The 57,671-nt window shown below is 42.6% G+C and carries 47 protein-coding genes and 6 tRNA genes (1 of these 53 running past the window's edge); 30 read left to right on the top strand and 23 right to left on the bottom strand.

The window, feature by feature from the left end:
* From B6K83_RS12640 to B6K83_RS12625, 4 genes are all read right to left on the bottom strand, one after another.
* On the bottom strand, window positions 1-1,217 hold the 5' portion of the coding sequence (locus B6K83_RS12640) for a di-heme oxidoredictase family protein (RefSeq protein WP_085285287.1). 421 nt of this gene lie to the left of the window's left edge; the window shows 1,217 of its 1,638 coding nt (coding positions 1-1,217); the start codon lies at window positions 1,215-1,217; its stop codon lies off the left edge, out of view.
* A 65-nt stretch (window positions 1,218-1,282) separates the two neighbouring features.
* Window positions 1,283-2,437, bottom strand: a complete 1,155-nt coding sequence (locus B6K83_RS12635) for an imelysin family protein (RefSeq protein WP_085285286.1) — start codon at window positions 2,435-2,437, stop codon at window positions 1,283-1,285.
* A gap of 57 nt (window positions 2,438-2,494) precedes the next feature.
* Window positions 2,495-3,868 carry a porin family protein gene (locus B6K83_RS12630; protein WP_085285285.1) on the bottom strand — a complete coding sequence of 458 codons (1,374 nt, stop codon included), beginning with the start codon at window positions 3,866-3,868 and terminating at the stop codon, window positions 2,495-2,497.
* Window positions 3,869-4,130: 262 nt separating this feature from the next.
* Complete coding sequence (locus B6K83_RS12625; RefSeq protein ID WP_085285284.1) at window positions 4,131-4,499, bottom strand: VOC family protein; 369 nt, start codon at window positions 4,497-4,499, stop codon at window positions 4,131-4,133.
* A 224-nt stretch (window positions 4,500-4,723) separates the two neighbouring features.
* Here B6K83_RS12625 and sbcD point away from each other — a divergent pair, with 224 nt between their 5' ends.
* Window positions 4,724-6,094, top strand: coding sequence for an exonuclease subunit SbcD (gene sbcD / locus B6K83_RS12620; protein WP_085285283.1), 1,371 nt, complete (start codon window positions 4,724-4,726; stop codon window positions 6,092-6,094).
* Window positions 6,094-10,020: an SbcC/MukB-like Walker B domain-containing protein gene (locus tag B6K83_RS12615; protein WP_085285282.1), complete on the top strand. Its 3,927-nt coding sequence runs from the start codon at window positions 6,094-6,096 to the stop codon at window positions 10,018-10,020. Before sbcD ends, B6K83_RS12615 begins: the two co-directional genes overlap by 1 nt.
* A gap of 17 nt (window positions 10,021-10,037) precedes the next feature.
* On the opposite strand, the gene B6K83_RS12610 is transcribed toward B6K83_RS12615, so the two are convergent.
* The 3 genes from B6K83_RS12610 to B6K83_RS12595 form a co-directional block, all read right to left on the bottom strand.
* On the bottom strand, window positions 10,038-10,349 hold the full coding sequence (locus tag B6K83_RS12610) for a cupin domain-containing protein (RefSeq protein ID WP_085285281.1): 312 nt from the start codon (window positions 10,347-10,349) through the stop codon (window positions 10,038-10,040).
* A gap of 630 nt (window positions 10,350-10,979) precedes the next feature.
* Window positions 10,980-11,735 carry an MBL fold metallo-hydrolase gene (locus B6K83_RS12600; RefSeq protein ID WP_085285337.1) on the bottom strand — a complete coding sequence of 252 codons (756 nt, stop codon included), beginning with the start codon at window positions 11,733-11,735 and terminating at the stop codon, window positions 10,980-10,982.
* A gap of 99 nt (window positions 11,736-11,834) precedes the next feature.
* Window positions 11,835-12,362, bottom strand: coding sequence for an SRPBCC family protein (locus B6K83_RS12595; RefSeq protein ID WP_085285279.1), 528 nt, complete (start codon window positions 12,360-12,362; stop codon window positions 11,835-11,837).
* A gap of 240 nt (window positions 12,363-12,602) precedes the next feature.
* Between B6K83_RS12595 and B6K83_RS12590 the strand changes: the two genes are divergently transcribed.
* The gene (locus B6K83_RS12590) at window positions 12,603-13,097 is read left to right on the top strand and encodes an FKBP-type peptidyl-prolyl cis-trans isomerase (RefSeq protein ID WP_085285278.1); all 495 of its coding nucleotides are present in this window, start codon (window positions 12,603-12,605) and stop codon (window positions 13,095-13,097) included.
* Window positions 13,098-13,319: 222 nt separating this feature from the next.
* A complete protein-coding gene (locus tag B6K83_RS12585) occupies window positions 13,320-14,600 on the top strand; it encodes a metal-dependent hydrolase family protein (RefSeq protein ID WP_408607220.1) in 1,281 nt (426 codons plus the stop codon).
* A gap of 30 nt (window positions 14,601-14,630) precedes the next feature.
* Here the strand turns inward: B6K83_RS12585 and B6K83_RS12580 are convergent, their stop codons facing one another.
* The 5 genes from B6K83_RS12580 to metG all read right to left on the bottom strand — a co-directional run bounded on the left by B6K83_RS12580 (window position 14,631) and on the right by metG (window position 21,202).
* Window positions 14,631-15,566, bottom strand: coding sequence for a DMT family transporter (locus B6K83_RS12580; RefSeq protein WP_233143988.1), 936 nt, complete (start codon window positions 15,564-15,566; stop codon window positions 14,631-14,633).
* Window positions 15,567-15,673: 107 nt separating this feature from the next.
* Complete coding sequence (tsaA, locus tag B6K83_RS12575; protein ID WP_085285276.1) at window positions 15,674-16,411, bottom strand: tRNA (N6-threonylcarbamoyladenosine(37)-N6)-methyltransferase TrmO; 738 nt, start codon at window positions 16,409-16,411, stop codon at window positions 15,674-15,676.
* 2 nt (window positions 16,412-16,413) lie between these two features.
* Window positions 16,414-16,836: an Rcs stress response system protein RcsF gene (gene rcsF / locus B6K83_RS12570; protein WP_085285275.1), complete on the bottom strand. Its 423-nt coding sequence runs from the start codon at window positions 16,834-16,836 to the stop codon at window positions 16,414-16,416.
* Between the two features lie 29 nt (window positions 16,837-16,865).
* The gene (locus B6K83_RS12565) at window positions 16,866-19,004 is read right to left on the bottom strand and encodes a cation:dicarboxylate symporter family transporter (RefSeq protein ID WP_085285274.1); all 2,139 of its coding nucleotides are present in this window, start codon (window positions 19,002-19,004) and stop codon (window positions 16,866-16,868) included.
* Between the two features lie 131 nt (window positions 19,005-19,135).
* A complete protein-coding gene (gene metG / locus B6K83_RS12560) occupies window positions 19,136-21,202 on the bottom strand; it encodes a methionine--tRNA ligase (protein WP_085285273.1) in 2,067 nt (688 codons plus the stop codon).
* A gap of 119 nt (window positions 21,203-21,321) precedes the next feature.
* Between metG and apbC the strand changes: the two genes are divergently transcribed.
* Window positions 21,322-22,434 (top strand): iron-sulfur cluster carrier protein ApbC, encoded by a 1,113-nt coding sequence (gene apbC / locus B6K83_RS12555; RefSeq protein ID WP_085285272.1) that lies wholly within the window; start codon window positions 21,322-21,324, stop codon window positions 22,432-22,434.
* 51 nt (window positions 22,435-22,485) lie between these two features.
* Window positions 22,486-23,079, top strand: a complete 594-nt coding sequence (dcd, locus tag B6K83_RS12550; protein ID WP_085285271.1) for a dCTP deaminase — start codon at window positions 22,486-22,488, stop codon at window positions 23,077-23,079.
* 273 nt (window positions 23,080-23,352) lie between these two features.
* Here the strand turns inward: dcd and B6K83_RS12545 are convergent, their stop codons facing one another.
* Window positions 23,353-24,279: a gluconeogenesis factor YvcK family protein gene (locus tag B6K83_RS12545; protein WP_085285270.1), complete on the bottom strand. Its 927-nt coding sequence runs from the start codon at window positions 24,277-24,279 to the stop codon at window positions 23,353-23,355.
* A gap of 381 nt (window positions 24,280-24,660) precedes the next feature.
* Between B6K83_RS12545 and B6K83_RS12540 the strand changes: the two genes are divergently transcribed.
* The 5 genes from B6K83_RS12540 (at window position 24,661) to B6K83_RS12520 (ending at window position 25,533) form a co-directional block, all read left to right on the top strand.
* Window positions 24,661-24,736, top strand: a tRNA-Ala gene (locus tag B6K83_RS12540).
* 117 nt (window positions 24,737-24,853) lie between these two features.
* A tRNA-Glu gene (locus B6K83_RS12535) sits at window positions 24,854-24,929 on the top strand.
* A gap of 144 nt (window positions 24,930-25,073) precedes the next feature.
* A tRNA-Glu gene (locus tag B6K83_RS12530) sits at window positions 25,074-25,149 on the top strand.
* A 136-nt stretch (window positions 25,150-25,285) separates the two neighbouring features.
* Window positions 25,286-25,361, top strand: a tRNA-Glu gene (locus tag B6K83_RS12525).
* A gap of 96 nt (window positions 25,362-25,457) precedes the next feature.
* Window positions 25,458-25,533: transfer RNA gene (locus B6K83_RS12520), tRNA-Glu, on the top strand.
* Window positions 25,534-25,920: 387 nt separating this feature from the next.
* Here the strand turns inward: B6K83_RS12520 and B6K83_RS12515 are convergent.
* A complete protein-coding gene (locus tag B6K83_RS12515) occupies window positions 25,921-27,501 on the bottom strand; it encodes a cation:proton antiporter family protein (RefSeq protein WP_085285269.1) in 1,581 nt (526 codons plus the stop codon).
* A gap of 6 nt (window positions 27,502-27,507) precedes the next feature.
* Complete coding sequence (locus B6K83_RS12510) at window positions 27,508-28,185, bottom strand: arylesterase (RefSeq protein ID WP_233143987.1); 678 nt, start codon at window positions 28,183-28,185, stop codon at window positions 27,508-27,510.
* Here B6K83_RS12510 and B6K83_RS12505 point away from each other — a divergent pair.
* From B6K83_RS12505 to B6K83_RS12485, 5 genes are all read left to right on the top strand, one after another.
* A complete protein-coding gene (locus B6K83_RS12505; RefSeq protein ID WP_085285268.1) occupies window positions 28,180-28,971 on the top strand; it encodes an ABC transporter ATP-binding protein in 792 nt (263 codons plus the stop codon). The genes B6K83_RS12510 and B6K83_RS12505 overlap by 6 nt on opposite strands.
* Before the next feature lie 2 nt (window positions 28,972-28,973).
* Window positions 28,974-31,538 (top strand): ABC transporter permease, encoded by a 2,565-nt coding sequence (locus B6K83_RS12500; protein WP_233143986.1) that lies wholly within the window; start codon window positions 28,974-28,976, stop codon window positions 31,536-31,538.
* Window positions 31,539-31,610: 72 nt separating this feature from the next.
* Entirely contained in the window at window positions 31,611-32,660 is a 1,050-nt protein-coding gene (locus B6K83_RS12495) for an AI-2E family transporter (protein ID WP_085285267.1), read from the top strand.
* 304 nt (window positions 32,661-32,964) lie between these two features.
* Window positions 32,965-33,738 (top strand): HalD/BesD family halogenase, encoded by a 774-nt coding sequence (locus tag B6K83_RS12490; protein WP_198951688.1) that lies wholly within the window; start codon window positions 32,965-32,967, stop codon window positions 33,736-33,738.
* A 145-nt stretch (window positions 33,739-33,883) separates the two neighbouring features.
* A complete protein-coding gene (locus tag B6K83_RS12485; RefSeq protein ID WP_085285333.1) occupies window positions 33,884-35,239 on the top strand; it encodes a Na+/H+ antiporter family protein in 1,356 nt (451 codons plus the stop codon).
* Window positions 35,240-35,295: 56 nt separating this feature from the next.
* On the opposite strand, the gene B6K83_RS12480 is transcribed toward B6K83_RS12485, so the two are convergent.
* Entirely contained in the window at window positions 35,296-35,772 is a 477-nt protein-coding gene (locus B6K83_RS12480) for a DUF2947 family protein (protein WP_085285265.1), read from the bottom strand.
* Between the two features lie 244 nt (window positions 35,773-36,016).
* On the opposite strand from B6K83_RS12480, the gene B6K83_RS12475 reads away from it, so the two are divergent.
* Window positions 36,017-36,934 (top strand): LysR substrate-binding domain-containing protein, encoded by a 918-nt coding sequence (locus tag B6K83_RS12475; protein ID WP_085285264.1) that lies wholly within the window; start codon window positions 36,017-36,019, stop codon window positions 36,932-36,934.
* 142 nt (window positions 36,935-37,076) lie between these two features.
* On the opposite strand, the gene B6K83_RS12470 is transcribed toward B6K83_RS12475, so the two are convergent.
* The 3 genes from B6K83_RS12470 to B6K83_RS12460 all read right to left on the bottom strand — a co-directional run bounded on the left by B6K83_RS12470 (window position 37,077) and on the right by B6K83_RS12460 (window position 40,458).
* Window positions 37,077-38,483, bottom strand: coding sequence for an aminotransferase (locus tag B6K83_RS12470; RefSeq protein WP_085285263.1), 1,407 nt, complete (start codon window positions 38,481-38,483; stop codon window positions 37,077-37,079).
* A gap of 400 nt (window positions 38,484-38,883) precedes the next feature.
* Window positions 38,884-38,960 (bottom strand) — tRNA-Val (locus tag B6K83_RS12465).
* A 160-nt stretch (window positions 38,961-39,120) separates the two neighbouring features.
* The gene (locus tag B6K83_RS12460) at window positions 39,121-40,458 is read right to left on the bottom strand and encodes an MATE family efflux transporter (protein WP_085285262.1); all 1,338 of its coding nucleotides are present in this window, start codon (window positions 40,456-40,458) and stop codon (window positions 39,121-39,123) included.
* 107 nt (window positions 40,459-40,565) lie between these two features.
* On the opposite strand from B6K83_RS12460, the gene B6K83_RS12455 reads away from it, so the two are divergent.
* Window positions 40,566-41,189, top strand: a complete 624-nt coding sequence (locus tag B6K83_RS12455) for a riboflavin synthase subunit alpha (RefSeq protein ID WP_085285261.1) — start codon at window positions 40,566-40,568, stop codon at window positions 41,187-41,189.
* A 34-nt stretch (window positions 41,190-41,223) separates the two neighbouring features.
* Here B6K83_RS12455 and B6K83_RS12450 read toward each other — a convergent pair whose 3' ends face one another.
* On the bottom strand, window positions 41,224-41,430 hold the full coding sequence (locus tag B6K83_RS12450; protein WP_175474834.1) for a CPXCG motif-containing cysteine-rich protein: 207 nt from the start codon (window positions 41,428-41,430) through the stop codon (window positions 41,224-41,226).
* A 533-nt stretch (window positions 41,431-41,963) separates the two neighbouring features.
* Between B6K83_RS12450 and thrS the strand changes: the two genes are divergently transcribed.
* The 5 genes from thrS (at window position 41,964) to B6K83_RS12425 (ending at window position 46,659) form a co-directional block, all read left to right on the top strand.
* Window positions 41,964-43,874 carry a threonine--tRNA ligase gene (gene thrS / locus B6K83_RS12445; RefSeq protein WP_085285260.1) on the top strand — a complete coding sequence of 637 codons (1,911 nt, stop codon included), beginning with the start codon at window positions 41,964-41,966 and terminating at the stop codon, window positions 43,872-43,874.
* A 90-nt stretch (window positions 43,875-43,964) separates the two neighbouring features.
* Window positions 43,965-44,519: a translation initiation factor IF-3 gene (infC, locus tag B6K83_RS12440; RefSeq protein WP_085285259.1), complete on the top strand. Its 555-nt coding sequence runs from the start codon at window positions 43,965-43,967 to the stop codon at window positions 44,517-44,519.
* Window positions 44,520-44,699: 180 nt separating this feature from the next.
* The gene (rpmI, locus tag B6K83_RS12435; protein ID WP_085285258.1) at window positions 44,700-44,894 is read left to right on the top strand and encodes a 50S ribosomal protein L35; all 195 of its coding nucleotides are present in this window, start codon (window positions 44,700-44,702) and stop codon (window positions 44,892-44,894) included.
* A gap of 15 nt (window positions 44,895-44,909) precedes the next feature.
* Entirely contained in the window at window positions 44,910-45,266 is a 357-nt protein-coding gene (gene rplT / locus B6K83_RS12430) for a 50S ribosomal protein L20 (protein WP_077284679.1), read from the top strand.
* A 289-nt stretch (window positions 45,267-45,555) separates the two neighbouring features.
* Window positions 45,556-46,659, top strand: coding sequence for a phosphoribosylaminoimidazolesuccinocarboxamide synthase (locus tag B6K83_RS12425; RefSeq protein WP_085285257.1), 1,104 nt, complete (start codon window positions 45,556-45,558; stop codon window positions 46,657-46,659).
* 6 nt (window positions 46,660-46,665) lie between these two features.
* On the opposite strand, the gene B6K83_RS18335 is transcribed toward B6K83_RS12425, so the two are convergent.
* Window positions 46,666-46,842, bottom strand: coding sequence for a hypothetical protein (locus B6K83_RS18335; RefSeq protein ID WP_158088353.1), 177 nt, complete (start codon window positions 46,840-46,842; stop codon window positions 46,666-46,668).
* A gap of 340 nt (window positions 46,843-47,182) precedes the next feature.
* Between B6K83_RS18335 and pheS the strand changes: the two genes are divergently transcribed.
* From pheS to B6K83_RS12410, 3 genes are read left to right on the top strand one after another with little or no spacing between them, the layout of a single operon-like run.
* Entirely contained in the window at window positions 47,183-48,163 is a 981-nt protein-coding gene (pheS, locus tag B6K83_RS12420; RefSeq protein WP_085285256.1) for a phenylalanine--tRNA ligase subunit alpha, read from the top strand.
* Between the two features lie 12 nt (window positions 48,164-48,175).
* Window positions 48,176-50,587: a phenylalanine--tRNA ligase subunit beta gene (pheT, locus tag B6K83_RS12415; protein ID WP_085285255.1), complete on the top strand. Its 2,412-nt coding sequence runs from the start codon at window positions 48,176-48,178 to the stop codon at window positions 50,585-50,587.
* Between the two features lie 3 nt (window positions 50,588-50,590).
* Window positions 50,591-50,884 carry an integration host factor subunit alpha gene (locus tag B6K83_RS12410; protein ID WP_085285254.1) on the top strand — a complete coding sequence of 98 codons (294 nt, stop codon included), beginning with the start codon at window positions 50,591-50,593 and terminating at the stop codon, window positions 50,882-50,884.
* A gap of 126 nt (window positions 50,885-51,010) precedes the next feature.
* Here the strand turns inward: B6K83_RS12410 and B6K83_RS12405 are convergent, their stop codons facing one another.
* The gene (locus tag B6K83_RS12405) at window positions 51,011-51,541 is read right to left on the bottom strand and encodes a DUF2937 family protein (RefSeq protein ID WP_085285253.1); all 531 of its coding nucleotides are present in this window, start codon (window positions 51,539-51,541) and stop codon (window positions 51,011-51,013) included.
* A gap of 267 nt (window positions 51,542-51,808) precedes the next feature.
* Between B6K83_RS12405 and B6K83_RS12400 the strand changes: the two genes are divergently transcribed.
* The 4 genes from B6K83_RS12400 to B6K83_RS12385 all read left to right on the top strand — a co-directional run bounded on the left by B6K83_RS12400 (window position 51,809) and on the right by B6K83_RS12385 (window position 56,311).
* Window positions 51,809-53,599 (top strand): ABCB family ABC transporter ATP-binding protein/permease, encoded by a 1,791-nt coding sequence (locus tag B6K83_RS12400; protein WP_085285252.1) that lies wholly within the window; start codon window positions 51,809-51,811, stop codon window positions 53,597-53,599.
* A 308-nt stretch (window positions 53,600-53,907) separates the two neighbouring features.
* Window positions 53,908-54,456, top strand: a complete 549-nt coding sequence (locus tag B6K83_RS12395; RefSeq protein WP_085285251.1) for a DUF1415 domain-containing protein — start codon at window positions 53,908-53,910, stop codon at window positions 54,454-54,456.
* A gap of 120 nt (window positions 54,457-54,576) precedes the next feature.
* Window positions 54,577-55,380 carry a hypothetical protein gene (locus tag B6K83_RS12390; RefSeq protein WP_085285250.1) on the top strand — a complete coding sequence of 268 codons (804 nt, stop codon included), beginning with the start codon at window positions 54,577-54,579 and terminating at the stop codon, window positions 55,378-55,380.
* 70 nt (window positions 55,381-55,450) lie between these two features.
* The gene (locus tag B6K83_RS12385; protein ID WP_085285249.1) at window positions 55,451-56,311 is read left to right on the top strand and encodes a glucosaminidase domain-containing protein; all 861 of its coding nucleotides are present in this window, start codon (window positions 55,451-55,453) and stop codon (window positions 56,309-56,311) included.
* A 175-nt stretch (window positions 56,312-56,486) separates the two neighbouring features.
* On the opposite strand, the gene ttcA is transcribed toward B6K83_RS12385, so the two are convergent.
* Window positions 56,487-57,419: a tRNA 2-thiocytidine(32) synthetase TtcA gene (ttcA, locus tag B6K83_RS12380; protein ID WP_085285248.1), complete on the bottom strand. Its 933-nt coding sequence runs from the start codon at window positions 57,417-57,419 to the stop codon at window positions 56,487-56,489.
* Window positions 57,420-57,671 lie beyond the last annotated feature (252 nt).

Here is a 57,671-nt window from a genome sequence, read left to right as displayed (position 1 = left end):
TCATTGTTTATATTTCGCCGTGCCGGCACCGCTAAGGTTTCGGCATAAAAAACCACATCATCGGCAAAGCTTGCTGAGGCTTCTGTTGCGCCAAACTGATCGACACCCGTATCAATAAAACCTGTGCGCGCTAGGTAGCTTTCATGCATGGCGGTATTGGCTATGCTTTCTTCGGGAAACAGAGGATTAGTAATACCCATATCGCCGCGTAAGGCGCCAAGAGACTGCACTCGCACACTTGGTGTACTGGCTTTCCAGCCAAAACGTCCTAGTGAAAGTGGCAGAATTTCTCCGGCTTGGGCTTTAACGGCGTCAAAAACCCAATTGGCACGTCCAGAGATACCGTCTTGATCTGCATCGTCTTCATCAACCAGCGCTAAAATATCGTTTTCGGCAATAAGCTCAAGCAAGCCTAAGCCAAAAATCGGCATACCATTTCTTGGACTATAACGAACATTACTGGCTAAAAGCGCGCTGTTTTGGCTGTTTTTTGTACTGACATCATAAGGGGCTTCAATACTAAACACAGGCTTTTTCAAGGTCACCGTTTCGCCATCGCGATAAGTTACACTGTGATAGTCATAGGAGAGCAATACATTGGCCTGACCAATAAAGGGCATTTCTTGCCAGTCATCACGGGCTTGTAATACGCCGCGGTGAAAAAGTTGAGTACCAAAGCCGGGAACAGGGGTGTTTTGGCAATAATTATTTTCTGCGCTTGCTTGATGGCAGTCGCCATCGTCAAGGCTGATGCGTAAAAATATCCCCGCATTTGAGCCCAGCAATAAGCGTTGTTCGCCACTAGGCACGGTTAGGGTTGCAGGGCGGCCATCACGTTGATGACAAGCATTGCAGTTTTGATTATTAAATACTGGCCCTAAGCCATCAAGTTCTGGATGCTCGTCGTTGGGGGCTGTGGTAAATGATGTTTCAAAGTGAAAGTCACCCTTAAGATGGCGGGCTAACTCATCGGCGGTTAATGTTGCAATCGGGGTTGAAAAACCATGGCCAGAATCACTGGCATTTTCTGCACTAGCGCTGCCAGCTAATAATCGAATGTGGGCATAATCAGGATAAACGATTTCAGGTGTTGTAGGTTGGCTTGGCGTTGCTTTTTCGCTGCCACAGCCACTAAGCCAGCAGACGAAAAGCAGTGTTATTGGCATTAGCACAGGCCGCGATATGAGTGTTGTGCTGCGTTGGTATATTTTTATCATGTGAGGTAACTTTTACTGAAGTGATAACTCAACGCCAGCGTCCATGCTGGCGTAATTTTTTGCTGTTAGCTGCTTTGCCACTTTGTTAATAGCGGTAGCACGTCAGCTTCAAACGAGGTTTGCACAAGTGAAAGCGCGTCAATTGCTGCTTGTATTTTTATGCGTGCATCTGCATCATTAATAGCTTGCCTAAAGGGTAAATTGTTGTCGCCGGCGATGGCGTTAATGGCTGTGATAGCGTCACTGATTTGGCTATCTATTTTACTGGCCAGTGCAGAATCAGCCGCACCAACAAAGTCGATAATGCCTTGTTTGTCCGCTGCGCCAGCAAATTCACCGCGATATACATTTTGTACCCCTTGAATGTTGTCAGAAAAATCCGCCAAAGAGTTCCAGCTATATTGCGACTCAACTAATGAGGTATCCGTGGTATTAATGTTGGTGCCAAAAGGCTCTGCAATTTTACCATTGCCGACTTCATCAATAATGCCAATCATGCCGTTGATAAGTTCTTCAATTACCCCTAGCTCAGAGGCATAAACATCATTGTTTGCTGATAACAATAACTCTTTATAGGCAGGAGAGTTACTGTCATTAGCATCATAAGCAACTGTCCAGGCGTCAGCTAGAGCTTGCGCATACTCGCTAAAAACTTCTGCACAAGCGACTAGGTATTCCCGCTCAAGCGCGGTCATTTCATCGATAGTTTTTTCATTGTCGGTTAAGCCGTCACCGAATAGCAAAAACTCCATGGTATGAAAGCCTTGTACGTCGTCATTGAACGCTTTAACCTGCTGTGCGGTAAAGCCAGATTGCGACGCCAATAAGGCTTGTAAATCGCTAGTGTTAAGCGGCCAAGTGTCTAAATGTGGGTCAATTGACAGCGCATCTACTGGACCAAAAATATGGGCTTCACCTTGCTCCCATGGGGTACGCACATCGCGCCACGCCTGTTGGCTAGCCGCTAAGTTTTCTGCGCTCGGATTATTTAACAGAGTTAAGGTGGTTAAGTGAAACGCTTGCGCTTGCGTGCTCAAAGACATGTAGCCGCTAACAATAACATCATTGGTTAAATTAGTGATCATCTCACTGGCATTAAATGAAAAACTGTTATCAACAACTGGTGTTTCTGGCTCAGACTCTGTTGAAGAGCCTCCGCCACAAGCGGATAAGATAATGGCTGACAAACTGATGGCGACAAGTGATTTTTTTAACTGCATGGTTAAGTCCCTTAATTTTTAATAAGTTAATTAGTTTAAATCGCAAATTTGCGTATTTTATATCGTGAAAAAATATCCCAGTGACAAAGCAACTGAACGGGTGTTATCAAGGTTTTCTTGGGCATAGTGTTGCTCTGCAACTTGCATTTTGAAAACCAACTCTGGAATAGGAAAGTAATTGACGCCAAACGATAATTCTTGTTTATCAAAGCGTGAAGTTGCTATGCCATCAGCCACTTTTTTAATGGGATTAGCATAATCATAGGCGGCAAAAATACGAAGCTGAGACGACAAACCGAGCAAGCCTTGCGCGTTGTAGCCTAATTCAACAAACGCAGATTCAGCTTCGCTGCCCAACTGTGAAAAGTTACCGGGTTTTAAGCCTGCGGTGGTTTTATTGGCTAAGGTGATGGCGGCACTGTCGTCTAACTGACCGTATAAATATTGGCCTCGTGCTATCCAATTGCCGATTGTCCACGCGCCATGCAGGCCTATGATTTCTATATTACCGTCGCCCGCGAGATTGTTTTGGTTATTGCGATTACCTGTGGTGTCGCTGGTGTAATAGCTAAAGCCAATGCCTTTGTCTTTTTTGATGTCGCCATAATCTAGACGAAATGTGAGCGCTAAGTCATCAGCGTTGGTTTGCTCAAAACGTTTTTGATGGCCAGTAGCGGCCCATTGGTAGGTGCGAAAATATTCTGAGTTTAAGCCTGTGGTTAACAGTATTTGGGCATTAAAATTTTGCCAATTGGCCATAATATTGAACCCAGTTTCGTTCCAAGTTTGTGGGATCATAGTCGCTTCACTCCAGTGGCGCTCAGCAGTCATATATTGTGCTGGTTTATGTAGCTCAGTTCCTATGCCTACCGGTATAAAAATACGGCCCATTTTTACCGCTAAATACGGGTTGGCTTGATAGCGAAGTTGTAATTTTTCAACCACCACTTCACCGCCGGCTTCTATTTCACTTTCAAACTCACCAAACTCTTCAAAACCATCGTACTCTAGGGTCACACCTGTGCCGCCATGCTCATACTCAAGCTCAAACTCTAATTGCCATTTAGGGGTGAAGTCGTAGGCAATCTCCAGTACCACACGTTCAAGATCGGTACTTGCGCGTCGATTTGGCTCAAGATCTTGTGTGTTCCTAAACACTTGTTCACTTTTATAGCGCGCACTGCCGTATGACTTTATTTGCCAGTTTTTTTGCCCAGCTAATAGCGGGCTTGTGGTTGTCGCTGCAGGGGCTTTTTGGCTTGTCAGCATGGCCTGAGATTGTGCTTTTAATACCTGTAATTGTCGTTCAATTTCAGCAATTTTTTGTTGTTGTGCAATGTGATCTGCCGCGGTAAGCGTGGTACTTGCTGCTTGCTCAGCAAGTACTGCGCTACTAAGCAATAACAGTGGCATTAGGACGAATTGTTTCATAAAAACCTAAATCATAATGAGAATTAATTGTATTGGCGGAAAAGTATAAAGCGATAAAAACACAGATGCAAATGATAATCTAACTCATTTGCAATATAATTTAAAAATAAAGAAAGCATCATTACTATGAAGAAAGGGAGGAGCGTGGTGGCAGTCAGTAAAACAGGGGAGCAATAGGTTTTAAATTGTCAGTGGTCAGTAAAGCAGAGTAGCTTAAAACTGCCCACTTACAGCTTTCTTCCTGCAGTGTTTAATATTAAATTTAGAGAGTATTGCTGTGCAGGGCGATGCGGTTGCCTTCTGAGTCATGAATAATGGCGCGAAAACCATGACCGCCGATTGACATTTTTTCTTCAACCAGTCGGCCACCATGCATTTCGCATTTTTTGATAGCGTCATCAAGGCGACCGTTGACATTAAAGTAAATAAGCGGCCCGGAAGTAAAAATTTGCTCTGCCGGCGATGGAACTAAACAGCCAGACACATTGGTTTGTGCGTGCGGTAAAAGGCCGATGGTAAAATGTTCAAACTCCTCTTGTTTAACTTCAGCGTTAAGTACCGCGCTATAAAATGTCATTGCCCGTGGCAAGTCAGTAACGGGAATATCAACCCATACAATTTGATTTTCCATGACAGCTCCTGTTTTTATGCAAATACAGTGCATGTTTAACGCCAATCCGCGCTATAAGTTATGCTGGCTTCATGGCTTGGCTCGTGGTATTTAGCGAGTGCGTATTAGGGCAAGTATAGTTGATGAATTTAATTCACCCTAGTTGCAGGCAATAGCTAGTCAGTCCGTACCAGAGTGGGTAGAATAATTGCTTTGCTTTTTATTAACTTGGCGTGCGAGACCCTATGCGAATTATTCACACCTCTGACTGGCACTTAGGCCAACACTTTTATGGCAAAAGTCGCGCCGACGAGCATCAAGCGTTTTTAAATTGGTTGCTTGACCAGTCACAACGTCAGCAAATAGATGCCATCATTGTTGCCGGCGATATTTTCGATACCGGCACGCCACCAAGCTATGCCCGCGAAATGTATTTTGACTTTATTGCCAAACTTCACCAAGCTCGTTGTCAGTTAGTTGTGCTGGCGGGTAACCATGACTCGGTTGCTATGCTTAGCGAGTCACAACAGTTGGTACAACAGCTGTCGACGCGGGTTATTTCAGCGGTTAGCGATAATATTGCTGAGCAGGTATTTGTGCTGAAAAGCTTAAAAACGCAGCAGCAAGCGGTAATTTGTGCCATTCCGTTTATTCGCCCGCGCGATATTGTTAAAAGCTATGCCGGCCAATCCGCACAAGAAAAACAAGGCGCACTGCAACGCTCGATTGCGCAACATTATCAAACCCTATTTACGCATGCACAGGACTTATCACAGGCTCATAAAGTTAATGGTAGCCGTTTAGCCATTATTGCCACCGGTCATTTAACTACAGTGGGTGCATCAATGAGTGAATCTGTACGCGATATTTACATCGGTACTTTAGCGGCGTTTCCAGCCAGTGAATTTCCTGCCGCTGACTATATAGCCTTAGGGCATATACATAGACCACAAAAAGTTACGAAAAGTGAACATATCCGTTATAGCGGCTCGCCGATAGCGTTAAGTTTTGATGAAGCTAATACTGAGAAAAGCCTCGTTATTGCTGAGTTTGCTCAAGGCCAGCTCAGTCAGGTTGAAACCCTAACAATTCCCCGCTTTCAAGCTTTGGCCATGGTAAAAACGCAATTAGCAAATTTAGCTGAAGATATTACCGCTATTGTTCAGACAAGATTCCCTGATACCTTAGTGAGCGCAGCACATGGTGAGGGTGGTATAAGTCAACACAAACAAAAGCCTGAAAAAATCTGGCTTGATATTGAAATTGACAGTGCAGAGTACCTGCAAGACTTAACTAGCCGCATCACGCAAATAACGGCAGAGTTGCCAGTGGAAGTGTTATTAGTTAGGCGTAGCAAAAGTTCACGCCAACAAATGCCAAGTCATGAGAAAAAAGTCACCTTGAGTGAGCTGAGTGTGCAAGAGGTATTTGACGCCAGAATGGCGCTAGAGTCGTGGCAAGGTGAAGACTTGCAAGCGCGTAAAGCGCGTTTAAATAACTTGTATCTTAGCATTGCTGAGCAAACGCAGTTGGCGAGCTCAGCAAAGCGTGCGCTGGCGCAGCAAAGTGAAGTAGAACAAAGCGAGCAGGAAAAGGCCAAGGCGGAGCAAAAGTAATGAAAATATTATCGTTACGCTTGGAAAATATTAATTCTTTAAAAGGCCACTGGAAAATAGACTTTACTCAAGCACCGTTTGATAACAGTGCCTTGTTTGCCATTATAGGACCAACAGGGGCGGGTAAAACCACGATCCTCGATGCCATGTGCTTAGCGCTGTATCACCAAACGCCGCGCTTAACGGTTTCCGATAAACAAAATCAGCTGATGACGCGCCATACTAGCAGCTGTTTAGCGGAAGTTGAATTTGAAGTAAAAGGTCAAGCCTACCGTGCGTTTTGGAGTCAACGACGAGCAAAAAATCGCATTGATGGCAAGTTACAAAAGCCGGTTGCAGAATTAGCAAAAATAGCGGCAAGTGCACAGCATTTAGTGCCAGATACCGGTCAAGCAAATCATGGCGAAGCAGATGTTATTGCCACTAAGGTGTCAGAAATTCGCAGTGAAATTGCCCGTATAACCGGCTTAGACTTTGCGCGTTTTCGTAAATCTATGATGTTATCGCAGGGAGAGTTTGCGGCATTTTTAAACGCGCCAGCCAATGTTCGCGCGGAATTACTCGAAGAGCTAACTGGTAGTGAAATTTATGGTGATATTTCCAAAGCGGTATTTGAGCAACATAGAGCCGCCAATGATGAATTAAAATTACTAACAGCAAAAAGTAATGCCATGGCGCTATTAAGCCCAGAGCAAGCGCAAGACATTAAGCAAGAGTTAGCTAAGGTAAATGCTCAGCAACCCCCTATTTCTGCGCAACTCACACATTGGCAGCAGGTGCGGCACTGGTTAATGAATTTACATAGTGTTGAACAACAAAAGCAAGCGGTAGTTGAGCAACAAGCGTCGGCGCAACAAGCCCAACTTGAACATGCAGAGCAATTACAAAGCCTAGCCCGCTCAGAGCCTGCTGAAAATTTACGCGCAGAATACCAGCAAGTGTGCAATATAAACCAACAAATTGCTGAGCTTGATCTACAAGCAACACAGTTAGTTGCAGCCTTAAGCGAAGAAACGGTTCAAGTTAACGAGGCTGAGCAAACGTTGGCTGAGCTAGACTTAGCAACAGAAAAACTGCAGGCACAGCAACAAGCAACCGAGCAATTAATTACCGAGCAAGTGTTGCCACTCGATAATAAAATTGCCCATCAATTAAGCTATAAAGAACAACAAAGTACGCGTCTTAAAAGTGTCAGCACCGAGGTGCAACAAAGCCAAGCGGCCCTCGCTAAGTTAAAGGCAAGTGAGCAACGCCAGCAAGCACAACTCAATGAAACGCAGCATTTTATTAGCCAACAAAAACACTTAGCAATTCTGCCAGAGCAATTACCTTTATGGCGAAATATTTTAGCGCAGCTAGTCAATGAACAGCAGGCAAGTTTTCAGTTACTAACAAATGAGCAAGTATTACAACAGCAGGCAGAGCAATGTCAGCTTGAATTGACTCAACAGCAGCAACAATTGACGGCACTTGAGGCCGACATTAAGCCACAACAGCTTAAGCTAACTGAACACGGGCAAGCAGTAACTGCCTTGTTGGCACAGCATGACTGTCAAAGTGAGGTAATGCTAAATCAACAACTGCATCGCATGCAGTCAATGCTTGCTGAGCAAGCGCAAGCGCAACTTAATGCCGAACGCTTTCAAAGTTTAACTCTTGAGCTGCAAGAAACTGAGCAAACACTGACGAAGGACCAACAACAATTTACTCACATTGCTGAACAACTCAGTACTTTACGCGATCAATATAAACAACAGAAGTTAGCCTTACGCGATGTACAACTGATTGTTGAACAAGAAAAAACCATCATGTCGTTGCGTGAGCATAGAGCCAACTTACAAACAGATCAGCCTTGCCCTTTATGTGGCTCAATGCAGCACCCAGCCATTGCCGATTATCAAGCATTAACCGCAAACGCGGCAGAAGAAACAGCGCATCAACGGCGATTAACGCAATTAAATACTGAGGTTGAGCAGTTAGAGCTGCAAGGTAAACGTCTATCGGCTGAGCATGAGCGGCTAACAGAGCGTTTAGCCTTGATGAAAGAAAGCCAAACAATAAAACTACAAGAGCAACAGCAATTGCAGCAACATTGGCAGGTTCAGCGCGAACGTTTAGCAATGACGGTTGATATATCGGCATTGGCGCAAATTAGCGCTGAGCTCAAAGAAAGGCAAACTAAGTTTAGCCAACTGACGCAAGCCAATTCTGAGTTACAACAATTAAAACAAGCGCAGCAACAACAAGCTGAACTACTCTCAGAGCAAGAAAAACAGCAAATTAATTTATCCAATGCAATACAAAACTTAACCGTGCAATTAAGTCAGCTACAACAACAGGTGACACAAAATAGGACACAATTTAGCGATAAACAAAGCTGGTTGAGCCACGAGTGGCAAAAGCTAAGTCAAATAATAAAAGAACATAGCTTAGATATTGATGATAGTTTTAACGTTTTTACACAGCAAGGACAAATGACACTGGCGGACCAGCCTGCGTTTACCCAGGCCATCACATGTCAACAGCAATGGTTAGAAAAGCTTGCACAGCAAAGCCAAGCCTATCAAGCGGCAATGTCGACATTAGCAGTTAATAATGAGCAGTTACAACAACTGCAGCATCAAGTCGCCATCACTGAGCAGCAACTGAGCCAGTTACTTAAATCTGAGCAAACCTTAGTATCTGAAGTGCAAAGCTTAAGCGAGCAATTGCAAGAGGCAAAAGCAGAGCGAGCCGCCTTATTTGCTGAGCAAGAAGTTCAGCAGGTGCGCGCGCAGTTTAAACAACAGTTACAGGAGCAACAACAGGCGTTACAACAAGCGCAAAAACGCCTGCAGCAGCAACAACGACAGCAGCAAAACATTCAAGGTAAGTTAGATGCCAATAAGGACGCTAAGGCCCGACTAGTGCCACAACAACAAGCGATAGCAACGCATTGGCAAGAAAAACTTGCTGCCAGTGAGTTTGCTAATGAAGCAGAGTTTAATGGGGCATTACTCAGCCCAGCGCAGCGCAAATCGCTACAAGAATTGCAAAACACTCTGTTGCAAAATATCCAAGCTGCTAACGCACAGGCTCAGCAAGTACAGCAGCAGTTAAACGTACTTGAGCAAACTAAAGCGCAATTGCACACTCAAACCCAGCAATTGTCACAAGAGTGTAAAGCCGCCGTTGCTGCAAAGGAATTGGCGGAAGATAACGTACTGTTTCAGCAAGATACTGTGCTGGATGAAGCTTTGGATATGACAGAATTTGACCATAAAGCTAGCGTTTGTGAGCAGGCTCTAAAGCAACTGCAAATTCGCCAAGGTCAGCTAAGCCAGCAGTTGGCGCAAGATCAGCAGCAGCGTGACGAGCAACAAGCATTATTAGTCGCAATTGCTAAACAACAAGCGCAATTAGATGACCTAGCACACCTGAATGGTTTAATTGGCGCCGCTGATGGTGCCAAGTTTAGACGCTTTGCCCAAGGCTTAACCTTGGCGCACTTAGTGTACTTGGCTAATCAGCAATTAGATCGCTTGCATGGTCGTTATCAATTGCAACGCCAAGCATCAGATAACTTAGCGTTAGAGGTGCTTGATACATGGCAGGGGGATAGCGTGCGTGACACCAAAACCTTATCCGGTGGCGAAAGCTTTTTAGTCAGTTTAGCGCTAGCCTTAGCCTTGTCGGATTTAGTGAGTGCTAAAACCAGTATTGACTCATTGTTTCTTGATGAGGGTTTTGGCACTTTAGATAACGATACCTTAGAAACCGCACTTTCGGCATTAGACTCACTCAATGCCAGTGGTAAAATGATCGGTGTTATCAGCCATGTTGAGGCGTTAAAAAAGCGCATCGACGTGCAAATTGAAGTGCAAAAACACAGTGGTTTAGGGGTTAGTGAATTAGCGCCGCGCTATCGTTATCAGCCAGACAACTAAGCGCGGCTTCAAGCGGCTTAGTTGCTTGTAAACCAAAACTCGATTTCATCTGTGTCGACATCAAAACGCGCACTATGCTCGACCTTTGCAGGTACATGATACCACTGACCCGTGGTAATGCGCTGGGTGTGCCCATTCATGGTTAATATTAATTCGCCGCGGGTAATAATGCCGTGATTATCAGTATCATGGCGATGACTACCAATAGATGTGCCCGCAGGGTATGAGGCAAATAACACCTCACAGTCTTTGGCACTGAGCTTATAGGCATCAAATCTGCCATCATATAACGGCAGAGATTTGAATTTATCTGGGTATTGGCCAGGCATTAGTTAGTCCCTTTCATGTTATTGCTTGATATAATATAGCGATTTATTTTATTAGAGGCCATTGTGCTTGCCTTAGCTTAACAGTGTAACTTAGCCGCAAAACCTGTTATATAAGCTGTGGTTACGCTAAGTAAAACAAATACTGTTAAAAACGTTTACATTGCGCTAGCTTTTGGCTATAGTGGCGCAGTTAAGTACTCCTATCTAGTTTATTTAACCGATTATTTTTAAATCGTGTTATGCCTTTCCCTTTCACAGTTAGTCATCACTTAATTTATTAAGCTTAAATTATTGTCTGATTTTTCGAGTAGCTTACTCGTGAGAAGTTATTATTTTTCAAATAAAAAAAGAGTCCTATAAAACAATAATATAGCTTTTGTTCATGCGTATTTTCGCACTTAAAAAAGAGTTTATTATGTCTTACACATACCAAGGTACTATCTATTCGATTGCCTCTCCGGTTCGATCCATTTCTGTTAACAAAAACAATGTAGCAATAACGGATCAAAACGGCACCAAGTTAATCAAGTTTACTAACGTAAATGAGTCAAAATCATTTCTAGCTTGGATTTACCAAAGCTAATAGAGCAAGCGATAAAGCAGGGTAACTTTGCTTTTTCGCGTTACTCGTCAATATTCTCGATTCAATAATACCCGCTTTAGCTTAGTTTTTACTGTACGCCAATGAGTGGCCGGTTGGCTTGGCGCAAGTGCAAGTAAATGCTGCCATTGTTCTGCTGTTAGATTAACGCTAGCACCATGGGCCAATAATACTTGCTGCACGGGCAGCGCTTGAATTTTTTTCAATGACGAGAAATAGCGCTTAGGGTAAAAAACAGGGTAGGGAGGAATAAAATTGTCTCTAACTTTTACCATTAAATCTGCAACATAAACTTGTGCACTGGCTTGATGATATAAGGAAATATCTCGGTCGGTATGTCCTTGAGTAAAATGCACTTGCCAGTCATCAAAGCCGGGTAAAAACTGCAGATCGGTCAAGTAATAATCAGGTGTTAATTTGCGGGCATAGTAGATAAACTTTTTTTGCTTTTTCTTGCGACTGGCCACCCATAATGTCAGTAACATATCGGTGAGGTGCATCAGTCTACCATCTATCCCGCTGTACCATTGTCCCGCTACATTTGCCATTGCCACCTTAGTGCCATATTTTTTTCGCAGCGTTTGCGCAGCACCGGCGTGATCTGGGTGCATGTGTGTGACGACAATCAGTTTAAGATCTGACATTGGGCGCTTAAGCTGTATGGTGATAAACGACTCTATGCTGGCAATATCGGCACGACAACAGCCATCGAGTAATAAGAGTTTGTCAGCATACTCAGCTAAATAAATATCTTGAATATAACCCTTGATACGGTGCAGTTTTATCATTTATCGCTACTTGGTAAGTTTATCTGCCATTAAACTACCTTGTTATACAAAAATATTCAACAGGTTAGACCAGTAGTGATTAGGTGAAAGTGAGCATTAAGACGCGTCGGCATTACCGGTATTGATAAAACGTCGTAACCGTGTCAGTTGTAATTGTTGCACTTTATCGACTATTGGCGCCAGTTTGTTTAAGCCGCCGTCAAGATAGCCAACCACATGATAATAAAAAGTTATTTTTGTTTGCTTGGCGTTAATTTGCTCAAACTTCCACGACATGGCACCGTTTACCGCCATCATTTGCAAAGGCCCTAAGCCACCAAGCATTTTAATTTCTTGACCGGGAGCAAGATAAGAAACCCTCATGTGCATGGCTTGCTTTTCGCCAGCACGTTCACAAAAACAGCCACCAACACGAGCGTCAATACTCAAATTCTCAGCCTTACCAAACCAAGTGTGTTCAGCACTCCACCATTGACCGATATTGAGAAATTTTTGATAAGCTTGCATTTTATCTGCATTGACCACGATGTCGATGTTAATGGTAAAACTCTGCTCATTGCTAGTGATCACCGTTGCCTGATTAAATAGCGGGCATAACGCGAGTAACAAAATAAGTATGCGCATAACTGTTGCCTTCTTGTTGTGAGTAATTTTGCTGATGTGATTAATGTAACAGCGCTTGTCTAGTAGCACTAGCTATCATCAAACATTTGTTGCTGTTTTCAGTTTAGTAGCAAAGTTATGACCTATTTACTAACGACTGGTAATTGTCTGTGGTGTGGATAGCTAGATTTTGTTAAACTTTTTGCAACTTATCGCAGCTGTAAATGATGGCTGTAAATTATTCAATTGTTTGGAAATACCATGAAAATTACCGATAAAACCGTTGTCCAGTTTCACTACACTCTTAAAGATGAAGCGGGGTCGGAAATAGAAAATTCACATGCTGGCGAACCCTTAGCCTACTTGCACGGCTACAAAAATATGCTAGTAGGCGTAGAAAAAGCATTAACGGGTAAAGCGGCAGGTGATAAGTTTTCTGTAACCTTACAGCCCGAAGAGGCTTATGGTCAGCGTCAAGAAGATGCCATTCAGCGCGTACCTGTTAAGCACTTACAAGGTTTACCAACACCTAGCGCTAAGTGGAAGCCGGGTATGACTGCGGTAGTTAATACAGACGCTGGTCAGCGCCAAGTAACTGTGCTCAAGGCGGGTAAGTTTATGATCACCGTTGATATCAATCCACCACTGGCGGGTAAAGTATTAACGTTTGATCTTGAAGTGGTGGATGTGCGCGAGGCAAGCGCGGAAGAAATTGAGCATGGCCATGCCCATGGCGTAGGCGGACATCAACACTAGGCATTTAAAGTCATTAGTTACGCGTCTTTTTACACAAAAAACCAACCTGAGGTTGGTTTTTTGTTTTAATGAATAAACCAAAGGTAACTTAACGGTATAACACAGCAATTTAACGCATTTATTTCTAATTTTTTTGCCATACTGTTATTGACACTGATACAGTCAAATTGAAATCACAATAACAAAAAGGTTCATATCATGTTTTTGAGAAAACCACTTTTTATGGCTATTTCTATACTGGTGAGCTCAGTAGTGGCGCAAGCTGCTTGGGCTGATACGTTGGTTATTCATGCCGGCGAGTTACTCGTTAGTGCAAAACAGGCACCACTTAAGCAACAAAGTTTAGTGATCCGCGATGGCAAAATTATCGATCGTCAAGCGGGCTTCATTAACCCAGATCAAGTCAGCGACAATGCACAGCTAATTGATTTATCAAAACGTTTTGTTATGGCCGGCTTAATGGATATGCATGTGCACTTGCAAGGAGAATTGGGGCCAAATAATGATAAAGAAATGGTTAATCAATCAGCGGCTGATACCTTAGTAAAAAGCGCACATTTTGCGAAAAAAACCTTATATGCTGGCTTTACCACGGTAAGAGATTTAGGTAGCCGTGCTGAGCAAATATATGCTCTGCGAGATGGTATTGCCCGCGGCTGGATTGAAGGGCCGACGATAATTGCTGCCGGGACAAGCGTCGCTGTTACCGGTGGCCATGGTGATGTTGATGGTATTGCGCCTGATTTAATGCGCCTTTATACCGCAGAAACAGTGTGCGATGGACCATACGATTGTCGGCGCGCAACCCGACATGCGATTAAATACGGTGCCGATGTAATAAAAATTACCTCTACGGGGGGCGTATTATCTGATACGGATACGGGCACCGGTCAGCAAATGGCAGATGATGAAATTAAAGAAGTGGTTGAAACCGCACACGCGCTTGGCCGTAAAGTGGCCAGTCATGCACATGCCGCAACAGGTATTAACGCCGCACTTCGCGCTGGTGTAGACAGTATTGAACATGGCAGTTATGCCGATAAAGAAAGTATTAAACTATTTAAAAAATCAGGTGCTTACCTAGTGCCGACGTTAATGGCAGGGGATACTGTGGTTCAGATGGCCAAAACCACTGATTTTATGTCAGATGCTATCCGAGCTAAAGCCATTCGTGTTGGCAGTGATATGATTGAAAACTTCCAGCGCTCATATAAGGCAGGGGTGAAAATCGCTTATGGCACCGACAGTGGCGTTTCTAAACACGGTAACAATGCCAGAGAAGCCCAGTTAATGCATGATGCAGGCATGTCCGCGCAAGATATCTTGATATCGGCAACCATTCATGGTGCCGACTTGATTGGTAAGTCTACAAGCTTAGGTACCTTAGAAGCGGGTAAAATTGCCGATATTATTGCTATGGATGCCAGCCCATTAGCCGATATAAATCAATTGCTAGATATTAACTTTGTGATGAAGTCAGGCAAGGTAGTTAAACAAAAGTAATAGCTAACTGTATTGGCCGTCATTGAAAACCTAGGCTGTTTTATCAGTAACAGCCTTGGTTTTACCTTTAATAAGCCCTGTGGTTAGCGCCACCCCCAACAAGATAACACTAGCACCTATCAGCATCATAAGGCTGATGGTTTCTGCTAAAAATATTGCGCCCCAAATAATGCCAAATGCGGGAATTAAATACGTCACCGATATGGCTTTTGCGGGTCCTAAATGGGCAAGCAAACGAAAAAATAAAATATAAGCGATGCCGGTACAAATAACGCCAATTAAGACTACTGCGCTGATGGCACTGTCACTGGGCAATGTTTCGGGCAGAAAAAATATACTTAGCGGCAATAGCATAGCAGTGGCAGCGATTTGACTACCCGTTGCTAATGCTAGTGGCTTGATATTCGCCAAATACTTTTTTGTATAATTGGCGGCAAAACCATAACAAAGCGCCGCTAACATAGCGGCCAATGTGGGCAACAGAGCATTGGTTTTTGCTGTGTGCGCTATGGCGTTGCTATCAAGGTGCAGGTGTTCGAATACCAATAAATAAACGCCAAAAAAGCCAAGACAAAGCCCTAAGCTTGCACTTAAGGTTAAGCTATCTTTTAACCACAAATAGCCAACAATCGCCGCGAACATAGGCGCAGTTGCATTTAGCACTGAGGTTGTACCTGCACTCAGGGTTAATGCCGCATAAGCAAATAAACAAAATGGTATTGCCGTATTAAAAGCGCCAACAACAAAAATATCGCGCCAGTGTCCTTGCATACCATTGGTTTGCTTATAGATCGCCAAGCAAGAGAGTAAAAATAGCGCTGCAATTCCAGTGCGTAGGGTAGTGAATACGATGGCACCAAATTCAGGGGCACCGATGCGCATAAATAAAAAAGACGCGCCCCAAATAGCGGCCAAGAACAAGAGTTCGATACTGCCATTGCGTGGTTTGGTTTTAAAAATCGTCAATGCGGCTCCTTAAAAAACGCGTGTTGCGCCACAAAAAATATCATTGTTGCGACTAAGTATTACATAGCTAGTGATAAAAAAGTGGCGATAATCAGCCACTTGATTTTTTATTGCCTGTTTTCTTGTTCAATCGCGAGTACGGTTACCGTGGCCATGTCAGTGAGCTGAAAGCTGATATTAACGTCATACAAGCGCATACCATAACGCTTATCATCCAGTTTTTGCTGTTTGTAAGCGGGGCGCGGATCTTGGCTTAATACTTCAGTGATCAGCGTTTGTAATTGCGGATAATCTGCTTGCATACGCGTCAGGGTGAGCTGTGCCTTATGACTGTAGAGCACATTTAATGTTTGTAATGGCGGTTTTTGGGCAAAGCCTGCTTTTGCTGTGGTGATCATATCGGCATAAGGCACATAGGGTTTGATATCAACGACAGGTGTACCGTCAAGCAAGTCTAATTCACTGATGTGCAAAATCACCTGTGAGTGTTGATCAGCACAAGGTCGCAGCTCTATGTCATCCAGTTTGACTACAGACATGCCAATAGGGCTAGGCCTAAACGTTGAGCGGGTAGCAAAGACCCCGAGTTTTTTATTGCCCCCCAAGCGCGGTGGCCGCACGAGTGGCTGCCAACCTTGTGCCTGGGTGCCATGAAAAATAAATAACAACCAAAGGTGACTAAACTGCGCTAAACCACGCACGGCATCAGCATGGTTAGCGCTGCCCGTTAAGCGTAATTGACCCTTTGCCGCCGTCACTAGGCCAGGCTGGCGCGGAATGGCAAATTTTTCTTTATACGGGGAGTCAACCTTCCCTATCACCGATAAATTAACGTGCTCGGTCATTATTACTCTTGCTCTATGTGGTAAGCGCGACCATAACACACTAAAGTGGCAAGACAATGTTTGGCCGCTTGGTCATCTTCAATCAAAACACATTGACTAAAAATAATGGCATTGGCGCCAAGCCCAAATGCTTGTCGCCTTGCTTGCGTGCGGGCGTCGATTTCATTTGGCACAGCGTGATGGGCTTTTGCTTGGCAAGATTGTCCCTCCACTAAGCCAAGAAACCTATAGTCGCTACCTAGCTCTTGCTCTTGCGTTAAAATGCGTACATTTGTTGGCGAAAAATAGTGTTGAAAGTTTTCTTTATCTAAATTGGTTGAAACTTGGTTAATGTTGGCGCAGCCAGCAACAAACCCGAAAAATAATAGGGCTATCACAGGGTTTAGGTGTCGGGGCATAGTGCATAAGTTACTCGTTTTTTTCATCAAGTAAATCCTTGTTGTTTATTGCTTTGCTAAGGCAAGTGAGTATGTTTGGCAACGCTGGTATCGCCTTTGATCCAATAATTAAACAGTTGCTCAATAGTGCCACTTTGTTTTTTCATCCCTAGCCAATTACGCATAAATAATTCAAATGCATGATCATTTTTGTTGATAGGAAACGCCATATATAGCGGTGCTAGCTCGGGTTTTGGCACCACAACCGTATAACTAGGGTTTAACAGAGTCCATGCAGAGGACGCAGCGGCGCCAAATACCATAGCATCGATATGATCATATTCTGGCTTAAAAAACAGGCGTGGTGTTGATATTTCCCAAGCTTTACCCTGAGTAAAAATACGCTGTACTGCTTTTTTATAGTAAAAACTTTCTGGTATACCTAAAATGAGATCATCACGCGCCAAAATGTTCGACCACTGGGTAAACTCAGCGCGGCGCTTGTCTTTAACCAGCAGTGCTAAGCTTTGTGTACTGTATGGCATAGTTAAGGTAAATTGCGCCATGTTGTCTGGGATCACAGGTACACCTGTGGTTATGTCGAGATAACCTGAGGCTAACAATGAGGTTGCTTGGGCACGAAATATTCTGACAAACTCAATTTCAACATCTAAATCGATCGCGAGTTGGTGCATTATTTCAATATCAAAACCAACTAATTTACCGTCGTGGTTGTGAAAGGCATAAGGCAGATCGTCACGAAAATAGCCAACACGCAAAAAGCCTCGTTGTTTGATGCGAGTTAATACGTCTAAAAAAGGTTGTGTAGTCGCACTATTCGCTGAGGCTTCTGCAAGGTTACGACTTTTGACTGGCTCAAGTAATAAATCGCGCTCGATAAACTTGCTATAACCTTGGTATTGGTAACTGATGGCGCTAAACGCGTACTTTAACGACATAAAGGCAACCACAGACAGCAGTGGGATCAAGAGCAGGTTTTTCAACAAAGGTGTTTTCTTTAGTTGAAATGCTTTTGCCATACTGGTGGCTACCAGTATAGGTAAACAGCTGGCAAAAGTTACTGAAAGCAGGGCCGATAATCGGCCTACCACTAAGTTTTCCGCCACAATAAAAAAGTCGAACATCGACTGAGAAACATTAAACAGCTCTAACAAGTTTTGCATGGCTAATGTGCTAGTGCCAAACAGTTGCGGAATACCGATTACGATTAATTCAAGATAGTCTTCAAAGCTGATATATGCACCTGAGAACCACGCCGCAAACAACACAAACAATAAGGCTAATAACTTACCGCCAACTGGCAAGCTGTAGCTGATAGGTACCAAGACTTCAGCTACGCGATCGGCATTATCAACATCATCGTATTGTTTGCTGATCAGTTGCTTGGTTTTTTCGACAATTATGGGAATAACAACAAAGAAGCTGCCCGTGGCAAATGCGGTGATCATCGCCTCTCGTGATGCCTTTAAAATCGCGCGATAGCCAAAAGGGGTGACGGTGGCGATTAACGCCGGAAACACCACAAACGACAATAGCAAGACTAACACCAAAGCGCTGGCAATATAAATCATCAAGCCATCAAATTGTGAGGCATCTAAGGTTGCGGTTGCCCGCCACCCAATACAAAAAATGCCTATGGGGGCAAAGCGCATCACTAAGCTATTAATATTGCTGATGGCTTGCTTTAAGTTGCTCAGTACCGCCAAGGTATGGCGTTTATTTCTAATCGGCATTAAGCCAACCCCCACCAGTATGCTAAAAAATACCACAGACGGTATCACGGCATTAGCAAAGGCATTAAAGGGGTTTGATGGAATAAATAAGGCAATCAAGCTGAATTCTTGGCTCACTTTTACTGTGTTGGCACTATAAAACTCGGCGCTTTGCCAATTAGGAAACGATAGCGGAGCCATTAAGATAAAACACAGCATTAAGGTCATAAGCAAGAGGATTAACAAAAGCGTGCTTTTTAACGCAGCTTTCGCTTTTTGCGCCGATAAGCCACCAATACCTAACATCAATGACAGCGCAATATAGGGCAGGGCCGTCATTTGCAATAACATGATAAAGGCATCGGCGAGATGGTTGATGCTGTCATACAGACCTAGGCTAGTGCTGCCTATTATTAAGCCAATTGCCATGGCTATTAAAATACGAACCGATAATGGGATCTGATTAAGTGGCAAAAATTTCATATGGTTATAGGTTTATTTAGCGATCACTGTCTTTAATAGTAAAGTGCTTTTGTCGATTAAAAAAGGCAAACCTAGCAGGTTGTGCAGGGTTTGCCTTTATCTTTGCGTATTGCGAGCGGGTAGTGAGCGCGTTACTTAACGCGCATGCCAGGTTGAGCGCCATCATCTGGGTTGAGTATCCACAGGTCTTTTCCACCTGGTCCTGCGGCTAACACCATGCCCTCAGACAGACCAAAGCGCATTTTACGCGGCGCTAAATTTGCTACCATAACCGTAAGCTTACCAATTAAATCTTCCGGCTGATAGGCCGACTTAATACCCGCAAACACTTGACGAGTCTCGCCACCTGCTTGTTCATCTAGCGATAAGGTTAAGCGCAATAATTTATCGGCTTTTTCGACATGCTCAGCGTTAACAATTTTGGCAATACGTAAATCTATTTTCGCAAAATCGTCAAATTGAATTTCTGGCGCAATCGGATCATCCATTAAGGGACCTGAGACTGGTGTTGCCTTTGCAACTGGCGCCATGCTTTCTTTTGACGCTTCGGTCATGGTATTGACTTTATCCATATCAACACGTTGCAGCATGGCTTTAAACTTATTAATTTTATGGTTACTTAGCAAAGTGTTATGACCTTGCCAGACTAATTCGTCATTTAAAAAGGCTGCCGTGCTGTCTGCCAATACAGGTAACACCGGCTTTAAATAAATCATCAAGGTGCGAAACATATTAATGCCTAACGAGCAGATATCATGCACTTCTTGCTGTTTGCTCTCATCTTTCACCAGTTGCCAAGGTTCTTTGATCGCGATGTATTCATTGACTTTATCAGCTAAGGCCATAATTTCACGCATAGCGCGGCTAAACTCTCGCGCTTCATAATAGGCGGCTATTTTATCACCAGCACCCATTACTTCGTCAGCTAAGGCTTGGTTGTCCACATGGCTTGATAGCATGCCATCAAAGCGTTTAGTAATAAAGCTTGCGCAACGCGAGGCGATATTAACCACTTTGCCGACTAAATCAGAATTTACTCGCTGCGCAAAATCTTCGAGATTTAAATCTAAATCATCAATGCGACTGGTTAGTTTAGCGGCATAGTAATAGCGTAGATATTCTGGATTTAAATGCTCTAAATAGGTGCGACCTTTAATAAAGGTACCTTTTGATTTTGACATTTTTGCGCCATTGACCGTGACAAAGCCGTGAGCATAGACAGAGGTTGGCTTTCTATAACCTGCGCCATCGAGCATAGCAGGCCAGAATAAGCTATGAAAATAAATAATATCTTTACCAATAAAGTGGTATAGCTCAGCCTCTGAGTCTAAGCGCCAGAAGCTGTCAAAGTCGATTCCGCTTCGATCGCAAAAGTTTTTAAAGCTGCCCATATAACCAATAGGCGCGTCTAACCAAACGTAAAAGAATTTGCCTGGCGCGTTAGGGATTTCAAAGCCAAAGTAGGGGGCGTCACGACTGATGTCCCACTGTTGCAAACCAGACTCAAACCATTCAGCCAGCTTGTTTGCCATTTCATCTTGTAAGGCGCCGCTGCGCGTCCACTCTTGCAGCATGTCGCCAAAGGCAGGTAAATCAAAAAAGTAATGCTCAGAATCTCGAAGTACAGGTGTAGCTCCAGATACCACAGAGCGCGGATTCAGTACTTGTGTAGGCGAATAGGTTTCACCGCAGTTGTCACAGCTGTCGCCATTTTGATCTTCACTTTTACATTTAGGGCAGGTGCCTTTTACAAAGCGATCGGGTAAAAACATGCCTTTTTCTGGATCATATAACTGTGAAATAGTGCGGGTTTTAATATGCCCTTTCGCATGTAAGCGGTTATAAATTTCTTCGGCAAATGCCTTGTTTTCATCACTGTGGGTAGAGTGGTAATTATCAAAGCTGATATGAAAGTCGGCAAAGTCGCGCATGTGCTCTTCGCGCACTTCGGCAATCATTTCTTCGGGGCTAACACCTAGCTCTTGCGCCTTTAGCATGATAGGGGTGCCGTGGGCATCGTCGGCACAAACAAAATAGGTTTCATGGCCACGCATACGCTGAAAACGTACCCAAATATCTGCTTGAATATGCTCGAGTAAATGCCCTAAATGAATAGAACCATTGGCATAAGGAAGGGCACAAGTAACTAAAATTTTACGCTTATCTGCAGCTTGCACAGAACACTTAGATGATGACATAGAAAGTTTACATATTATTGGTGGTAATTATGCAGAGAATGGTACAGAATTTGTTGTTACTTTTCATTAAGAATTATCGCCTTTATCTGATAAAGGCTAGATATAAGCGCGTTTTATAAATGTTTTCCAAATTCTTTACCAAAAATAAATCTTGCCGTGATGAAATAAGTGTCGAAAGTCAAAAGCAAATTAGTGACTTTCTAGCAACTTATCGTAGTGATACATTTCCGCAAGGGCTGTTAGCTATCGCGTCTGAACACTCCATCACTTGCATAAAAAATAGTGTGGTCATTAGCATGACACTGCCTTTTCCTTGTGATGGCGCACTACATGAGGTGGCAGAACAGTTAACCGAGTTGTTACAACAAACCGTGAGTTTTGATGTTGACTATGACGTGGTGCCGGTGCGCACGCATGCAATCAAAGGCGTTAAAAATATTATTGCCATTGCGTCAGGGAAAGGCGGGGTGGGTAAATCGACTACCGCGGTAAATTTGGCTTATGGCTTGATTGCCGAAGGCTGTCATGTCGGCATACTCGACGCTGATATTTACGGCCCATCAATTCCCACCATGTTAGGCTTACAAGGACAAAAGCCTAGTTCAATTGATGGTAAGCTGCTAACGCCGCTAGAAGTCAATAATTTAGCTGCTATGTCGATTGGGTTTTTAGTTGAAGATACAAAAGCGACCGTTTGGCGAGGACCGATGGCAAGTCGAGCTTTCTCACAGCTACTCAATGAAACCGACTGGCCAGATTTGGATTATCTGATCGTGGATATGCCTCCAGGAACCGGTGATGTCCAACTAACCTTAGCACAACAAGTTCCTGTGGCGGGCGCTGTGGTGATCACCACGCCGCAAGATATTGCCTTAGCCGATGCGGTAAAAGGTATTGCTATGTTTGAGCAAGTAAAGCTGCCCGTGTTAGGTATTATTGAAAATATGAGTTTCCATCAGTGCCAACAGTGCGGTCACCAAAGTCATTTGTTTGGTGAGGGCGGTGGTGAGCGCATTGCCAACAATGAAAACACACCCTTGCTCGGCCAATTGCCACTTGATATTCGTATTCGAGAAGACGCGGATAGCGGCAACAGTGTGATAAATGAAAATAGCACTGGAGAACTAGCCCTGCTGTATCGTAATATAGCGCGCAAAGTTGCCGCGCAAATTTATTACCAGCTTGACATGCGCAGCCCAACTACGGCAGAAATAGTGACGAACAAAAGTTAACTCGCTTTGCTGCCATTCTATTTATGGCCATTACGTTGAAGAAGAATAATCATGAGATTGTGTGACAAAGATATAGAAGAATGCATTAGTAAAGGTGTGATTGGTATCTCGCCAACACCGGATAGTAGTATGATTTCAGGTGTTAGTGTCGACATTCGTTTAGGAAACGAGTTTCGTGTGTTTCAAGATCATACCGCGCCCTATATTGACTTAAGTGGCCCAAAAGATGAAATGCAAAAAGCCATGAACTCAGTAATGAGCGATGAGATTTATATCCCAGATGGTGAAGCGTTTTTTCTCCACCCGGGTGAATTAGCGTTAGCGGTGACTTATGAGTCGGTAAGTTTACCTGATAATATTGTTGGCTGGCTTGATGGCCGGTCGTCATTAGCACGATTAGGGCTAATGGTGCATGTCACCGCGCACAGAATCGATCCCGGTTGGTCAGGGCAAATTGTTTTAGAGTTTTACAACAGTGGTAAGTTGCCGCTGGCATTACGCCCCAAAATGACCATAGCGGCGCTTAATTTTGAAACCATGTCGGCAAGTGCACTACGCCCTTACAATAAGCGTGATAACGCCAAATATAAAGGGCAAATGGGCGCGGTGGCAAGTCGCATTAGTCAAGATGAAAAACACAAATAACTCGCTGATGTAAATATCAGGACTAAGCTGAAAAGGGGCATGCAGAACGTCATTACTGCGCCTCTATGATGCGCGATGGATACGCAGCGGAAATATCACTGGTATCCTCAATACCGGCAATAGTCTCAATTTATTGGGAAAAATTAATGCTCCACAGGGCTATAATTGCACCGTTTCGGGCCAATAACGTGAGCAAAACACCGCGCAATCGCACCTTGAGTGAGTAGGGCTGGTGATCACTAATAAATACTGGGTAATTTGCCAAGCTAAGGATTAACTTGCGCTCACCTTTTTACTCGCGGTTGAGTCTAAGTTACTGATGCTAGAAATGCATAAATTTAAAGCGGCTATTAATTTATCTCGGCTATGGTAATGTGGCACAGTATCGCTGTTTAATTTATGATGGAAAACGTTAACCCGTGTCGAGCTGACGTTTGGATCATGGCATATCGCACTATCAATTGGCAGGCAGCCAATGTTACTTTCTATCCACGCAAGTTTTTCATCTAAAGTTAAGGCGGCGGCTGGGCTATTTTCTTTGACAATATTGTCAATAAAAACACGGTGTGCCTTAGTTTGCGCTAATGCATTGCTAATATCTCGTATTAATAATGGCGGCACGACACTGGTTAAAAAACTGCCGGGTCCAATAATAATTAAATCGGCATTTAAAATAGCGTCTATACAACTGGGCAAACTTTTGACTAGCGGAGCCAGCATTAAGTTTTTTGGCATTACCGGCATATCATCAACGGATAACTCACCAACACGACAGCGACCTTCAGGGTAAAATGCGATCAAATCGGTAGGCGTTTCAGACATAGGCAGTACTGGGGTTTTGACTCTTAATAAGCGCCGAACTAGTTTGATAGACTCTAACGGTTTAGAGTGTATTTGCCCTAAGCCATATAAAATCAAATTACCTAAGTTGTGTCCGCCAAGTTCGTCGTTTCCATCAAAGCGAAAATCAAACAGTTGACTACCAATCGATTTTTCATCAACCAATTGGGTTAGGCAATTGCGTAAGTCTCCCCAGGCAATTGAACTACTGCGCTTTCTTAAACGGCCGGTGGAGCCACCATTATCTGTGGTGGTGACAATACCGGTTAATTGGTTGCCTAAAAAGGATAAGGTGGAAAGAACACGCCCTAAGCCATGTCCACCACCAATGGCAACCACATTGAGCTCTTTTAGCTGCATATGTGTATAAATTTTTATAATTGATAATTAACCATAACGCGGATTATACGATAAATAAAGCGCCTTGCGATAGCTACGCTAAGGTTTGCATAGGAAATAGCTACCATGAGCTGCTTTATCACAATCACAAGTGGCGCTCATTTTTTGATAAAAGTATTTAAGACTACGCTGGATAAACACTTGATAAGACAAAAATTAGCCAACCTGTTCTATAAGTAAGCAATTAAATGAAATCTTTTAAAAAAATAGCTTAATATCTAAAATAAGGGTTGACAGTATCTTGGTCCCTGCTTAGAATGCGCCTCGCTTTCAACGAGTAACTTGTTTACTTTTAGCAAGCAAGATTAAGATAAGTATTAGGCCACTTATTTTTTTCTTTGTGGGGCTATAGCTCAGCTGGGAGAGCGCTTCGCTGGCAGCGAAGAGGTCTGCGGTTCGATCCCGCATAGCTCCACCACATTCAATTTAATAGCGCTAATTTAGGCTGTTAAAAGATAGAAAAAAGATAAGGTAATTAGATATACTATTACAGTAGCTAATTACAACAAAGCAAGGCTTTGTTTTATCGTTTTGTGTCCCTATCGTCTAGAGGCCTAGGACACCGCCCTTTCACGGCGGTAACAGGGGTTCGAATCCCCTTAGGGATGCCACTTCTTCGGAAGACTTCTTAGGAAGTAAAATAGAAAATGAGTTCGTGTTTTTGACACAAACAAAAAATAGGTAATGAAATCATAAGTTCACTAGGCTAGAGCTTTATACGGTTTCATATCACGAATATTTTGCGTTTATAATGTGTCCCTATCGTCTAGAGGCCTAGGACACCGCCCTTTCACGGCGGTAACAGGGGTTCGAATCCCCTTAGGGATGCCACTCATTTTTAGTTAGTTAAGTTTAATGGTAAGTGTTTTTGACACATACTATGGAGTAGACAAGGTTATAATCGGTTCACTAGGCTAGAGCTTGTTAGTTTAACCTTATCGGTAAATATTTCATTTGGTATTGATGTGTCCCTATCGTCTAGAGGCCTAGGACACCGCCCTTTCACGGCGGTAACAGGGGTTCGAATCCCCTTAGGGATGCCACCATTAACTTAGGTTATTAAAGTGCACGTTTTGGGCTTTAATAATCAGCGACAAAATATAATTTAGTGTTATTTACTAGCATTACATTGTTTTAGTGTCCCTATCGTCTAGAGGCCTAGGACACCGCCCTTTCACGGCGGTAACAGGGGTTCGAATCCCCTTAGGGATGCCACTTATTCTTTTACTTTAGGTAAATAGAAAGTGCTTAAAGTGAAATAAAAAAACCGACTTAAGTCGGTTTTTTTATACCTAAAATTTGTCTAACGCGAAATTTTACGCTGCTTTACAAAAGCTTGGTTACCGCACTTACCGCACTTACCGCACATAGCGCAATAGCGCGCATGCGACTTTACTATAATTCGCTGCCCACAAGTGTTTAATCGTTTATAGTGCTGCTGCACATGCCTTTGCTAGCACACCCGTGGTAATAAGGTTAGCGTGGGGGAGGGAGTAAGGCCGAGCTAGTCGGCCGATTATGCATTGACATACCTCGACATGAAAGTGCCAATGAGGCTGTAAAAGTAATCTCGAAAGATCAACAACCGCTAGTAGATAGCGCTTAACGACTCGCTTTCGGGGTGGTGATTAAGCCCATACTTTCTTCAGCAAAGCCGACACCTGCTTCGGTATAGAAGTTAAAGACTTTATCGACACCAAAACTTTCTAGGGCTTTTCGTTCATCGTCATACCGAGCAATAGCAGCAATTTTTCCTTGATAACCGATTCGCGTGATTTGAGTAGTGATATTTTTAATATCTTGCACTGACGGTAGTGCCAACAAGATCAACTCTATTTTATTTAAGTCGATACTTTCCCAAAAATCAGCGTCTTCAGCGTCACCTACATATGCTTGAATATTGTTTTGATTAAGCCAATGCACTTTATCTTTGTCGGTGTCTAAGCCCCAGACTTGTTCGCCCATTTGTGCATTTAATGCTTTATAAGCTCCCATACCCACTCGGCCCATACCAATAATTGCAATAGGGGCATCAATGGGTTGAATGAAGTTATCTTCACTTAACCGGCTATTGCTTTCATAATGTTTGAATTTTTCTTTGTTTTTAGCAAAGAAATCATGGGCAACGTTATAAAGCACATTGGTGATAATAAAAGACAGTGAAACCGCAATCGATAAGATCACTAACCATTGTGAAGACAACCAACCTGACTTATTACTTAGTGCTGCCACGATCAAGCCAAACTCACTAAAGTTACTTAATGCTAATGCCGATAAAAACGCGGTTCTTGCGCGTAATTTGAGCTTAACTAAGATAAAAAAGAACAGCAAAAATTTAACAGGTAAAAGTAAGGTTAAGGCAATTGCCAAAGCTAGCATTTCAAATGTTGGTAAGGCAGTAAAACCAATAGATAAAAAGAAGCCAATTAAAAACAAATCTTTAAAGCTGAGTAATGACTTAGTAATTTCGCTGGCTTTACTGTGCGAGGCCACATACATGCCAGCGATTAACGCCCCTAAATCACCTTTTACTTGAAATAGCTCAAATAACTCATAAGCGCCAAATGCCATAAAAAAGCCCATTAACGGAATAAGCTCGCCGTGACCTGCTTTATCAATAGCTTTATTAACGAGTGGCTTTAGCGGAATAAACGCTAATAGCAAAAGTACCCAAGGGCTAGGGATTTTGCCGGTGGCGGCAACCAGGAAAATGACGGCAAAAATATCTTGCATCACCAGTATAGCAACGGAAAGTTTACCATGACGGGTGCGCATTTCGCCGTGATCTTCCATAAGATTAACAACACACACTGTGCTGCTAAAGCTTAGAGCAAAGACAATTAAGGCCGCGGTTTCTAAGTTCAGCTCACTGATAAATAGCACACTAAAAATAGCGACGGCTTTGACAATAACTAAGGTGATAATTACCCATAATATACTGTGGCTTAAGCTGCCAAACCAAACCTCAGGTTTAACAAAATCTCTGATGTTAAGTTTTAAACCGATAGTAAATAGCATTAAAGTAATGCCAATGTCAGCCAGAAGCGTCAAAGAGCCATCGGCTTGGTAGCCTAAAAAATTTAAAATAAAACCTGCTGCGAGATAGCCAATTGATGGGGGTAATGAAATTAACTTTGTTAATAAGCCACAGGCAAACGCAAATGCAATCCAAATAAACTCCATAATAGTTTATGGCTCCGTGGTCATAATGGTAGTAAGTTGCTGCTCAACAATATCGGCAATAATAGGTTGTGCTTTTGCATTAGGGTGAATGCCATCAGCTTGCATTAAGCTTTTGTCTAGGGCAATTTTCTCCATAAAAAATGGTAATAGGGTGATTTGGCTTTCAGCAGCTACTTCATCAAACACTTGCTCAAATAACGCATTGTATCTGGGACCATAATTAGGTGTTATTTTAATTTTAATCATTGAAACCTTTATGTTTTTAGCTTTGGCTAGCTGTACCATTTGTAACAAATTATTTTTAATTAGCTTGGGTGAATAACCGCGTAAGCCGTCATTTCCGCCTAACTCGATCAACAAATGGTCCACTTTTTCTTGTGCTAAAATGCCTGCTAGCCGAGATAAACCGCCGCTCGTCGTTTCGCCACTAACACTGGCATTAATTATTTTGTATGCTCGCTGTTGCTCGCTCAGTTTTTGGTTGAGAAGATGTACCCATCCTTGTGTGGGTTTCATCCCGTAACTTGCACTGATACTATCACCAAGTAGCAAAATATTACGGGTGCCTTGGCTACTTGATTGTTCAACAAAAGGTTGGCTAGCTGCGTTCGATGGCAAAGCATATGCCGTGGTGATAAAAAAGTAGCTCATCAATAAAATAAAAAGTGGATGATTTTTATGCATGTAAATTCCGAGAGTATATTAACGGTTAAAAACTTAACCAAGTTAGTACAAGTTGAAGATAAAAGCCTAACCATACTTCAGCCGCTTGATTTAAATGTTGTTGAAGGTGAAACCTTAGCCATCGTTGGCTCATCTGGCTCTGGCAAAACAACATTGCTGTCAATTCTTGCTGGTTTAGACTTACCAAGCTCTGGACAAGTGTATCTTAAAAACCAACCATTACACCAGTTTAATGAAGAACTGCGTAGTCAAGTTCGTGCCCAACATGTGGGTTTTATTTTTCAACAATTTTTACTCATTAACAGCTTAACTGCGCTTGAAAATGTCATGTTACCGGCGGAGTTAGCTAACTTGCCTGACGCGCAAGCACGCGGAGAGGCCTTGCTTAGCCAAGTTGGTTTAGCTGATAGGCTAGATCACTTTCCTAGCCAGCTTTCAGGGGGAGAGCAGCAGCGGGTCGCTATTGCACGCGCTTTTATTGCCAAGCCGGATATTTTATTTGCTGACGAGCCAACCGGTAACCTTGATAGTAAAACCGGTCAGCATATAACTGACTTAATTTTTGACTTGAACGCGCGCGAAGGCACTACCTTAGTTTTAGTGACTCACGACAGTAAGCTTGCCGCGCGTTGTCAACGGCAAGTTGAAATGGACAGTGGCGTGTTGACTGAAACTACCAAGGTTGACGATAACACGCCGCTTAATCAAGAAGAGTTTACATCCAATCAGGCAACCGACAAGAAAAACAAGCTTGATGCTAATCATAAAGTGACACAAGCAGGTTAAACATGAATAACGGGAAAATAACAGCGTCATCAATGTGGTTTCGTCAATCTATGCGCTTGTTGCATCATGAATTGCGCCGTGGTGAGCTAACGATAATCTTTTTTGCAATAGTGCTGGCAGTAGCAACTGTTTTCTCATTAACTGGTTTTTCAGGGCAAATTAAGCACGCCATCGTTGCTAACAGTACCAACACTATCGGCGCCGATAGAGTCTTGCGTATGTCTGCTGAGGTTGAGCCGAGTTATTTAGTAAAAAGTCAGGCCTTAAACTTAGTAACTGCTCGAAAAATCGAGACAGAGTCAATGGTATTTGCTGGTGAAAATATGCTATTGACTGAACTTGACGCGGTTTCAGATAACTATCCGCTTAGAGGTGAGTTGCGGGTTAAAACTTCACTTGCGCAGGCTGAGTCTGTTATTGCCAATGCGCCTGCGCCAGGCTCAGTATGGGTAGAGCCGAGTCTTTTAAGTCGATTAGCCGTTAATATTGGCGATGTGATTGAAGTTGGGGTTGCACCTTTAACGATTGCCGGTGTTGTTACTGATATACCTGATCGTTCATATCGCGCTTTTATTGCTGGGCCAACCATAATTCTCAATATTGCCGATATGGCAACGACCGAGCTTATTCAACCCGGTAGCCGATTAACCTATAAATATTTGTTTGCTGGTGAGTCAGAGGCCATCGCAACCTTTGAAGACTGGTTAAAACCAAAACTTAATGATGCACAACGTTGGTATGATGCCAAAGCTGCACAAAACCGCTTATCAAGGGTATTGGATACCTCAGAGAAGTTTTTGTCGCTAGCCAGTATGTTAGGCATAGTACTAGCAGCAGTAGCGGTTGCGGTTGCTAGCCGGCGTTACGGTCAGCGCCACCAGGCGACGGTTGCTATTTTTAAGGCGCTTGGTGCGTCTATTCGTCATGTCAAAAAGCTTTATTGTTTACATTGGGCCTTACTAAGTTGTTTAAGTATTGCCACAGGTTTAGTGCTAGGTTACGGCTTGATGTTACTAGGTGCAAATGCGATTGCCAGCTACTTGTCGTTAGCAGAAGCTCCGCTTACCATGAAACCCTTTTTAACGGCTATCATTACCGGGCTATTATGTGCCATTGCATTTGCCATTCATCCCATCATGAGCTTAGTGCAAAGCTCACCGTTAAAGGTTATTCGAGGCTTTTCGCAAGAAAAAACCGCACGGTTTGGTTGGCATCAACTACCGCCGCTGTTGGCGTTGTTTTTATTATTATTTATGTTTAGTCAAGACTTGGTGATGAGCATGGCACTATTGCTCGGGGGGATTTTGGTGTCATTTCTGTTATTGTTGTTTGGCCGCGGCCTAATGAGCGCTGGGCGAGGCGTTGGCACTAAAGCAGGCAAATCTTGGCATTTAGCGTTAGCTAATTTAAAGCGTCGTGCCAGTGAAAACAGCGTACAGTTAGTGAGTTTTACCATTGCTATTAAGTTATTACTTTTGATCACTGTGATGAAAAGTTCCATTTTAGCTGAGTGGCAGCAACAGTTTCCCGACGATACGCCCAATCACTACTTAATTAATATCAGCCAAGCACAAATACCTGAGCTACAGCAGTTTACCGAGGAAAATCAAATTGCCAATCAGGGCTTTTATTATATTTATCGCGCACGTTTGTCGGCGATAAATGGCGAAAAAACCATCAGTGCTGAAGATGTTGCGTCGCAAGCCAATAGCAGTGAGCAAGGTAGTGAACAAAGCAATGAGCAGTCGCAAGGTAGACGCGGCGTTGGACGCGAGCTAGGGTTAACATGGCGCAATGAACTGCCGATTGAAAATAAAATAATTGCCGGGCAGTGGTGGCAGGAAGGGGATCAGCAAGGTCAGGTGTCTATTGAACAAAATATGGCAGAGCGCCTGGATATTAAGCTTGGCGATGAATTGACCTTTCGCCTTGGCTCAGATGAGTTTACTGTACCTGTTACTAGCATTCGACAAGTCAACTGGCAAAGTCGTCAGCTCAACTTTATTATGATTTTTAATCAAAGTGTGCTTGAAAAATTTCCAACCACAGCAATATCGGCGTGGTCGGTATCAACACAAGATAGAGATAAAGTGTATCGCTTTATGGCTAACTTCCCCACTATTACCTTAATGGATTTCGCCGCAATTATGGCGCAATTGAATCAAATTATTGGTCAAGTGTCGGTTGCAATTTCATTGATCCTGATTTTAGTCGTAGTGGCGGGAAGTTTAGTGCTGATAGCCCAAGTACAAGCCAGTATGGAAGAACGTGAGCGCGAGTTAGCCATCTTACGCACCCTAGGCGCGCGAGGTAAATTATTACGCAACAGTGTGTTATTTGAATTTGTCGCCCTTGGCGCAATTGCCGGCTTAATGGCCAGTATGGGCATGGAAATCGGCGTTTATATTTTACAAAGCCAAGTGTTTAATATGACCGGGAGCTTCCATTTTCAATATTGGTTTGTCGGTATAGGGGCGGGAGCCGCATTTGTTGGCTTTATCGGTATGCTAAGCTGTTGGCGCTTGCTTAACTTATCAAGTGTGACTTTAATCCGCCGTACCATGTAGGTTCATAATATGTTAGTAAATGACTTAAGCATCATGTATCACGTTAACGATTAATTATTTGGAAAATGTAAGATGACAATACACGTTAAATCCGACGGCGCATTAAAGTTTTTAGTGATCACAGCGGCATTATTCATTGTTTTGGCGGGCATCAAAACAGCCGCTTCACTGCTGGTGCCGTTTTTATTGTCGGCCTTTATCGCCATTATTTGTAACCCATTGGTGGTGAAAGCGGCAAAATATAAAATTCCTAAACCGGTAGCGGTTGTTTTTGTGATCGCCATTTTTGTCTCCATTGCTTTGTCGTTAGCGGGCTTAGTGGGTAATTCATTAAATGAATTGTCGCAACGGATCCCGGTATATCGCGCACAATTACAAGAGCAGTTTATTTGGCTAACCCAGCAACTTGATGCCTACAATATTATAATTTCCTCCGAGTTATTGATTGAATATTTTGACCCTGGCGCGGCAATGGGGCTTGCTGCCAATATGCTCAGTGGTCTTGGTGGCGTCATGGCAAACTTATTTTTAATCATCATTACCGTGGTATTTATGCTATTTGAGGCGTCGTCGATTCCGCATAAGCTGCATTTAGCCATGGACGACCCTGAAGCGCGCTTAAAGCAAATCGATCAATTCTTAGCCTCGGTTAATAATTATCTCGCTATTAAAACGTTAGTGAGTATTGCTACGGGTGTTTGTGTTTCTTTAATGCTTTGGGCCTTTGGTTTAGACTTTTTCTTATTGTGGGGGGTATTAGCATTTTTATTGAATTATATTCCTAATATCGGCTCTATTATTGCGGCGGTGCCAGCGATGTCGTTAGCGGTTTTACAACTCGGACCTGCCGCAGCGGGCGTAATAGGCTTAGGCTATTTAACAATTAATACTGTTATGGGGAATGTTGTCGAGCCTCGCTATTTAGGACGTGGCTTGGGGTTATCGACGCTGGTGGTTTTTATCTCCTTGATATTTTGGGGCTGGTTGCTCGGCACAGTTGGCATGCTACTGTCTGTGCCGCTAACCATGATCATTAAAATTGCCTTAGAAACGTCAGCAGAAGGGCGTTGGTTTGCGGTATTACTTGCCAGTGAGCAGCCACCAACACCGGCCGCAAAGTAATATCTGCTCACGCCAATGAACTGACGCTAAACCTCGTCAACTAGTTATGTATGGCGAGGTGACTCACCATTTTTGTTACACTCATTTATTGACCATTACCTTGTGTTTAATAGGCTGGCATCTTATGCTCGCCGATATAGCGGATTTTATTGTTACCACAGAGAAAAAGACAATTACAAAAATCTAGTATTGTGCAGTGCTGAAAACGGGAGATAATGCTAGGTAACAAAAAATTACATTTTACCAGCGAGCGACGCGAAAAGCGTGTACTTGAGTGAGACTATTTAGGGTATAGGAGCGAATAATGCAGCTAGTAGACGTGATAGATTTAGTCAAAAATCCAATTTCAGACGCTGAATTTAGAGCTAAGTGTCAAGCAACGCTTGAGCATGATGGTGCCATTGTCATTGAAAACTTTATTACACCAAAAGCGCTAGAGAGCATTCGTCAGGAGGGTGAAGCAAAGCAAGAGCTGGCATTTTATACCAAGCAACAGCATAACATTTATATTAGTGATGCAGACCCTGACTTTCCGCCCGATCATATTAGAAATAAGCTGGTCAACTCCAGTAAAGGCTGTATTAATGATGAGCAAATCGCAGCGGATTCGCCGTTGCGCACCTTGTATGACAGTGAGGAGTTTCGTGACTTTTTGCAAGACATATTAGACGAACAAGGTCTGTATAGTTACGCGGATCAATATTCGTCTATTAACCTCCACTACGCCAGTGCAGGACAAGAACTTGGCTGGCATTTTGATAATTCATCTTTTGCAACAACGCTACTGATCCAAAAACCCGCTGCTGGTGGTGAATTTCAATATGTTAGAGATGTGCGTGATGCCGATCGAGGTGAAATGAATTTTGCCGATGTAGAAAAAGTGCTTGCAGGTGATATAAAACCTGATGTGTTGACGATTGAGCCCGGTGCGTTAGTGTTATTTCGGGGGCGTAATGCTATCCATCGCGTAACACCAACCCAAGGTGATATTACGCGTATGATGGTCGTGCTTGCATATAATAACCGGCCAGGTGTCGCGTTATCAGCATCAGCTCGAAAAACCTTTTATGGCAAATAAAATCCGCTAATGAGTAAGTGGCCACTTCAGTTGAGAGATTACCATGGAAAAAAACATGCTAGGTAAAAATATAGCCGTAACTTCTGCTAGCAAACTTGTACTGCCCTTATTATTAGTGGCTGTAACATATATGATCTATGAGGCCATGAATTCAGGCGCGGCAATACTCAATGCGGTTTTGGTATCAATCTTGTTAATGCTGGCACTAAGTTTATTGCGCATCAATGTGGTAATTTCACTGCTAATTGCATCGATCTTTGCCGGTGTTATAGGTGGCCTCAATGTTACAGACACCATCAACGCTTTTAATAGCGGAATAGGGGCTGGGGGGCGCACTGCGTTAAGCTATGCGTTGCTTGGCGCGTTTGCCGCAACCATATCTAAGTCTGGATTGCCGGCCATGTTTGCCAGCAAAGTAACCCAAAAATTAGGCAGTAGTGGCAATGTGAGTCAAACCCGTAAAATAAAATACTTTATTTTAAGCTTTTTATTATTGATGGCGTTTTCTTCACAAAATATTATTCCTATTCATATTGCGTTTATTCCGATCATAGTGCCACCTTTGCTCGTGATGATGACGAAAATGAAAATAGATCGTCGGTTAATAGCCTGTATTCTAACCTTTGGTCTGGTGAGTCCATATATGTTTTTTCCGGTTGGTTTTGGCGCGATATTCTTAAATGATATTTTACTGGCCAATATAGAGCAAAGTGGCATGACAACCACCGGCATAAATGCCGCAGTCGCCATGCTGATCCCAGCGGCCGGAATGGCCGTAGGGTTATTAATTGCGGTATTTTATAGTTATCGTGGTAAACGAGAGTATGATCTTGAGCCATTGGAAAAAATAGAAGGTATTGAAGATGAAAGCAGCGCGACCTATTGTGGTAAAACGGTTGCCGTTGCAGTAATAGCAATAGTGCTAGCGTTTGCAATTCAAATTACCACCCATTCTATGATTTACGGCGGCGTGGCAGGGTTTTTGGTGTTTCTCCTCAGTGGCACGCTAAAGTGGCAAGACTCTGATGATATTTTTACGCAAGGCATGCGCATGATGGCGATGATAGGTTTTATCATGATTGCGGCTGGCGGCTTTGCTGAAGTGCTGCGCTCAACCGGACATATTAATAGCCTAGTGGCGGCGTCAGTTGTTTGGATGGGTGAAAGTCAATTGATAGCGGCTATCTTAATGTTATTGGTGGGGCTATTTATTACCATAGGTATTGGCTCGTCGTTTTCTACTATTCCGATTATTGCCGCTATATATGTGCCACTGGCATTGCAATTAAACTTTTCGCCATTGGCAATTGTTGCCCTAGTTGGCACTGCGGCAGCGCTAGGTGATGCAGGCTCTCCAGCTTCTGACTCAACGCTTGGCCCAACGGCTGGCTTGAATATTGACGGTCAGCATAATCACATTTGGGACAGTGTGGTGCCGACCTTTATCCATTATAACTTGCCCTTGATGGCGTTTGGTGTTTTTGCCGCTATGGTGTTGTAACGAAGGATTCGGTAAACAGTGTTAAGCAAATCGTGAGCGTGCTGCTGATAATTTGCTTAATTGCTTCTTGTGCCTATTTTAAAGTAACCGGTATCAAGAAACTGCACCGCTTGTGTGCGTCTTTTGGCAAGCAAAATTGCGCCGTCATCCATAAATAAAAAATTTTTCCAGCAGCGTTTGAATACTGCCCAAGTGGTTTCGATAACATAATTACGGCTCGTGCAGTAATACACCACAGTGTTATTGTCCCACGCTAAATGCGTTAAAATCATTTTTGGCAGCTCGCTATCCTCACTGTCCCAAATGCTCTCCCATTTGCCACTATCTTGCCAGGTATTACTATTAAATGGCCAATCACCTTTTTTAAAAAAGTCTGGGTGATCAACCTGTTTGCTGATGTTGTTATCCCACAGCACGTTGGCTCTGCTGACAGACATAGGTTTAATTTTACTTTTGTCGCTATCGCTGATGATTAAGCTATTGTGCTTAAAAATCCAGGCATTTTTTAATTCGTCTAGGCTAATGTAATTCATAAATAAATTTTTAAGTTTCTTTGCCGCTATTATAACAAGCAGGGTAATTATCTCATTAATTAATCGTGAGCTTGGTGGTCGAATTAGTATTTTAAATATTTGATTGATTAAAATTTATAATATTTATTAGTGCGAGTGTTGCTGAAAAGCATAACAATGTTGTAGCCTATGGCGGTAATTAATCTAATAGATTAAATTTATTAATGTCATAACCGACTCCATTATACTGTAAAGAGCATTTATCATGTCGAAAAAAGCTGGTTTTGGTCGTTTACCCCCCTTATCCGCGTTAAGGGGGTTTGAAGCAGCTGCTCGGTTAAATAGCTTTTCTAAAGCCGCCAGTGAATTATGTATGACCCAATCGGCGATTAGCCATCAAGTTAAGCTACTTGAAGACTATTTTGGGCAGCCGTTATTTAAGCGTATTAACCGCAAGGTTGAAGTCACAGATGCCGGCATCGATTTTCTAAAAACCACACAGCTAACCTTAGGGCAGTTGCAAAAAGGCACCATTCGACTGGAGTTTTTTAATAAACCCGGCCTTGTGGTGTTGTATACATCGCCGCCGTTTGCAAATAAATGGCTAAACCCGCGTATTCCGGCGTTTAAAAAGCAGCACCCAAACATTGATGCATGGATATATACCGAGTACTCGCAAGAGCCTTTAGAGCATGCCGAAGTTGATTTAGCGATTTGGTTAGGAACCGGAGATTGGCCAGGCGTAACTTGTATTAAGCTCTTTAGTGATGAAGTTACCCCCTTATATGCTCCGAGTATGTTGCAAGCAGGAGATAACATTGTCAGTGCAAGTGATCTGACGCGTTATCCGTTAATTCATGATAATCAAATGTCACGCCGTGAAGACTGGTATGCCTGGTCATTAGCCATGGGGGTTGATGGATTTGAAAGTGCTGGTGGCTATAATTTTAATGATTCAAGTTTAGCGCTTGATTGCGCGCTCGCCGGACAAGGTGTGGTGTTAGGCAGTGTTTTGTTGGCACAAGATCTGATCAAGTCAGGACAACTGATACGCCCGTTTAGCGGTGGTTTGATGACAGAGCTCAATTATTACTTGGTTTTTCGACCTGATAAACTAGATAATCCCGATATTCGTAATACCGCTCATTGGCTACTGAACGAGTTTTCAATTGCGCCGCCATAAATGACGGCGCCATCGTGCGTTGTTATTAAGCGAGTTCCGCTTAGCCGAGCTTAGTAATACCCCTTACCCTTGTTTCACGGTAAGGATTGGTATGCTCAGTGTTAGTCACTTAGCATACCTTTATTGCTGGCTTTAGCGAAAGTTAGCTCGCTAACAGACCTTCGTTTGCTAGGTCAAGCATGGTTAAGTTGATGGCTTCTCTTATGGTACTAACAATTTGATCAACTTGCGCTTTCGAGATAATTAACGGTGGTGATAAAACAATAGTATTACCAACAGGGCGTACAATTAAACCCGCATTTCGGCAATGTTCAAAGACACGACTGGCGATACCCACCTCGCTAGGGAATGGCTCGTTAGTGCTGCTGTTAGCAACAAGCTCTAAGCCTAGCATCAAGTGACTACCACGCGATTCACCAAAAATGGCTAAGTCACTTAAGGTCTTGATTTGTTCCTGTAAATAAGGGCCAACTTCCTTGACATGATCAAGGATGTTTTCACGTTCCATGATTTCAATATTTTTTAAGGCTGCGGCACAAGCAACGGGATGACCAGAATAGGTGTAGCCCATGGTTAATGCGCCACCGCCTGTTTTGGGATCTGATACCACATCCCAAATTCTATCTGAAATAATCGCTGCGCCGAGTGGAATGTAGCCTGAGCTGATACCTTTGGCAGTGATTATAATGTCAGGCTGCATACCAAATACAGACTTAGAGGCAAAGAAGTCGCCTAGGCGGCCAAAAGATGTGACCACCTCATCAGCGATGTATAAAATATCATATTTTTGACAAATTGCATGCATGGCTTGGTGATAACCTGCGGGTGCCACTAATACCCCACCGGCGCCCATAATTGGCTCAGCAATAAAGGCAGCAACATTGTTTTCACCTAATTGCACGATACGGTTTTCAAATTCATCCGCTAAAAATTGCGTATATTCAGCTTCTGAAAGGTTTTCAGCACCTTTAGGGCGGTGAAACATATCAGCTGCTGAAATATGGTTAATCCAACTGTCAGCAATGCGATCTAGGTTACTTTTACAACCGTGAATGCCCGTAATATTTGAGGCTACATAAGTAGAACCATGGTATGCATTGTTGCGGGAAATAATTTGCTTTTTGTTGTTTTTGCCACGAATGTTATTGTAATAGTGAACCAAACGAATGGCAGTATCTACTGCGGTTGAACCACCACAGGTATAAAAAACTTTATTGAGATCGCCCGGTGCTAACTCCGCTAATTTTGCTGCTAACACTGAACCGGGTTCGTTGGTGCTGTGACCAAATGGGTTATAGTACTGCATGTTCAGTACTTGTTCGCTAATCGTTTCTGCCATTTCTTTGCGGCCGTGACCTATATTAACGCACCATAAACCTGCGATGGCATCTAAATAAGATTTACCCGTAGTGTCGGTAATATGCATGCCATCTGCTTGAGAAATAACTTGGCTGCCTTCTTCGGCAAAGGTAGTGAAATCAGTATATGGATGAATAAAGTGATCTTTATCCATTTGCCATAATTGTTCAGCTGAGTAATTTGTTGTCATATATTCAATCTCATTATTATATTATTTTTTAACTGCACGCCGCAGGTATCATGGCGTAGATCAGCATACGCAAGGTGTTAAATGCAGCGTCCGATTTGCTGATATGAAGTTACCGACTACTTAGCGCATAGACAAATGATAAATATTTAACAAATTGATTAGTATTTTTAATAGATTTACATGGTAAACACACTGCGCTGCTATCCGCGCTTGCTCACGCTTTGCTGCTGGAAGAGTGCTACCTTTGTGGCGATGGGGAATTCATGACATCCCATGAAGTAAGGGGCATAGGCTAACTTTTAACAGTAAAGCTTTAGGCAAAATTCAGCCATAAAAAAACCGGAAAACCCTACTTAATGAGGATGTTCCGGTCTTTATCGGTTCTTATCGAACCTGAATATGGTGCTCGCTGCTGGACTCGAACCAGCGACACCTTGCATGTCATGCAAGTACTCTAACCAACTGAGCTAAGCGAGCTTTTTTAAGTCACATCATTGTGTCACTCAACGGGGCGCTATGTTAGCGATCTGTTTTCGCAAGTGCAAGCAGTTTTAAATAAAAAGTGTTGCAACTGCTGCTTTAATCGCCAGTTAAACGCTTGTGGGCTATTTTGTGTTCAGGTTAGCCATGGTTAATGTCATTGTGGTGCCAGTTGCCATTGCTGATCTAAGCGCTGTTGGATAACCTTTAACCGCCATGCTAACAATACAGCGGCGACGGTTAAGCCAGAAATAAAGCCAATCCAAAAGCCGTATGGGCCGGTTGCTGGTACCAACCAGTCTGTGATGCCTAAAATTAAACCAAAGCTTAAACCTACCAGCCAGTATGAGAAAAAAGTGATATATAAAATTGATTTGGTGTCTTTATAGCCGCGCAGTGCACCGGCAGATATCACCTGTATCGCATCAGAGAACTGAAATAGGGCCGCGAGCACCATTAAACTTGCCGCTAATTCTAGTACTTTGGGGTCGTTAGTATAAATAGCCGCAATATGTTTACTAAATAATAAGGTAATCGCAGCAGTACCGACAGCAATAAATAGCCCGAGTATTACAGAATATCGACAAATCTCTTTGGCTTTTTCAAGGTTTTTATTACCCACTTCATAGCCCACTTTAATGGTAACCGCCATGGCTAAACTTAATGGCACCATAAAAACCAAGCCTGAGAAGTTAATGGCTACCTGATGGCTAGCAACAATACTGGCACCAAAAGGGGCTAGAATAATGGCTACAGCGGCAAATAGACTGACTTCAAACAATAAAGACAAGGCGATAGGGGTACCTAAGGCTAAAATGACTTTAATCTCAGACCATTGCGGCCAATAAAATTCTTTAAACAGTGGCGCATGTTTTAAGTGTTTTGAAAAGTACGCATAGGCTAGCATACCGGCAAACATCGCCCAATAAACAATGGCGGTAGCAATACCACAGCCAGCACCACCGAGCGCTGGCATGCCAAATTTACCATAGATAAAGATGTAGTTTGCGGGAATATTAATCAGTAAGCCTAAAATACTGATGATCATAGTCGGGCGGGTAAACGATAATCCTTCACAATAATTTCGCAATACAAGATATAAGCAATAGCCTGGACCGCCCCAAACAATAAACGCTAAATAATCGAACATTAACCGTTTGAGCTCAGGCTCAAGGGCAACTCTCTCTATTAATAACGGCGTTGCGATATAATAAAAGATAATGATGAGCACAGAAAAAAATACCGCTATCCAAGCGGTTTGGTAGCTGGCTTTAGCTACATCATCATATTGTTTGGCGCCAGATAATTGTGAAATGATACTGGCAAGGGCCATTACAAGGCCTGAAATGGTTAAGATTAACGGCAGCCACACACTACTGGCCACAGCAACTGCCGCCATATCAGTGGCGCTGACGCGTCCAGCCATCACAGTATCGGCAAAGCCCATTAAGTTTTGTATCAGTTGCGCGATCAAAATTGGGTAAGCCAACTTCATCAAGCTTTTACTATTGGAAAAAAAACGATTTATATTCACGAGGCAATTATATCAATTGGGTTTTCTTGCTAAAATAGCAGAAAATAGCGTATTTGTCTGGATGATATATGTTTACCGGTATAGTGCAATCACAAGCTGAAGTAATTGCGATAATTAGTAAAAATAATGCGATAAGTCTGCGACTTGCGCTTGATAAATCATTAATTGCTCACCTTGAAATTGGTGCCAGTGTCGCGGTTAATGGTGTTTGTTTGACCGCTGTTGAGTTTGGCGCTTTAAGCGCTGAGCAAGCCTTTATTGAATTTGATGTTATTGATGAAACCTTACGGGTAACTAACTTAGCAAATATTGACCTAGGTAGCTTAGTCAATGTTGAACGTTCACTAAAAATTGGCGATGAGATCGGTGGTCATATGTTAAGTGGTCATGTTCATACTCAGGCTGTACTTAAACAGCGCGTGGACAAGCAAGATAATTGTATGTTGAGTTTTACTGTTGACCCTCAATACCAAAAGTATCTCTTTGCTAAGGGGTTTATTGCCATTAATGGTGTCAGCTTAACGCTTGGTGCTGACGTAGCAAACGGCTTTGCTGTGCATTTAATTCCTGAAACCTTAGCTCGTACCAACTTACAAACTTTGTTGGTTGGTGATTCGGTTAATATTGAATTTGATCAGCAAACAATGACGATAGTTAACACCATAGAGCGAATGCAGCTTACGCGCAATTAAACACTATTGAGCTGCATAACGGCGGAACAAACAACTAAAACACTTGCTCGTCATCACTATCAACGGCTAGTTGAAGCTTTTGGTTATATTCATCGACATGTAAATGTAAATGCATTTCCATACAACAGGCAGGGCATTCATCATAATAATCTTGATCGCCTGCACTTGGGTCTAATGTGACATGAATATGATGGCCGCAATGTGGGCATTCAATACGTTGTTCTTTAATCTTATGGGGCATATTACCTCCTAGATGTCAGCCGCAATGATAGCTTAATTTTAGCTTTACTTTAGTATGTACCTTTTTAACTAAAGTGCGAGTTTTGTGCGCGTAAATTAGATCCAGATCATTAGGGTAGCGAGAACAATAATTGCCAAAACCTAATTATTATGCCGCAAGTTGATAAGTGTTTGTACTAGGCTGATGTTGACGCGAATAATAGCTTATTGTTTGTTTTTATGGTGTCACATCATGCAAGCTCTGGCACAGCAATCGAACATAAAAAGCTAAGGGCAAAGTTTTTTCTCTCTATGGGCTAATATCCGCGTTCTGTCCATTGCAAATTAACCTTAATTCCCCTATATTCCTGTGCTCGCATTAACACAATTTTATCTAGGTCATGTCTTTGTGTTATTCGCTCAAAATTATCATAGTGAACATTTCGTCATTTCCCGTCATAACCTGAAGGTGAAATCAGTGATGTCGCATTTATAACTTATTATTAAACGTCAAGCGGCACTTCGTGTGTGTCGCCACTGAACAAAGGAAAATACATGCCTGTAATTACACTGCCAGACGGTAGCCAACGCACTTTTGAACAAGCAGTTTCGGTAATGGATGTTGCTTTAGATATTGGACCCGGTTTAGCAAAAGCTACCATTGCGGGTCGCATCAATGGCGAATTAGTCGATGCTTGTGAATTAATTAAAGACGACGCAACACTGCAACTTATTACCAGTAAAGACGCGGAAGGGTTGGAGATCATCCGTCACTCATGCGCACATTTATTAGGGCATGCCATTAAGCAGTTATACCCCAATGTCAAAATGGCCATTGGCCCCACCATAGAAAATGGTTTTTATTACGATGTCGACTTAGATGAGTCAATAACCGAAGAAGATTTAGTTAAGCTTGAAAAGCGCATGACAGAGTTGGCGCGTACCGGTTATCAAGTGATTAAAAAAACCGGCAGTTGGCAAGATGCTTATGACGCGTTTTCTGAGCGCGGTGAAAGTTACAAGTTAGAAATTCTTGATGAAAATATTGATAAGTCAGATACACCAGCACTTTATCATCACCAAGAATATATCGACATGTGTCGTGGCCCACACGTTCCGAGTATGCGTCATTGTCATCATTTTAAATTGATGAAAGTAGCCGGTGCCTACTGGCGCGGCAATTCAGACAATAAAATGCTACAGCGTATTTATGGCACGGCTTGGGCAGATAAAAAGCAACTTAAAGCGTATCTTGTCCGTTTAGCAGAAGCTGAAAAACGTGATCACCGTAAAATTGGTAAAACCTTAGACCTGTTCCACTGGCAAGAAGAAGCACCCGGCATGGTGTTTTGGCATAACGACGGTTGGACCATTTATACCGAGTTAGAAAAGTTCGTTCGTGAAAAGCTACGTCAATATGATTACGACGAAGTAAAAGCGCCGATGATGATGGACCGCAGTCTGTGGGAAAAATCAGGCCATTGGGATAAATATGCTGATGGCATGTTTACCACAGAGTCTGAAAAGCGCGAATACGCGATAAAACCTATGAACTGCCCAGGTCATGTGCAAATATTTAACCAAGGTTTAAAGTCATACCGCGATTTACCTTTGCGTATTGCGGAGTTTGGTTGTTGTCATCGTAATGAACCTTCAGGCTCTTTGCATGGTTTAATGCGCGTGCGTGGCTTTACTCAAGACGATGCCCATATCTTCTGTATGGAGTCACAAGTACAGGCAGAAGTGACTAAATGTATTGAAATGGTTTACGACGTTTATGGCTCTTTTGGTTTTGAAGATATCGTAGTTAAACTCTCGACACGTCCAGAAAATCGTATTGGCAGTGATGAGGTTTGGGATAAAGCCGAAGCCGGTCTTGCCCAAGCGCTAACTGATAGCAATATTAAATTTGAGTACTTGCCTGGTGAAGGGGCATTTTACGGCCCTAAAATTGAATTTACCTTAATGGATTGTTTAGGCCGTGCATGGCAATGTGGTACTGTGCAACTTGATTTTGCCTTGCCAGAGCGTTTAGGCGCCACTTATGTTGGTGAAGACAACGAAAGATACACGCCGGTCATGATCCATCGTGCTATTTTAGGCTCACTAGAACGTTTTATCGGTATTTTGATCGAAGAATACACGGGTAAATTTCCAACGTGGTTATCGCCAATTCAAGCCACTGTGATGAATATTACCGATAAACAAGGGCAATATTGTGAAAAAGTTGTAAAAAAACTGAAAGAAAGTGGCTTTAGAGCAAAACTAGACTTGAGAAATGAGAAAATAGGCTTTAAAATCCGCGAGCATACTTTAAAGCGTGTGCCATATTTGTTAGTTGTCGGTGATAAAGAAATGGCAGCTGGTGAAATTGCAGTACGAACGCGTAGCGGTGAAGATTTAGGTGTCATGTCAATTGACGACTTTATTGCTAAATTAGCTGACGAAGTCAATACTCGTCGCTAATTGCTGCAAAAGGCAAACACGCAACATTATTTTTTAACCCAAGTTCAGCCAATATCGCGCTGACTTGGTGACAACGTTCTTTGGAGGAACATGGCTATTAAAGGTGGACAACGTGGCGGGCAAAAAGAGCCAGCGCATCGTTTAAATGAGTTAATCACAGGTATTCCAGGTAATGAAGTTCGCTTGATTAAATATGATGGTGAGCCAGGTGGTATCGTTTCATTAGATGAGGCCATGGATCAAGCAGATGAAGCAGGTGTCGATCTTGTAGAAATCAGCCCAACAGCAAAACCGCCGGTTTGTCGTGTCATGGATTACGGAAAGTTTATCTATGAAAAGGCTAAAGAACAAAAAGAGCAACGTAAAAACCAAAAACAAATACAGGTAAAGGAAATTAAATTCCGACCTGGAACAGATGAAGGCGATTATCAGGTCAAACTACGCAACCTGAAACGCTTTTTAGAAGGCGGCGACAAGGTCAAGGTAACGTTACGTTTCCGTGGTCGTGAAATGGCCCACCAAGAACTTGGTTTAGAGCTTTTAACGCGTGTTAAAAACGATTTAGAAGAGCTAACCGTAGTGGAGTTTTTCCCTCGTCGAGCGGAAGGGCGTCAAATGGTGATGGTCTTAGCCCCTAAAAAATAGATAATACCCGGTTTGACAAGTAGCTAAGTATTTTTCGAAATAGTTAGCTCACCGCTATTATCTTTACGCTGGTAAACAAGGCCTACAAGTAGGGTTCGAGCACTTAGTTTAATGACTAAGCACTGAGAAACACTCGCCTAGTTTACTTTATATTTGGCATAACAATGCGGAGTTATTCACATGCCTAAAATGAAAACCAACAAAGGTGCTGCAAAGCGCTTTAAACCGACAGCCACAGGCTATAAATTTAAACAAGCCGGTCTTCGTCATATTTTGACTAAACGCCGTACTAAAGTTAAGCGTCACCTTCGTGCGAAAAGCATGATCGCCGCAGCTGACATTAAGTCAGTTAAAAAACTTTTACGTCACGGTTAATAGGAGAAATAAAAAATGGCAAGAGTAAAACGTGGTGTACAAGCGCGTGCACGTCATAAGAAGGTTCTAAAGCAAGCTAAAGGTTACTACGGTGCTCGTAGTCGCGTTTATCGCGTTGCTTTCCAAGCTGTAACTAAAGCTGGCCAATACGCCTACCGTGACCGTCGTCAACGTAAGCGTCAATTCCGTCAACTTTGGATTGCTCGTATTAACGCGGCAGCTCGTCAAAATGGTTTATCTTACAGCCGTTTCATTAATGGTCTTAAAAAGGCTTCTATTGAAATCGATCGTAAGATCCTAGCTGACATCGCAGTATACGATAAAGCAGCTTTCACATTCTTAGTTGAAAAAGCGCAAGCTTCTTTAGCATAAGTTTGAGATATTAGCTTTGAGAAAAGGACGCCTGTAGGCGTCCTTTTCTTTTTTAATCATGCTTACTTGTTCTTTAGTTCACTTTCTGCGTTTTAAAGTACTCACTAATAGTCATTAGCTTCGTGCTTTAACCTTGAAATTAAATTAAATTCCTTGGTACTAATGTATTAAAATAGTTAACTTTAATTCTAACGAATACTATTTTATTTCCTGGTGTAAATACCAAAGATAATATTCGCTACAATTAATTTAACGTTTATATCAATAATGAAACTTAAGGTGAAACCCTATGAGTCTTGCTGAGCAAATTTTGGCGGTAAATGATGATTTACCTATTCGTACTGATGTTGCTGTGCATAGTGGCAAAGTGCGCTCTGTTTATTGGTTAACGGCAGCGGACAGTCGTCGTTTGATTCTTGATAAAGGTTATGACGTTGCCCCCGACACGCCATTAGCTATCATGGTGATCAGTGACCGCATTTCCGCCTTTGATTGTATTTGGCATGGTGAAGGTGGGATGAAAGGTGTGCCAGGCAAAGGCGCGGCATTAAATGCTATTTCTAATCATTGGTTTAAACTATTTAAAGAACAAGGGTTAGCTGATAGCCATATTTTAGATATTCCACACCCATTTGTTTGGATCGTACAAAAAGCCAAGCCGGTGATGATTGAAGCGATTTGCCGCCAATATATTACTGGTTCTATGTGGCGTTCTTACGAGAAGGGCGAGCGCGAATTTTGCGGAATAAAATTACCCGATGGATTAGCAAAAGACAGCAAATTACCTGCATTACTACAAACGCCATCAACCAAAGGCATTTTGCACGATATTCCCGGTGTACCCGCTGCCGATGACGTCAATATTACGCGGAAAAATATCGTTGATAACTTTGCTGCTTTTAACTTTAAATCTGTTGCAGATATTGCGTTATATGAAAAGCTACTCACCGAAGGCTTTGATCTCATTTCAGCAGCGCTAGCAAAGCTAGATCAGATCTTTGTGGATACAAAATTTGAGTTTGGCTACGTCAAAGATAGTCAGGGCAAAGACAAGCTTATTTATATGGATGAAGTGGGTACACCCGACTCATCGCGTATATGGGATGGTGAGCAATATCGCGCCGGTAAAATTGTTGAAAATTCGAAAGAGGGCTTTCGTCAATTACTGCTTAAGCATTTCCCTGACCCAGATGTCTTGCTCAATAAAGACCGCATGAGTGAGCGTGAAGCACTGGCCCGTGATAATGCTTTGCCGGTAGAGGTTCTAATGGCGGTTTCTGAAACTTATATCGCGATTGCAGAGAAAATAACGGGCAATAAGATAAAACTATCCTTAAATCCAAAGCAAGAAGTCATTGATATTTTGCGCGCAGAATATCAATTAATTGATTAGGGCTTATTATTTTTCAATAATATCGCCTCGCAACTGCGGGGCTTTTTTATGCTCAGTTTGATCAGTATGTTGCGAACACATGGCTGTAAAAAAGCTGCGATGCTCAGGACAAACGGTATACTGTGAACACATGGTGTTAAAGATCGCTATTGCACTTGCGATATTAAGCGATGTTGCGGCCATTGTTTAACCGTACATTTACTTGGCTGTTAGCATTTGTGCTGAAGTTTTTTATACCAACAAACTCTATGACACATGAAGCTACACTTGTATGAAGGCACTTATTTTTTCATGTCTTTGGCAATATCTGGCAAATAATCACATATTATGAAAATGAAAGCGAAATAGCCGTAAGTTTTTCCTGAAAAACCTTGATTTCCTCTACTTTATCGGCAAATTTTTGTGTAAAATCATTGACCATTTTATTAATCAAAAAAGTCTAGCTACAGGTCAGTCACTGACCGATGTTAATGCCCTATATTGTTAAAGGTATGGGCGCTTTAAACACGCTTTAGAGGAACTCATGAATTTAGACGATATTATATTGCAGGCAGAACAAGCTATTGCTGCGGCAACGGATCCTGCTGAACTTGACCAAGTGCGGGTAAACTTCTTAGGTAAGAAAGGGTTGTTCACCGAGCAAATGAAAGGCCTAAGCAAGCTACCAAAAGAAGAAAAGCCAAAAGCAGGTCAAGTGATTAACATCGCTAAACAGCAAGTGCAAAAACTCTTAACCGAACGTGGCGAATTATTACGCGCAGCAGTGATCAGACAACAATTAGCAGCTGAAACGATAGACGTAACCTTACCGGGCCGTGGTGATGAGCTAGGTGGCTTACACCCAGTCACTCGCACTATTGAACGTATCGAAAGCTTTTTTGGCGATTTAGGATTTTCTGTCAAGCAAGGGCCAGAAGTTGAAGATGACTTTCATAACTTTGATGCTTTGAATATTCCTGAGCATCACCCAGCACGTCAAGACCATGATACGTTTTACTTTAATCCTAAGTTAGTGTTGCGTACCCAAACTTCAGGTGTGCAAATTCGTACCATGGAAAAAGAGCAACCGCCACTGCGCATTATCTCGCCAGGCAAAGTTTATCGTAACGACTATGATCAAACCCATACGCCAATGTTTCATCAGGTGGAAGGTTTGATGGTAGATAAAGACGTCAGCTTTACTCACCTTAAAGGCGTGTTACATGATTTCTTACATCACTTTTTTGAAGAAGAAGTGGAAATACGCTTTCGTCCGTCGTACTTCCCGTTTACTGAGCCGTCAGCTGAAGTTGATATTATGGGGAAAAATGGTAAATGGCTAGAAGTATTAGGCTGCGGTATGGTGCATCCGAACGTACTACGCAGTGTTGGCATTGATCCGGAAGAATATACCGGCTTTGCCTTTGGTATGGGAATTGAGCGCTTAACCATGTTACGTTACGGCGTTAATGACTTACGCTCATTCTTTGAAAACGATCTTCGCTTCTTAAAACAGTTCAAGTAGGAAAGCCATATAATGAAATTTAGTGAATCTTGGTTACGTGAGTGGGTAAACCCTGCTATCTCTTCTGATGAATTAGCACATCAAATTACCATGGCTGGTCTTGAAGTTGATGATGTCGCCCCAGTTGCTGGTGAGTTTACAGGGGTTTTAATTGGCGAAGTGGTTGAGTGTGGTCCACATCCAGATGCCGATAAATTACAAGTAACCAAAGTTAATTTAGGGCCAGATTATAATGACGGTGAATTAGCGGATATTGTTTGCGGTGCAAAAAACTGTCGCTTAGGGTTAAAGGTAGCGGTGGCCACAGTAGGCGCAGTGTTACCGGGCAACTTTAAAATCAAAAAAGCAAAACTGCGTGGCGTACCTTCGCACGGTATGTTGTGTAGTGAGTCAGAAATTGGCTTATCTGATAGCTCAGACGGTATTATGGAACTTGCCAATGATGCGCCAATTGGCATGTGCGTGCGTGAATACTTAGACCTTAACGATGTTACCATTGACGTTGATTTAACCGCTAACCGCGGTGACTGTTTGGGGTTAAAAGGTTTAGCCCGTGAAGTTGGCGTGTTGAATGGCTTAAGCGTTACTGAACCCGTTATTACGGCTGTCACGCCGACTATTGACGATAAAATTGCTATCACACTTGCTGCACAACAAGCCTGTCCGCGTTATTTAGGTCGCGTAATTAAAAATATTAACGTTAAGGCAGCAACACCTTTATGGATGGTTGAGAAACTGCGTCGTTGTGGTATACGCTCTATTGATCCCGTAGTTGATGTAACAAACTATGTGTTACTGGAACAAGGTCATCCGATGCACGCATTTGATTTAGCGGCTATTGAAGGCGGCATTAATGTTCGTTATGCCACTAAAGATGAAAAGCTCGTGCTACTGGATGAAAATGAAGTAACCTTGTCTGAGCAAACTTTAGTCATTGCTGATGATAACAAAGCGCTAGCAATGGCAGGAATATTTGGCGGCTTAACGTCAGGTGTTACCACCACATCAACTGATATCTTTTTAGAAAGTGCGTTTTTTGCGCCATTAGCCATTTTAGGTAAAGCCCGCCAATACGGCTTACATACAGATGCCTCACACCGCTATGAGCGGGGTATTGATCCACAATTACAGCGTGATGCCATGGAGCGCGCAACCCAGTTATTGCTTGACATAGTTGGCGGTGAAGCCGGCCCAATCGTTGAAGCGGTATCGGAACAAAATATACCAACTGAAAAAACTGTGACCTTACGTCGCGCTAAATTAGATGCGCGTATTGGCCATCACATTAGTGACGCAACGGTTAATGACATCTTAAGCCGTTTAGGCTTTAGTGTGAGTGAGCAAGGCACTGATGCAAATAAAATTTGGACTGTGATTGTGCCAGCCTATCGCTTTGATATTAGTATTGAAGTGGATTTAATTGAAGAAGTTGCACGCATTTTTGGTTACAACAATATTCCCAATGTTGCGCCGAGGGCAAGTTTAGCAATGCGAGAGCAACAAGAAGCGCAATTACCCATTGCTAAGTTACGAAATTTACTGGTGAATCGTGGTTACCAAGAAGCGATTAGCTATAGCTTTGTCGACCCGAAAGTACAACGCTTGTTGCACCCAGAGCAGGCGACTATGACCTTGCCGCATCCAATTTCATCAGAAATGTCTGAAATGCGCGTTAGTTTATGGACTGGCTTATTACAAGCGGTTGCTTATAACCAAAACCGACAACAAAGTCGGGTGCGTTTATTTGAAGCAGGCTTACGTTTTCTGCCAGATGACAGCGCTGAAAATGGTGTGCGCCAAGAGCACATGATTGCCGGCGTGATTAGCGGCCAACGTAGTGCTGAGCATTGGACGATTGAAAAAGCTGCGACTGACTTTTACGACATCAAAGCCGATGTGGAAGGTTTATTGGCATTAACGCGTAATGCTAGCGCCTACAGTTTTTCTCAAGCTGAAATTGCTGCTTTACACCCAGGGCAAACCGCGGCTATTCATAAAAATGGAGTGCTAGTGGGGCATGTTGGCACCTTACATCCTGAATTAGAACGAAAATTAGGCTTAAACGGCCGCACTTTAGTTTTTGAGCTTTTATTGAGTGAAGTTTGTACACAAAACATCCCGCAAGCACAGGATATATCACGCTTTCCGGCGAATAGACGTGATATTGCTGTAGTGGTTGAAGAGCAAGTAAGTGCAAAAAAAGTTCTACAACTTATTGAAAAGGTTGGCGGAAATTATTTAGTTGATCTAAACTTGTTCGATGTATACCGAGGTAATGGTATTGACACTGGTTTTAAGAGTTTAGCAATCGCGATGATCTTGCAAGACAATCATAAAACCTTAGCAGAAAAGGACATCACTGACGTAGTTAACCGAGTGGTTGATACATTGAAAACTGAACTAAATGCATCTCTGAGGGATTAAATAATGGCGCTAACAAAAGCAGAAGTAGCAGAACATTTATTTGAAAAGGTTGGGCTGAGTAAGCGCGACGCAAAAGATATGGTTGAAGTGTTTTTCGAAGAAATTCGTCAAACATTAGAGTCGGGCGAGCAAGTTAAGTTGTCTGGCTTTGGTAACTTTGACTTACGAGTAAAAAGTGAACGTCCTGGTCGGAACCCAAAAACAGGTGAAGACATTCCTATTTCTGCCCGCAAAGTGGTGACATTTCGCCCAGGTCAAAAACTTAAAAGTCGTGTCGAGAACGGTAACGGCGAATAAGTTTTCAGCTCAGAGATGTGTTAGTGAAGTAAAAAAGGTTGCTGTTGCAACCTTTTTTCGTTTTAGCACTTGGCGCGAGGTTATGGTAAGTAGCCGCTTAACGCCGTACTTTTCAACAGCAGAATGCTAACTGCCAGAGTGAGTGATTGGCGTGCGTTTAGCTTTGAACAGTCGCTGCACACTTTTAATTGATAAAGTTTTTAGCACTAAACTGCTAATGGCAAGCACAGCGCCGGTGGCAATGGCATTTAGCTCGATAGGAATCGCCATAGCAAATTGCTGGGCAGTGCCGGCGGCTATTTGCGGGTCAAGATGTCGAATAAATTGATAAACGCTTTGCAGGTAGCTGTTGGTGGTAATTTGCTCTAAATGCTGACTCAGGTATTGCACGCGTGCAGATAAGTTTGCAATTAACTCTCCGGTGCTGACAATGGCGGCATCGCTATTGCTTTTATAGCGACTGATCATCGCGCTTAAGCTACCATCAAAGTGCTGCTGCGCAATATTGGTATATTGCGCTAACTGCAATTGTGCCTCAGTTAAGTGACCGGCCAAGCGTTGTTGATATTGCTGCATAAATTCAGGTAGCTGAACACCTATGATAAAGGTAGCAGTAAAAAAACAGCGATCAATGACATTGTTAATTAGAGAGAGCATATATAGCCGCTAGCCTTAGTTAAATGATAACGTTATTGTATTGTGCAACAGCAGATCACTTGTGATGTAAACTTCTTATACGTTACCATAACTATTATAAAACACCATATTCGAGCGTGATGGATAAATGGGTATATTTTACAGATAGCAAGGGTTTTCAATGTTAATATAGTGTGCTTGAGCGTCAACTGTGGCGACATTTTAATGTGCCAAACCAAGATGAATAACGTTTTTCACTAACCCCCAACATGGAATTTAAGCAATAAAATGCGTCGATCCTCGCACCAGCCAGAGCACGAAGTAACAACCTTTAATTGGCAGGTAATTAAACTTTTATTACCTTACTTATTTGAATTTAAAAGCCGCATATTTTTGGCGTTAATTTGTTTAATTTTTACCAAAGTGGCCAGTGTTTATTTGCCTTTTATTTTAAAAGACATTGTTGATGTTCTAGATAACCAACAAGCTGAACGAATTTATATAGTGCCTTTTGCCTTGGTGGCAGCATATGGTTTAGTCAGACTAACAATTGTTTTGTTTGCCGAAATCCGAGACACCTTGTTTGGCCGCGTTACTGAACGAGCCATTCGCCGGATCGGCTTAAAAGTTTTTCAACATTTACATCACTTAGATTTAGATTTTCATTTAAATCGACAAACAGGGGGCTTATCGCGTGACATAGATCGCGGCACCTCCGGTATCAATTTTTTAATGCGCTTTATGGTTTTTAATATTATTCCAACCTTAATCGAAATTATCATGGTGGTGACTATTTTGCTGGTTAACTATGGCCTTTGGTTTGCGTTTATCACGTTAGCATCAATAGTTTTGTATGTTGCTTATTCTGTTTATGCCACTAATTGGCGAACGCGCTTTATTCGTGAAGCGAATAACGCCGACTCATCCAGTAATACCCGCGCAATCGATAGTTTATTAAATTATGAAACCGTTAAATACTTTACTAACGAGCGTTATGAAGCGGATGCTTATGATCAACAATTAGCGACTTGGGAGCAGGCGAAAATGAAAAATCGCTTATCGTTATTTGCCCTCAATGGTGGTCAAGCATTGATAGTTTCGTGTGCGATGACCGCGATGTTGGCGCTCGCCGCTTACCAAGTAACTCATGAAAAAATGACCTTAGGCGACTTTGTCTTAATCAATGCTTTTATGATGCAGCTATTTATTCCGTTAAACTTTTTAGGTTTCGTTTACCGTGAAATAAAAGGCTCATTGGCGAATATCGAGCATATGTTTAGCCTAATGACCCGTAAAGCGAAAATTGAAGATCAGGTAGATGCTAGCGACTTACAGCTGTCAAAGGCCGCGGTGAAGTTTTCTGCAATTTCCTTTGCATACGATAAAAAGCGGCCCATTCTCAAGAATATCTCGTTTAGCATTGAGCCAGGCCAGAAAGTTGCTGTGGTAGGGGAAAGTGGCTCAGGTAAATCCACCTTGGTTAAGTTACTGTTTCGATTTTATGACTGTGACCGTGGCAGCATCAGTATTGATGAGCAAAATATTCGCCACGTTAGCCAGCATTCACTGCGCCGTAATATTGGTATCGTGCCGCAAGATACGGTCTTATTTAATGACACCTTGTTTGCCAATGTTCATTATGGTGATCCCAAAGCAAGTAAAGAGCAAGTACTGCGCGCATTTGAACTTGCGCACTTAAGTGACTTTGTTGCTCGGTTACCACAAGGGGTAGAAACTATGGTTGGGGAGCGCGGTTTAAAGCTCTCAGGTGGTGAAAAACAACGAGTAGCTATTGCCCGCACCATTTTGAAAAATCCACGCATTTTAGTGTTTGACGAAGCAACATCGTCGTTAGATAGTCGCTCTGAGCAGGCGATTTTAACCGCGATTAAAGAAGTGGCAGCCCATAGAACTAGCTTAGTGATAGCACATCGTTTATCCACCATAGTAGACGCCGATGTTATTATCGTTATGCAACAAGGTGAGATTATTGAACAAGGTAGCCATCAAAGTTTATTAGCACAACAAGGCCATTATTATACCATGTGGCAATTACAGCAAAACGCCAAGCGCGGGTAAAACTAGGGGTTGTTGACCTTTCAAGGTTACAATTTATTCAGTTTAAAATGGATTTACTCGCGGCGCGAGCTTCGAAAAATAGTGATGCTATTATCAAGCGAGCAACAAAGCGTACATTCGTTTTAAATGTACCTAATGGCAGCACTTGTTTGAAATTTAGTCGGCGTTATCACCTGTTTGTGTAGCTTGCTACACATCACAGGCTCAGCCTTGTCTAACTACCAAACAAGACGCTGTAAAAGTCATCTCTAAAGGTCAACAGACCCTAACCACATTACAGCTTAATTAAAGGCATTAACGAGCAGGTTATGAGCAAAATAACAGAAATTACCGAGACTAAATTATGGCTAGAGCAAGTGATCATCGAGCTTAATTTTTGCCCATTTGCTAAAAAAGAATTTGTCAACCAAACCATTCATTATCATGTCAGTGCTGCTGAGCAGCTAAAACCTGCATTGGTTGAGTTGTTATCTCAGTGTCATTACTTACACCAGCACCCTAATATTGAAACCAGCCTCTTGATTTATGGGCAAGGTTTTCGAGACTTTAATCGCTTTTTAGACTTCGTTGATGCGGCAAATGCGCTTATCGATACAGAGGGCTATGCCGGGGTTTTTCAGATCGCAACTTTTCATCCCGATTATTGCTTTGCCGATGCCAATTATGATGATGCGAGTAATTATACTAATCGTGCGCCATATCCGACCTTGCACTTGCTGCGTGAACAAAGTTTAACCCGAGTACTCAAGGTTTATAAAAACCCTGAAACCATTCCAGAAACCAATATTGCCTTGGCCAATGAAAAGGGGGCAGAATACTTTAAAGCTTTGTTAAAAAACATAAAAGGTAACCATTAATAGTATATTAACGGCAATAATGCTGCTGCTTGTTCCCAGCATACATTGAATTACGATATACTGAGCCCAATAAAGTAACGCAAGGCGTCAAACAGGCGCGTATAGATCAGGTAATATTTTGTGGAAGAAAACTCGGTTGAAAAAAATTCTGTGGTAAAAATTGGTGGTAGTGTTGATGAGGCCGTTAAAGGTGAGTACTCACTTGATGTGAAGGCCATTTTAAAAGAAGCCTGGCAAATAACCTTAAAATCACGCATGGCGATAAACTTGGGCCTACTCGCCTGTTTGCTCATTGGTATGCTAGTGTCGATGCTTGTTAGCAGCCAATTAGGCGGTATTGAAGTCGCAATTCAAGATCAACAATCAGCGACGCTACTTAATATCATAGTTACCTTAGTGGTGTATCCCTTTATTGTCGGTATTGAAATGATGGGGATTTTTCACTCCGTAGGGCTAAAAACTCAACCGAAACTTATTTTTGCATTTTTAAAGCGTGGTAGCTGGGTAGCGATCAGTGCGTTATTGACATCTACGTTAGTCACTATCGGTCTAACCTTGTTTTATTTACCGGGTATTTTTCTCGCGGTAGCCTTATCGCTGGTGTTACCGTTAGTGGTGGAAAAGAAAATGTCACCAATGAAAGCCATTGCCGTTAGTTTACAAGCAACGCGCTTTCAATGGTTTAAAATATTTGCTCTGTATATCATTCTAGCCTTGGCGGTTATGGTGGCGGCTGTGCCAGTCGCGGCAGCAGGTGCGTCTGAATTGGGCTTTATTGCCATCGCATTTTTCCTGTTTTGTTTGGCTTATATCGCGCCACTATTTTACAACGTAAAAGGCATATTATACCGAGAAATATTTGGCTTGCAGTTACACACTTCAGCCGATCAAAACAGTACATTAAATGATACATTTTCTGCTTAATAACACTAAAAAGTGGGCAAGCTTTACCACCTTGCTCAAATGCGACACTTTAGCTTAAGGAGTTGTTAGCTTGACGAAACTTAACCTCTCGACCTTATTCGCGCTTGGCCTTGTTATTTTGTTGTTGGTGGCGTTAATCGCGCCCTTTACGTTTTTAACCATCGAAAAGCCAGCACCAGTAACGCCTGTTGCCGCGCCGAAAGTAGTTAAGAAAGCACCGAAAAAAGTTGAGCAGCCTTTACACAACGTTCGCTTACCTGACTTTGCCCGTATTGTTGATGTTAAAGAGAAAAAGCGACAATTTTTTGCTTTTATGCGACCAGCGATAAATGCTGAAAATAATAAAATACGCGCTGAGCGCGCGCGAGTTGAGCAATTAATCGCCGAACTCACCTTAGAGCAACCGTTAACAGATGAAGATCAGCAGTTTATTAATGGTTTGCTAAAAAAGTATAAAGTCAGTAAAAAATACTCCTTATTGCGACAGTTATATGAGTTAGAGCTAAAGGTAGATGTTATTCCGCCAGCCTTAGTGTTAGTACAAGCAGCGAACGAGTCGGCTTGGGGCACATCTCGCTTTGCCCGGATTGGCTTAAATTTTTTTGGTGTTTGGTGTTATAGCAAAGGTTGTGGCATGGTGCCCAGTGGGCGCAATACTGGCGCTAAACATGAAGTCGCCGCTTATAAGTCGGTTGCGGAGGGAGTTGCGCGCTATTTTCAAAATATTAACACTCATCATGCGTACAGTGTCTTTAGAGCCATCCGTCGACAGTTACGCGAACAAAGTCAGCCACTAGCACCAGAGATTCTCGCGACCGGTTTAACAGCCTATTCAGAGCGCGGAGCTGAATATGTCTTAGAGTTAACGGAGATGATCCGCCATAATCGCCAATATTTTAAACTAGATAAACCAAGCGCTAAGAGTTTATAGTCATTAAGATTAAACAGGGTAGTGTTCTGCTATTGAGCACGCGCTTTTTAGCTCGTATTATATTTTTTACTAACTACTAACAGAAATATTGCTAGCAATAGCGCGCAGCGCACTAACTAGCTGTGGTTTACACTGTTGCAGCAGGGGCGCAATTGTCGCGCAGGATAATGAGTGTTTATTTAATTTCTTTTACTTGCAGCATATCAGCAGTAGCGAAAGAGGGCTGACGATGCTCCTTGGGTGTTGGCATAAAGCTTTCTTGATCAAAAGCTATATCGCCACCGGCAATAATACCAGCGTTAGCATCAATGGCTTTAAAATCAAAAAGCTCGCTATCACATAAATGAGACGGCACAACATTTTGCATGGCGGTAAACATCGACTCAATACGGCCAGGGTAGTTTTTATCCCACTCTTGTAGCATGGCTTTAATATGTTGCCTTTGTAAGTTAGGCTGGGTTCCGCACAAGTTGCATGGAATGATAGGAAATTGTTTTAGTTGTGCATATTGCAATAGCTCTTGTTCTTTACAAAATGCTAACGGTCGGATAACGACATGCTCACCATTATCGGACACGAGCTTTGCCGGCATTGATTTAAGCTTGCCACCATAAAACATATTTAGCATTAAAGTTTCTAACATGTCATCTCGGTGATGACCCAAGGCGATTTTAGTGGCGCCAAGTGCTTTAGCGGTTTTATATAATACCGCACGGCGCAAGCGAGAGCATAAGCTACAAGTGGTTTTGCCCTCAGGTACTTTATCTTTTACTATGCTATAAGTGTCTTCTTCAACAATTTGGTATGGCACACCAAGCGACTCAAGGTAATTGGGTAATACCTGCGCTGGAAAGCCCGGCTGTTTCTGATCAAGATTTACCGCGACCAAATCAAAATGAATCGGTGCCGATGCTTTTAAGCGCATTAAGATATCGAGCATGGCATAACTGTCTTTACCGCCAGACAAACAAACCATCACTTTATCGCCATCTTCAATCATCTTATATTGAGCTATGGCTTGACCGGCGTGACGGCGTAAACGTTTTTCTAGCTTTTGCAATTGTGCTTCTTGGCTTGGTGAAAGGGTCAGTGTTAAATCTGCGCTCATAGTCATAATCCTGATAAATTTCGGCGCGTAGTATAGCCCAGTTCCCATGCTGAGAACAGCGGCACCCGACAGTTTTAGCGTCGAATGCACGCTTAAATCTTGCTAGGGGTTGCTAAAGTTTATTTGTAAACGTCCGGCCAACTGCACATTTCCTGAATTAACCTTTCAATTTAAAGTTGCTCTAATATTTTTTCTTGGAGCAACCTATGCAACGCAGAACACTTGATGATTGGAAATCCCTTGTTGATAAAC

It is taken from the genome of Colwellia chukchiensis (genome assembly GCF_002104455.1).
GTDB classification, from domain to species: domain Bacteria; phylum Pseudomonadota; class Gammaproteobacteria; order Enterobacterales; family Alteromonadaceae; genus Cognaticolwellia; species Cognaticolwellia chukchiensis.
The sequence above is the reverse complement of the archived record's forward strand: the minus strand, read 5'-3'. Positions and strand labels throughout refer to the sequence as shown.

Excerpts from the sequence above, each read along its gene's own strand:
- B6K83_RS12400 (WP_085285252.1), top strand. The coding sequence starts at position 51,809 with ATGCGTCGATCCTCGCACCAGCCAGAGCACGAAGTAACAACCTTTAAT.
- B6K83_RS12500 (WP_233143986.1), top strand. The coding sequence starts at position 28,974 with ATGAATAACGGGAAAATAACAGCGTCATCAATGTGGTTTCGTCAATCT.
- rcsF (WP_085285275.1), bottom strand. The coding sequence starts at position 16,836 with ATGAAAAAAACGAGTAACTTATGCACTATGCCCCGACACCTAAACCCT.
- B6K83_RS12625 (WP_085285284.1), bottom strand. The coding sequence starts at position 4,499 with ATGGAAAATCAAATTGTATGGGTTGATATTCCCGTTACTGACTTGCCA.
- B6K83_RS12395 (WP_085285251.1), top strand. The coding sequence starts at position 53,908 with ATGAGCAAAATAACAGAAATTACCGAGACTAAATTATGGCTAGAGCAA.
- B6K83_RS12470 (WP_085285263.1), bottom strand. The coding sequence starts at position 38,483 with ATGACAACAAATTACTCAGCTGAACAATTATGGCAAATGGATAAAGAT.
- B6K83_RS12460 (WP_085285262.1), bottom strand. The coding sequence starts at position 40,458 with ATGAAGTTGGCTTACCCAATTTTGATCGCGCAACTGATACAAAACTTA.
- B6K83_RS12485 (WP_085285333.1), top strand. The coding sequence starts at position 33,884 with ATGAATTCAGGCGCGGCAATACTCAATGCGGTTTTGGTATCAATCTTG.
- B6K83_RS12475 (WP_085285264.1), top strand. The coding sequence starts at position 36,017 with ATGTCGAAAAAAGCTGGTTTTGGTCGTTTACCCCCCTTATCCGCGTTA.
- metG (WP_085285273.1), bottom strand. The coding sequence starts at position 21,202 with ATGTCATCATCTAAGTGTTCTGTGCAAGCTGCAGATAAGCGTAAAATT.
- B6K83_RS12505 (WP_085285268.1), top strand. The coding sequence starts at position 28,180 with ATGCATGTAAATTCCGAGAGTATATTAACGGTTAAAAACTTAACCAAG.
- thrS (WP_085285260.1), top strand. The coding sequence starts at position 41,964 with ATGCCTGTAATTACACTGCCAGACGGTAGCCAACGCACTTTTGAACAA.
- tsaA (WP_085285276.1), bottom strand. The coding sequence starts at position 16,411 with ATGACCGAGCACGTTAATTTATCGGTGATAGGGAAGGTTGACTCCCCG.
- B6K83_RS12410 (WP_085285254.1), top strand. The coding sequence starts at position 50,591 with ATGGCGCTAACAAAAGCAGAAGTAGCAGAACATTTATTTGAAAAGGTT.
- sbcD (WP_085285283.1), top strand. The coding sequence starts at position 4,724 with ATGCGAATTATTCACACCTCTGACTGGCACTTAGGCCAACACTTTTAT.
- B6K83_RS12585 (WP_408607220.1), top strand. The coding sequence starts at position 13,320 with ATGGCTATTTCTATACTGGTGAGCTCAGTAGTGGCGCAAGCTGCTTGG.
- B6K83_RS12590 (WP_085285278.1), top strand. The coding sequence starts at position 12,603 with ATGAAAATTACCGATAAAACCGTTGTCCAGTTTCACTACACTCTTAAA.
- B6K83_RS12450 (WP_175474834.1), bottom strand. The coding sequence starts at position 41,430 with ATGCCCCATAAGATTAAAGAACAACGTATTGAATGCCCACATTGCGGC.
- rpmI (WP_085285258.1), top strand. The coding sequence starts at position 44,700 with ATGCCTAAAATGAAAACCAACAAAGGTGCTGCAAAGCGCTTTAAACCG.
- B6K83_RS12490 (WP_198951688.1), top strand. The coding sequence starts at position 32,965 with ATGCAGCTAGTAGACGTGATAGATTTAGTCAAAAATCCAATTTCAGAC.
- B6K83_RS12425 (WP_085285257.1), top strand. The coding sequence starts at position 45,556 with ATGAGTCTTGCTGAGCAAATTTTGGCGGTAAATGATGATTTACCTATT.
- ttcA (WP_085285248.1), bottom strand. The coding sequence starts at position 57,419 with ATGAGCGCAGATTTAACACTGACCCTTTCACCAAGCCAAGAAGCACAA.
- B6K83_RS12495 (WP_085285267.1), top strand. The coding sequence starts at position 31,611 with ATGACAATACACGTTAAATCCGACGGCGCATTAAAGTTTTTAGTGATC.
- B6K83_RS12405 (WP_085285253.1), bottom strand. The coding sequence starts at position 51,541 with ATGCTCTCTCTAATTAACAATGTCATTGATCGCTGTTTTTTTACTGCT.
- B6K83_RS12510 (WP_233143987.1), bottom strand. The coding sequence starts at position 28,185 with ATGCATAAAAATCATCCACTTTTTATTTTATTGATGAGCTACTTTTTT.
- B6K83_RS18335 (WP_158088353.1), bottom strand. The coding sequence starts at position 46,842 with ATGGCCGCAACATCGCTTAATATCGCAAGTGCAATAGCGATCTTTAAC.
- B6K83_RS12615 (WP_085285282.1), top strand. The coding sequence starts at position 6,094 with ATGAAAATATTATCGTTACGCTTGGAAAATATTAATTCTTTAAAAGGC.
- pheT (WP_085285255.1), top strand. The coding sequence starts at position 48,176 with ATGAAATTTAGTGAATCTTGGTTACGTGAGTGGGTAAACCCTGCTATC.
- pheS (WP_085285256.1), top strand. The coding sequence starts at position 47,183 with ATGAATTTAGACGATATTATATTGCAGGCAGAACAAGCTATTGCTGCG.
- infC (WP_085285259.1), top strand. The coding sequence starts at position 43,965 with ATGGCTATTAAAGGTGGACAACGTGGCGGGCAAAAAGAGCCAGCGCAT.
- B6K83_RS12515 (WP_085285269.1), bottom strand. The coding sequence starts at position 27,501 with ATGGAGTTTATTTGGATTGCATTTGCGTTTGCCTGTGGCTTATTAACA.
- B6K83_RS12610 (WP_085285281.1), bottom strand. The coding sequence starts at position 10,349 with ATGCCTGGCCAATACCCAGATAAATTCAAATCTCTGCCGTTATATGAT.
- rplT (WP_077284679.1), top strand. The coding sequence starts at position 44,910 with ATGGCAAGAGTAAAACGTGGTGTACAAGCGCGTGCACGTCATAAGAAG.
- apbC (WP_085285272.1), top strand. The coding sequence starts at position 21,322 with ATGTTTTCCAAATTCTTTACCAAAAATAAATCTTGCCGTGATGAAATA.
- B6K83_RS12565 (WP_085285274.1), bottom strand. The coding sequence starts at position 19,004 with ATGAAATTTTTGCCACTTAATCAGATCCCATTATCGGTTCGTATTTTA.
- B6K83_RS12455 (WP_085285261.1), top strand. The coding sequence starts at position 40,566 with ATGTTTACCGGTATAGTGCAATCACAAGCTGAAGTAATTGCGATAATT.
- B6K83_RS12480 (WP_085285265.1), bottom strand. The coding sequence starts at position 35,772 with ATGAATTACATTAGCCTAGACGAATTAAAAAATGCCTGGATTTTTAAG.
- B6K83_RS12635 (WP_085285286.1), bottom strand. The coding sequence starts at position 2,437 with ATGCAGTTAAAAAAATCACTTGTCGCCATCAGTTTGTCAGCCATTATC.
- B6K83_RS12630 (WP_085285285.1), bottom strand. The coding sequence starts at position 3,868 with ATGAAACAATTCGTCCTAATGCCACTGTTATTGCTTAGTAGCGCAGTA.
- B6K83_RS12595 (WP_085285279.1), bottom strand. The coding sequence starts at position 12,362 with ATGCGCATACTTATTTTGTTACTCGCGTTATGCCCGCTATTTAATCAG.
- B6K83_RS12545 (WP_085285270.1), bottom strand. The coding sequence starts at position 24,279 with ATGCAGCTAAAAGAGCTCAATGTGGTTGCCATTGGTGGTGGACATGGC.
- dcd (WP_085285271.1), top strand. The coding sequence starts at position 22,486 with ATGAGATTGTGTGACAAAGATATAGAAGAATGCATTAGTAAAGGTGTG.